Source organism: Bacteroides coprosuis (assembly GCF_020741705.1).
Classification (GTDB): domain Bacteria; phylum Bacteroidota; class Bacteroidia; order Bacteroidales; family Bacteroidaceae; genus Bacteroides_E; species Bacteroides_E coprosuis.
On the sequence record NZ_DYYK01000052.1, the window covers coordinates 1 to 48,368 of the forward strand.

A 48,368-nucleotide genomic window follows, 5' to 3' on the forward strand; every position below is an offset into this window, starting at 1 on the left:
TGTTACAGGTGATGGAACTAATGATGCTCCTGCTTTAAACTTTGCGCAAGTAGGTCTGTCTATGGGATCGGGTACAGCCGTTGCCAAGGAAGCTAGTGATATAACATTACTAGATGATTCCTTTAATAGTATCAGTACTGCTGTTATGTGGGGACGCTCACTTTATCAAAATATTCAAAGATTTATTGTCTTTCAATTAACAATCAATTTATTAGCATTATTATTAGTATTGTTAGGGGGTATTACCGGAGCAGAACTTCCATTAACTATAACTCAAATGTTATGGGTAAATCTTATTATGGATACTTTTGCAGCATTAGCTCTAGCTTCTATACCTCCAAGTATAGATGTAATGAAAGATAAGCCTCGCAAATCTACCGATTTTATTATAACTAGAACAATGGGGCGTACTATTCTTAGTATAGGCATGATCTTCCTAGCTATATTACTAGGGATGCTGTATTATTTTAAAGGATTACCAGAAGGATTAACTACTTATCATTTGACATATTTCTTTACATTCTTTGTGTTCTTACAGTTTTGGAACTTATTCAACATGAGAGTTTTCGGTACTAATCATTCTACTTTTTATGGATTGTTTAGTTCAAAAGCCTTTTGGTTAGTTTCAATCTTGATCTTTGTAGGTCAATTAATTATTGTGGAATATGGAGGAGCTGTTTTCCGCTGTGAACCATTGACTTTTTCGTCGTGGATGGAAATAATAGGATTAACATCTCTGACTCTTTGGATTGGAGAGGGTATTCGAATGATTAAGAGACTTAAAACTAGATAAAATAGATGATGAAAACAGAAGAGAGGATACGTAATATTGTTTTTGATTTAGGTGGAGTCTTAATAGATATAGATCCAGAAAGATGTGTCCATCGTTTTGAAGAGCTAGGCGTAAAAGAGGCTGCTAAATTTATGGCAGCTGAAGATTTTAAAGTCATATTTCAACGTTTTGAGCGAGGAGATATTGATGCCAATGAGTTTAGAAGCTTTATACGGTCTAAAAATGAGGTTCTAAAAGATGTTTCTGATGAAGATATTGATTATGCATGGAATGGGATGCTTATTGGTATACCTCGATATAAACTCGATTTATTGTTAGAGTTACGATCTCACTATGTTGTATTTTTACTAAGTAATACCAATAGTATTCATTGGCAGTGGGCACTAGATAATCCTTTTCAATATAGAGGATTCAGAGCTGAAGATTTTTTTGAACAGGAATACCTTTCGTTTCGTTTAAGAACATGTAAACCAGAAATCACTATCTTTGAGCGTGTTTTAGAAAATGCCAATATTGAGCCTCATGAGACACTCTTTATTGATGATCGTCCAGAAAACACAAAAGCAGCAGAAACTTTAGGTATAAAAACATATACCCCAAAAGCCAATGAAGATTGGAGCTTTTTGTTTGACAATGAATAACAATTATGCAGATTATAGACAAAAAATCAAATACAATTCCAAGTCCATGTGTAGCTAGTATAGGCTTTTTTGATGGAGTACATAAAGGGCATTACTATCTGATAAAACAAGTGTTAGCTGAAGCTAATCGAAGGGATTTAAAATCAGCTTTGCTTACTTTCCCTATTCACCCAGCTAAGGTTATGCGTCCGGATACAGTGATGGAGCACTTAACTATCCGTGATGAAAAGTTGGAGTTGTTAGCTAAAACGAGTGTGGATTATTGCTTTTTAATCGATTTTACGAAGGAGCTTTCTCAACTTACAGCAAGAGAATTTATGCAGTTTATTTTAAAAGATAAATATAACGTAAAGGTACTTGTTATAGGTTATGACCATCGTTTTGGACATAATAGAGAAGAAGGATTTGAAGATTATTGTCGGTATGGTAAAGAGTTGGGGATTGAAGTAATACAAGCTAAAGCTTTTTATGATGACTCAGTAGATGTCAGTTCATCTTACATTCGTAAGGCTATAGATGCTGGGGATGTTTTATTAGCAGAACAGTATTTAGGATATCCTTATTTTTTAGAAGGAAAAGTGATACAAGGGAAGCAGTTGGGTAGGACTATTGGTTTTCCCACAGCGAATGTCAATGTATCTAGTCCAGATAAACTGATACCTAAAGATGGTGTATATGCCGTGAAAGTTCTTGTAGAAGACAATCAAGAAGAATATTGGGGTATGCTAAATATTGGACATCGTCCAACGGTAGATGATGGTCCGAATCGAAGTATAGAAGTGAATATTTTAGATTTTAACAAGGATATCTACAATAAAAGTATCCGTCTTTTGTTTAAACATAGGCTACGTGATGAAGTAAAGTTCTCTTCTATAGATAAATTGGTTGAACAACTGCATCGAGATGAGGAGTCCGTTAGAGAATTGATAAAGTAAATAAGATCCGTATAGGCAGAGGAGTACCTCTGCTTTTTTTATGTCTTTAATTTTAAGGGCTAAATCTCTTGTTCACTATTTGAATAATCTATTCCTTTGTTAAACATTAAAAAGATAAAATACTACTTTATGAAAGGATTAATAAAGATAGCAGGAGTGTTGGGCTTGTTCTTAATAGTCAAGTTTTTTGTGTTCATCTCGTTTTCTATAGGCTCTGACTTCTTTGTAGATAAAGATACTGTCGATCAAGTTGTATTTAATAGTAAATTGATAGGTTACTCTACATTTATAAGCTCCATTATAACTTTATTAGTCTTGTATTTTTGGAAACCAATCCGTGGCATTGTCGATAAGTGGCAAAAGCTATCTCCCTTTTATCTTACTCTTTGCTTAATTTTAGGTTTCCTTGGGGCCGCCCTCAATAGTTTTATTCTATCTTTTTTTGTTGATTCTCAGCAAGAGATGATGGAGCAGAGTAAGGTGTTATTACATTCGGGAATCATCGGTTTATTTAGCATTGCTATTTTAGTACCTATTTTAGAAGAAATTGTTTTTCGTAGAATACTTATTGAGATACTGATTAAGGAGGTAAATCCTGCAATCGCTATTGTTATTTCTGCATTAGTTTTTGGTGTTTTACATGGTCAGCCAGTTCAGATGCTTGGAGCTACTCTGCTAGGTTTATTATTTGGCTGGATTTATTATCAATCCAAAAGTATACTCCCATCTATTTTAATACATATTATTAATAATGCTTCATTTCTGATGGTATTGAACTATACTGAAGGTTCGTTAGAGGAAACTGTCGATGATAGCTATTGGAGTGTACAACATCCGTACGGCTGGATAGTCTTTTTAGTGACTCTAATTGTCTTTTCTGTAGTGGCTAGGGTTGTCTATCAGAAGTCACGGAGTCGGTCGTAAATAGAAGGGTTTTATAACAGTACAGAGTGAAAGCCTACACTCCTATAAATTGCTCATCCTTTTATCTTCTGAATCATCTTTTTGGGGTGATAGATTATTATTCTTATCAGGGTTATGATTTCATCATGTCGGTGTCAAGAGGTTTCTTTGACTAGGATATGTTGTTGTCATGTCGGTGTTAGAATAAAACGAGTATTCATTAAAAAATGACAAAAAATCTAGTTTGCATAAAGCTCAGTAAGTAATTATTTGTGCAATCTATTTACTAGTTTATTCATGTAAAACCCATCTAATCTGGTTGAACCTCTAGACTCTCTAATCTTGAAATTTCTAAGATCTCGAAAAACTTGAAGTCAATAAAAAGGAGAACCTCATTGGCTCTCCTTTCTATGTAAATACAGATGTTTTATTTTGCTTCTTGTTTAGCTTTATAAGCAAGTGCATATATTCTCATTTGCTTTACCATTGATAACAAGCCATTACTTCTTGTTGGAGAAAGGTGTTCTCTTAATCCGATTGTTTCAATAAAATGTAAATCAGAACTAAGAATCTCATCTGGAGTATGGTTTGAAAGTACTCTGATTAGTAAAGCAATGATCCCTTTAACAATAAGGGCATCACTTTCGGCTTTGAAAATGATTTTTCCATTTACTAAATCTGCTTGTAGCCAAACTCTACTTTGACATCCTTCAATAAGATTTTGCTCTGTCTTGTACTTTGGGTCTAATTCTTCTTGTTCGTTACCAAGGTCGATTAAAAGTTGGTAGCGGTCCATCCAATCGTCAAAGCTATTAAATTCCTCAATAACCTCTTCTTGTAACTCGTTTATTGTCATGGTTCTAATTATTGTTCATTATATATTACTGCTAGTACGGTTTGTCCGACAGCATTTAACGTTGTTGTATCTATATCATCCATATTATCTTTTACAGTATGCCAAGTATTTCCAAAACTCGACTTTTCATTATTGGGATAATAGGGTATAATATCTATTGTTTTGATATTGGTTAGCTTATTAATAAATAAATGGTCATCTATAATTTCCCAGCCATCTTTATTGATAAAGTAATTGCTATATCCTAATTCTCTAGCTTTACTCCATACTTTTTTTACAATATTATTTGCATAAGAAGTGGATATACGTTCTTTATAGAATGTTGCATTTTTTGCTCCAACCATATCCAATAAAATTCCAAATCGAGCAAAGTAGTTTTCTACGTGTGGTACTCTACTCCAGTATTGAGAGCCCAAACACCAGTGTTCTTCTTTGTGTATTCCTTTGTAAAATTGTGGTGCACCATAATCTTCTGCATCAAAAAAGATAATATCTATACCTATAGAGGGTTCTTTTTTTTGTATTTGTCTTGCTATTTCTAGTAAAACACCTACACCACTAGCACCATCATTGGCTCCCAGAATAGGGGTATGATGATTTGCTTTATCAGGATCATTATCAGCCCATGGTCTAGTATCCCAATGAGCAAATAGTGCAACTCTTTTTTTTGATTCAGGCTTATAGGCTCCAATAATATTACTTGCTTGAAGAATAGTTCCATCATAGGCTATTGCATCAAAGTTTTGTCTATAAGTCTTTGCACCAAACTCAGCTAGTTTGGCTTCTAAAAAGTCGGCACACTCTTTATGTCCTTTACTGTTAGGCACACGTGGCCCAAAATCGACTTGCTTTTGAATATAGTTGTAGGCACTATCGGCGTTGAACAAAGGAACATCTACCTTTCGTTCTGTAGTAGTCTGTTCTTCTGTATTATTTGATTTTTTACTACTGCTTCCACAAGCTACTAAGGCTATAGGTAATAGTATTGTCACCAAAGACAATCCTAATTTATTCATGCTTAATAAGTTTAGAATTTCTCAAAATTAATGAATTTCAATCAGAAAGTGTAATTCGATTGCGACTTTATCCAAATTTTAGTTCGGCAGTGCTTCTATTCACTATTAATTCAGCTAAAGAACCATTTATTAATGGATAATTTTTGGGTACATGACCTATAGGGAAGTTAAATAGCATAGGATATTTATACGATTTTAAAAGGGGGTATATGCTTTTATATACCTCTTCAGTGATATTTTTGTTGTTGAAGGTTTCTGTAAATTGACCTAAAATTAATCCTGAAAGCTTGTCAAGGACTCCACTATATTTTAAGTTATAAAACATTCTCTGTACTTCGTTAGGAGTTTCGTTAACATCCTCAACATATAGAATAGTTCCTTTGGAATCGTACTCGTAAGGAGTATTTCTTAGACCTTGTAAAACAGCTAAGTTGCCGCCTCTTAAAACACCTTGTATTCTACCTTTATTATTGTACTTATGCCCTTTGATAATGTAGTGCATATTTTCTCCGGTTAGGATCTGCTTGATAAAAGTGATGGCTAAATCATCTTTAGGCTCAAAAGTAAAGTGTCTAGCCATTGGTGCATGTAATGATGCAAAGCCTTCTTTTTGTAGTAAGGAGTGTAAGGCTGTTATATCACTATATCCCACTAGCCATTTGGGATTTTTTCTGAAAAGACTGAGGTTTAGTTTTTCTAAGAGCTGTATAGCACCATAACCACCTCTACTACAAAATATGGCTTTAATATCGCTGCGGTCAAGACCATATTGTAAGTCTGCTAACCTTTGTTTAATTGTACCTGCAAAAGAACCCGACTTAGCTGCAGCATGTTTACCTTGTAATGGCTGTAATCCCCAGCTTGTTAATCTTTCTTTTATACCTTTTAATAAGCGTTTATCAATCTTTCCAGAAGGAGAAATAATTAAAACCTTATCATTCTCCTGGAGTGATGGAGGTAGTTGAAGACTGTTCATAAATATGATTTGAATAGAGTCTATTTTTATGCAAACATACAGTAAAACATCTATTTTTTGTACCAATTTGCAATTATAATTTGATAATTAATAAGTTACTAAACTTATAAACCCTTACATTTGTTAAGATTAATATCTGAATTATCATTCTTTTTTAGATATTTGTTCAAAACACGATTATAATATGAAATTGATAAATAGCTTTAAGACGATGATTGAACGTCTCAAGGAGCATAAAATAAAGAAGAGAGTTGCTGTGGTATTTGGAGTTGACTCGCATTCCGAAGTAGCTATATCTAAGGCCATTGAAGATGGTTTTATAGACGTAATAATGGTTGGTCCAAAAGATAAGGTTGAGCACTACGCTATTTTTAGTAAATACCCACAATCTGTTCAATTCATTGATGTGCAAGACTCAGATGAAGCCGCTAAAGAGGCCGTGAAATTAATTCATGAGAATAAAGCAGATATCTTGATGAAAGGATTAATTAATACAGATAATCTGTTACGAATTGTATTGAATAAAGAGAAAGGTTTGCTCCCAAAGGGTAAGGTGTTAACTCACTTGTCTGTGTCTGAGATTCCTAATCATCATAAACTTTTGTTCTTTTTAGATTCTGCTGTAATCCCTTATCCTACTTTAGATCAAAGAGGATCAATGCTGTCTTATATGGCAAGTGCTTGTAGAAGTTTTGGTATAAAGATTCCGAAGATAGCTCTTATTCATTTCACGGAGAAAGTAAGTGCTAAATTCCCACATAGCTTAGATTATATACAGCTTATTGAAGAGGCACAAAATGGAAGTTATGGTTCTGTTGTAGTTGATGGCCCTATGGACGTTTATACGGCATGTGATAAAGAATCAGCCGATATTAAAGGGATAGAATCACCTATTTCGGGTGATGCAGATGCTTTAATGTTTCCTAATATTGAGTCGGGAAATGTATTTTATAAAACGATATCCTTGTTTGCAAAGGCAGAAATGGCTGGTGCACTGATGGGTACTATTTGCCCTGTCGTAATCACTTCGAGAAGTGACTCTGCTATGTCAAAGTATAATAGCATAGCGATGGCGTGTTTAACTTCAAATCGAATTAATTAAGAATGAAAATATTGGTAGTTAACCCAGGATCAACATCAACAAAGATGGCTGTCTTTGAAAATGAAACTGCGATTTTTAAGAAAAAGATCATGCATGACGTTTCAGATCTTTCTGAATTTCCTCATGTGACCGATCAGTTTAAATTTAGAAAAGAATTAATATTAAAGGAATTACAGAGGCAAAATATTTCTTTTCAGTTTGATGCAGTTATTGGAAGAGGAGGCTTGGTAAAGCCTATTTGCGGGGGTGTATATGTGATTAATACGGCTATGCGTTATGATACAATTCATGCAACTCGAACTCATGCGTGTAATTTAGGTTGTTTGATTGCTGCAGAATTAGCAAGTAATATTCCCAACTGTAAAGCTTTTATAGCAGATCCAGGAGTTGTCGATGAACTAGATGATATTGCTCGTGTTTCAGGTTCTCCTTTGCTTCCTCGCATCTCTATTTTTCACGCTTTAAATCAGAAAGCTATTGCTAGGCGTTTTGCTAAAGAGCATCATGCAAAATACGAAGATTTGGATCTTGTTATTTGTCATTTAGGTGGAGGGATATCAGTTGGAGCTCATAAAAAGGGGAAAGTTGTTGATGTCAATAATGCATTGGATGGGGAAGGACCATTCTCGCCCGAGCGTGCAGGAACTTTACCAGCTGGTCAGTTAGTTGATTTATGCTTTAGTGGGAGATATTCTCGTGAAGATTTAAAAAAGAGAATATCTGGTCAGGCTGGTCTTGCTGCCCATTTGGGTACAACTGATGTAGCTGAAATTATGTGCCGTATTCAGAAAGGCGATCAAAAAGCAAAACTAGTATTGGATGCAATGATTTATAATGTAGCTAAAACCATTGGAGCTTCTGCTACTGTTTTTTATGGTAAGTTTGACGCTATTCTCTTTACTGGAGGTATTGCATACTCTGATTATGTCATTGATGAGTTGAAAAAGAGAGTGGAGTTTCTTGCTCCTATTTATGTTTATCCTGGTGAAGATGAAATGGAGGCCTTAGCTTCAAATGCTTTGGGTGCTTTGACCGGAGAACTACCCATAATAGAATATAAATAAAGTCCTTTTTAATATATAAAAGAAAAGCCTAGATCAATTGACCTAGGCTTTTCTTTTATACTAAAAAACTAAATTAGTTTTCATTATTTTGTCTTTCTGGACGAGGAAGAAGAACTTTATGAGATAGTTTGAACTTACCAGTCTTTCTATCAATATCAATAAGTTTTACTTCTATTTCGTCATTTTCATGAATTCCAGCATCTTCTACTTTGTCTAGTCTTCTCCATTCTATTTCAGAAATATGGAGTAGTCCATCTTTACCTGGAAGGAATTCAATAAATGCACCATAAGGCATAATTGAGCGAACCTTACCCGTGTAAACTTCACCTACTTCAGGAACAGCAACGATAGCTTTAATCATTCTTACAGCATCGTCAATGCTTTTCTTGTTAGTAGCAGAAATTTCAATAGAACCTTCTCCTGCTTCAGTTTCCTCAATGGTAATAGTTGCACCAGTTTCTTCTTGCATATTTTGAATAATCTTACCACCAGGTCCTATGATTGCACCGATGAATTCTTTAGGAATAGTCATCTTTTCAATTCTTGGAGCATGAGGTTTAAGATCTGTGCGTGGAGCATCTAGCGTTTCTAGGATCTTATCAAGGATGTGCATACGACCTTCTTTCGCTTGATTAAGCGCTTTTTCAAGAATGTCAAATGATAAACCATCAACTTTGATATCCATTTGAGTTGCAGTAATACCGTCTTTTGTTCCTGTTACCTTGAAGTCCATATCACCAAGGTGATCTTCATCTCCTAGAATATCAGAAAGCACAGCATATTTATCTTCTCCTGGATTTTTAATTAATCCCATTGCAATACCAGATACGGGTTTCTTAATTTGAACACCTGCATCCATTAAAGCTAATGTACCACCGCAAACAGTGGCCATTGATGAAGAACCGTTAGATTCAAGAATATCAGAAATCACACGGATTACGTATGGATAGTTCTCAGGAATCATTCTCTTAAGAGCTCTGTGAGCTAGGTTACCATGACCAACTTCACGACGACCAACACCTCTCTGAGGTCTAGCTTCACCAGTTGAGAATGGAGGAAAATTATAATGTAGTAAGAATCGTTCTTTACCATGACAAAGAACATCATCTATAATTTTTTCGTCAGATTTAGTACCTAAAGTTACAGTACAAAGAGCTTGAGTTTCACCTCTTGTAAAGACAGCTGAACCATGAGGGCCAGGAAGGCAATCAACTTCACTCCAAATAGGGCGAACTTGAGTTGTCTTACGTCCATCAAGACGCTTACCTTCATCAAGGATGCTACGGCGCATTGCTTCTTTCTCTACGTCGTGATAATATTTATTGATTAAAGCTTCTTTTTCTTCAAGTTCTTCCTCAGTGAACTGAGCCTTAAATTCTTCTTTTATAGCTTCGAAAGCATCAAATCTTTCATGTTTGTTTGCATTTCCTGAAGCTGCAACAGCGTATGCTTTTTCATAACAAGCTTCGTGAACTGCTTTACGTAGATCTTCGTCGTTTTCTTCGTGGTTGTATTCACGTTTAACTGTTGAGCCTACTGCTTCAGCTAATTCTATTTGAGCTTTGCAATGAACTTTAATTGCTTCATGAGCAACTTTCATAGCTTCTAATAATTCAGCTTCTGAAACTTCACTCATTTCACCTTCAACCATCATGATGTTTTCGTATGTCGCTGCAACCATGATGTCCATGTCAGCTTTTTCAAGTTGTTCGAAGGTAGGATTTATAATAAATTTTCCATCAGTACGTGCTACACGTACTTCAGAAATTGGTCCGTGGAATGGGATGTCAGATACTGCTAGTGCTGCTGAAGCAGCAAGACCTGCAAGAGCATCTGGCATATCAACACCATCTGCTGAGAACAATATGATGTTTACATAAACTTCTGCGTGGTAATCGTCGGGGAATAAAGGACGAAGAGCACGGTCAACTAAGCGGCAAGTAAGGATTTCATAATCAGAGGCTCTTCCTTCTCTTCTTGTGAACCCACCTGGAAAGCGACCAAAAGCGGAGAATTTTTCTTTATACTCTACTTGTAGTGGCATAAAATCAGTTCCGGGAACTGCATCTTTGGCTGCACAAACAGTAGCTAACATCATGGTGTTTCCCATGCGCAGCATTACAGCACCATCTGCCTGTTTTGCTAGCTTTCCCGTTTCGAGAGTGATTGTTCTTCCATCACCTAACTCGATTGTTTTAACAATTGGGTTAATCATAAAAATTGTTTTATCTATTTCTTTTCTTCAAAATTCATGCAAAGATAAATAATTAATCGTTCTAAAGTGGTGTGAATGAGTTAAAATATTGTATTTTGGACTTCTGAAGATTCTTTTTTGGTAAGTTACTATTAAAAAGCTTTGCATAAGAGTGAAAAGGAGTATATTTGCAAAAAATGATTTACACACAAATTATGAAGAAAATCTCAATACTACTGACATTTGCTATTCTTTTAGTTTTGGCTGCTTGCTCGCCAAGCGCAAAATTCACAATAGAAGGAAAAGTTTCTGGAGCCTCTGATAAAATAATTTATCTTGAAGCATCTAAGCTACAAGGTCTTATTCCTTTAGACTCTATGAAATTAAATGCGAAAGGACTATTCTCTTTTGAGTCTGAGTATCCTGAATCTCCTGAATATTATCGTTTGAGAATTGATAACAAGGTTATTAATTTTTCTATAGATTCAACTGAAGTAGTAAAGATTCAAGCTAACTATGATACCTTTTCTACAGATTATTCTATAGAAGGGTCAGAAAATGGTCAAAGAATTAAAGAGATTACCCTTAAGCAGATGGCTCTGCAGAAAGATGTTGATAAATTGTTGGAAGATTTACGTAAAGGAAAAATATCTAACAAGTCATTACAGGAGAATTTACAAAAATTGTTTACTGCTTATAAAGAAGATATTAAACATAATTATATATTTATAGCTCCTAATACAACAGCTGCATACTATGCTTTATTCCCTAAAATAAATGGATTCATGTTATTTGATCCATTAAATAATAAAGAGGATTTAAGAGCATTTGCTGCAGTAGCAACTAGCTTAAATGAAAACTATCCACATGCTAATCGCTCAAAGAATCTTTATAATATAGTGATTAAAGGGATGAAAAATACTCGCAAGCCTAAAGTTGAAACGTTGGATGTTCCTCAAGAAAAAGTGAATGTAACTGGATTGATAGACATCGAGCTTAGAGATATGCAAGGTAAGGTGAGAAAATTAAGTGATTTAAAAGGGAAAGTTGTATTATTAGACTTTACTATTTATCAAAGTCCTGTTTCATCAGCTCATGTTTTTGCTTTGAGAGATTTGTATGATAAATATGCTAAAAATGGTTTTGAAATTTATCAAATTTCTTTAGATGCAGATGAGCATTTTTGGAAAACAGCAATAGATAATCTACCTTGGATATGCGTTAGAGATGGCCATGGTATCTACTCTAATTATGCTACAACGTATAATGTGAAAGAGATACCTGCTTATTTCTTGATAAATAAAAACAATGAATTAGTGGTTCGCGGAGATCAAGTTGAGGATATAGAACGCACTTTAAAAACACTACTATAACTTATAAACTCATCGTTTAATCTATCTATAAGTTGCTTAATAGCATCAATAATAGTTTGATTCAATAAAGATAAAAAGTTATCTTTGCATTACAGATAAACAAGAAAGTATAAAATAATTATAGAATATAGTTTAGGGTTCCAACATAGCTATGTTGGAATTCTTTTTTATTAAAATTTAAACAAAAAAGAAATTAAGGAGGATTGAATATGGCATATATGTCAGAAAGTGGTTATAATGACCTTATGGAGGAGTTAAGAGAACTCGAAACCGTACAACGTCCAGAAATATCTCGTCAAATAGCTGAAGCAAGAGACAAGGGTGATTTGTCTGAAAATGCTGAATATGATGCTGCAAAGGAAGCACAAGGCATGTTAGAAATGAAGATTAACAGACTTAAATTAATTATTGCTGATGCTCGTATTATAGATGAGTCAAAATTGAGTACTGACTCTGTTCAAATACTCAATACAGTGGAACTTAAGAATGTTAAGAATGGTAAGAAAATGAAATATACCATTGTGTCTGAAAGTGAAGCGGATTTGAGAAAAGGTAAAATTGCAGTAAGTACCCCTATAGCACAAGGTTTACTTGGTAAGAAAGTAGGAGATGTAGCTGAAATTAAAGTTCCTCAAGGAATGATTACTCTTGAAGTAGTAGATATTTCTATTTAAATTTGATAGCACAAACCTTTTAACCTTAAGACAATGGCAACAATATTTACAAAAATAATAAATGGTGAAATTCCTAGCTACAAGATAGCTGAGAATGATCAGTTCTATGCTTTTTTAGATATAAATCCTCTTTCTAAAGGACATACACTGGTTGTACCGAAGAGGGAAGTTGATTATATATTCGACTTATCCGATGAGGAATTAGCTGCTATGCACGTGTTTGCCAAGCATGTGGCTCTTATAATAGAGTCTGTAATTCCATGTAAACGTATTGGAGTAGCTGTTATGGGACTAGAAGTTCCTCATGCTCATATTCATTTGATTCCTATTACCAAGGAATCAGATATGATTATATCAAATCCAAAACTCAAGTTGTCTTCTGAAGAATTTACTTCTATTTCAGAAAAGATTAATAGAGCTTTTGTTGAGAGATTTGAGAAGTAATAAAGTTGGTTTATAGTATATAATATAGAAAAAGGCAAGAATCGATTCTTGCCTTTTTCTATATTAATGTTATAATTTATTTAGTAGCTGCTTCTTTTTCTTCTAAAATTTGCTTAGATCTTTCAATTGCCACATAAATATCTGGACATATATTTTCCTCGCCTATGTATTGATTAAAACCAGCCTTTTGTAATGTTTCATGTACAGAAGGGACAACACCTGATAGAACTACAGTTATGTGTTCTCTTTTAGATGTTCTCCAAAGAGTCGTTAAGTTCTGTATCCCTGTGGAATCAATAAAAGGAACTTTTCTCATTCTAAATATTCTTACTTTAGGTCTTTCTTTAAGCGTGATCATTAATTCTTCAAAACGATTGGCAATACCAAAGAAGTAAGGTCCATCAATTTCATAAACTTCAACACCTTGTGGAATATCAATTTCTTCTTTTTTGAAAGCGGGTCCCAGGTCTTTGGTTAATTCTACCTTTTTTCTGCTTACAGAAACAATAGTTGTTTCAGCCACGCGCTTCATAAATAATAAGCAAGCCAATAATAAGCCTAATTGAATGGCTATAACAAGGTCGAATATAACTGTAAGTAGGAATGTTGTAAGAAGTACTGCGACATCAGATTTTGGATTTTTCATCAACGCCTTAAATGTTCTCCACTCGCTCATATTGTAAGCCACAACCATAAGCACACCAGCCAAGCATGCCATAGGTATGTATTGAGCAAGGGGCATTAAGAATAATAGTATAAGTAGAAGAATAATAGCGTGAATGATACCAGCAATTGGAGTTTTACCACCATTATTAATATTAGTCATGGTACGAGCAATAGCTCCTGTTGCAGGGATTCCACCGAATAATGGTGTGACCACATTGGCTATACCCTGAGCGACAAGCTCAGTATTAGAGTCATGTCTGTCTCCTGTTACACCATCTGCAACTGTAGCAGAAAGCAAGGATTCAATAGCTCCAAGAATTGCTATTACACCAGCAACAGGAAATAAATTTTTTATAGATTCCCACCCCAATGGAGGAATTTCTAAGCTGGGCAGCGCTGCATTAATTGTATATCTATCTCCAATTGTGGATATAGTTGTTGCTCCTGCATATTCTTTTAGCAAATAAGCTATAACAGTCATTAATATAATGGCTATTAGAGATCCTGGTATTTTTTTTGAAAAGCGAGGAGATATAACAATAAGGAATAAACTACCTGCTGTGATAAGTGTATTCCATATATCAATAGTTCCAAAGCATTTAAAGTAGAGAATCAGCTTACTAATAAAGTCGCCAGGAACAGCTTCTCCACCAAAATTAAGTCCAAAGGCATCCCCTATTTGTGTTGTGAAAATGGTGACAGCAATACCACTTGTAAAGCCGACAATAATGGGATAGGGAATGAACTTGATAATTGTTCCAAGCTTGAATAGGCCCATAGCAATGAGCATAAATCCAGCCATTAATGTGGCAGCTATAAGTCCTGAAGTCCCATAGTCTTGAATGATACCATAAATAATAACAATAAACGCACCTGTTGGACCCCCAATTTGGACGTTGCTTCCACCGAAGACAGAGATAATGAATCCAGCTATAATTGCAGTAATAATTCCTTTCTCAGGAGATACGCCACTGGCTATACCGAACGCAATCGCTAGCGGTAGCGCAACTATACCGACAATTACACCAGCCATTAGGTCCGACATAAAAGTCTCTTTAGAATAGTTCTTTAGAGATTTGAATAACTTAGGTTTGAATTCAAACATTTTGTAAAATATTAAATAGAAATTTGTAGATATTTACAAAATTACGCAAAATATGATAGAGTTTTAAGTTTTTGCTAATGTTTAAACAAAGGATCAAATTATGTGAATTTAGTTAAAACTAAAGCTCATCTTTGTTGGATTAGTTCAGAGTTTTTTATATGTTTGTTTGTGTGTAAAACTATCTAGTAAAGTATTTTTATAACCAATTTAAAATAATAAAATTATGGCTAAAAGTGTAAAAGGAACTCAAACTGAAAAAAATCTTTTAACATCATTTGCTGGTGAGTCTCAAGCTCGTATGCGTTATACTTATTTCGCAAGTACTGCTAAGAAAGAAGGTTATGAACAAATTGCTGATATTTTTACAGAAACAGCTAATCAAGAAAAAGAACATGCAAAACGTATGTTTAAATTTCTTGAAGGTGGTGCAGTAGAAATAACAGCATCATATCCTGCTGGTGTTATAGGTACAACTCTTGAAAACCTAAATGCTGCTGCTATGGGTGAGCACCAAGAATGGTCTCATGATTATCCTCATTTTGCAGATGTTGCTGAAAAAGAAGGTTTCCCTGAAATTGCTACTATGTATCGTATGATTGCAAAGGCTGAAAAAGGTCACGAAGATCGTTACCGTAAGTTTATTAGCAACATCGAAAACACAGCTGTTTTTGCAAGAGAAGGTGAAGTTCTATGGCAATGTCGCAACTGTGGTTACATCCATGCTGGTAAGACAGCTCCAAAATTATGCCCTGCATGTCTTCACCCACAATCTTATTTTGAAATAATGAAAGAAAACTATTAATTTAGTTATTAATAACTGTATAAAAAAAGGGGAGCATGCTCCCCTTTCTTTATATCTGAATCAGATTAATCTTCATCGGTTTCCTTGTAATCACCTTGAGACTTAATGAGCTCAATTAAGCGATCTACAGCTTCTTCTTCAGGAATGTTTTTTTCAATACATTCTTTCTTTTTGTATAGGCTTACTTTTCCTCTTCCTGCTCCCACATAGCCGTAATCAGAATCAGCCATTTCACCTGGACCATTAACAATACATCCCATAATGCCAATTTTTAATCCTTTTAAATGATTGGTTGATGCTTTTACTCGTGCAATTGTTTTTTCAAGGTTAAACATTGTCCTACCACAGCCAGGGCATGAAATATATTCTGTTTTTACAGTCCTTACTCTTCCTGCTTGTAAAATACTAAATGATGTAGAGTCTATTTGAGCATGACTAAGTGTTCCTTGATTGAACAGATATAATCCATCACAGAATCCATCCAATATTAATGCTCCCATATCTGCAGCAGATTTGATCTGAAAGTTTTCTATGTCATCTTCTTGATAATGTTGAAAGAATAGAAGAGGATTCTCAATACCCTCATTCATTAATTGATGTGCGAGAGCTCTGTGTTCTCCTAATCGGTTTGGATGATTTGATTGTGATATAATTACAACTTCAGGGTGTTTTTTTAGTAGATCAATCACCTGATCTGTCATTGCCATATATGGAATAAATAAAAACTTGAGTTTTGCATTGTTAGATTGCATAAGATCTAATTGCTCAAAGTTGAAGGCAGGCCATGTATGGTCTTCTCCGTTCCAATGGGAAGCATCAACTATATACTCAGCTTTTTCTTTTTCAATAGGGAGATTTTGACCAACATAAATATAATCGGGAGTAAAATCTTTATCTACATCTATTTTTCCATCCATTCTATCTGCTAGAACAACAGGAACATTATCTCCTCCTATATTTTTGACAGCAGTTGTTTTGCGGCGTTTAGGGGTTAAGTAATTAAATTCTGTTGCTTGGACACCTGGAATATAAGGGTGATCTTTTCTTTGAATAATATAATCTACTAATTTTTGAGCCACAGGAATTTCTTTTTCAGGAGCTTCACTCAAGGAAACTCGAATGGTATCACCTAGGCCATCTGCTAATAAGGCTCCGATGCCGAGAGCAGACTTAATGCGTCCATCTTCTCCTTCACCTGCTTCGGTAACACCAAGGTGAAGAGGAAAAAACATGTTTTCTTTTTCAAGAGTTGCTACTAAGAGTCTTATGGTTTGTACCATAATGACAGTATTAGAAGCCTTGATAGAAATAACTACATTGAGGAAATTCTCATCTCTGCAAATACGTAGGAATTCCATGCAAGATTCGACCATACCAGCGGGAGTGTCTCCGTAGTGAGACATGATTCTATCTGATAAAGAGCCATGATTCACTCCTATACGAATAGCAGTATGATTTTCTTTGCAGATGTTAATAAAAGAGGTAAGCCGAGTGCGAATTTTTTCAAGTTCTGAATTGTACTCTTCGTCTGTATAAGATAAAGATTTGAATTGTCGGGCAGGGTCTACATAGTTGCCTGGGTTAATGCGCACTTTCTCTGCGAACTCAGCGGCAACATCAGCCACTTTAGGGTTAAAATGGACATCAGCTACTAAAGGGACCATATAATTACTTCTCCTTAGTGCGATATTAATCTCTTTTAGGTTTGTAGCTTCTTTTATACCTTGTGTAGTAAGACGTACATAGTCTGCTCCAGCATCTACAATGCGCTTTATTTGAGCCACACTTGTGTCGGTATCTTGAGTCGATGTATTTGTCATCGACTGAATTCTTATAGGGTTATTCTTGCCTAGAGGAATTGCGCCAATTTGGACTTCGGAGCTCCCTCTTCTTGAATAATTAAATAAATCCATTTAGTTACATTTAAATTCAAATTTGATCTCTTTTAGATCTTCGTTTGCTTTAACTATTTTTCTTTTAAGACCATCTTTATATACAGACAAGCGTTCTGCTATATTTTCATCACCCAAAGCTAGCATTTGTACAGCAAGTATAGCTGCATTTAGAGATCCATTAATGCCAACTGTTGCAACAGGTATTCCTGGAGGCATTTGAACAATGGCCAAAAGGGCATCCATTCCCTCAAGAGTTGATTTAATAGGAACACCTATTACTGGTAAAGTCGTTGATGCAGCTATTACGCCAGGAAGGTGTGCAGCCATTCCCGCAGCAGCTATTATGACTTTAATACCCTTTTCTTTTGCGTTTTTAGAAAAAGCTTCAACAGCCTCAGGCGTTCTATGCGCTGAAAGAGCATTTATTTCAAAAGGAATACGTAGATCATTTAAAAATTGAGCTGCTTTTTCCATAACTGGGAGGTCTGATGTACTTCCCATAATAATACTAACTAGTGGTGTCATAATTTATTGAGTTATATAATTCTATGCAAAATAAAATGCAGCCTCTCGTATACGAAAAGCTGCATTATTTTTTCCGTATACTACATATGTTTTATTTGTTGATAATCTTTTTGTATGCTTCTGCATCAAGAAGAGAATCAAAATCAGCAACATTTGTAGGTTTAACTTTTATCAGCCATCCTTCACCATATGGATCTTCATTTACCAATTCAGGATTGTCTTCTATTTCTTCATTTTGTTCTAGAATTTCTCCAGAAATAGGAAGGAATAAATCTGATACTGTTTTTACTACTTCAATAGTACCAAACACTTCATTTGCGTCTAATGTTTCGCCAACTGTAGGTATATCTACAAAAACAATATCACCTAACTGATCTTGTGCGTAATCTGTAATACCGATATAAACGATGTCACCTTCTTTACGCACCCATTCGTGTTCACTTGTGTACTTTAACTCTTTAGGGAATTTCATAAATAAAATAGTTTTAAAGTTAATATGCTTAAACAATATATTTAAAAAATGACGAAATTAAATGATTGTACGTATCATTTAATGCAATCAACGTACAAGATAGCCCAATAATAAATCCTGCGAAAATTTCTCCGAGGTTATTATGCCCTAGAATCATACGAGTGGTTCCTAAAGCACCTGCTATGGCTGTAAAGATACAAATCCATTTTGTAGGGTCATATAAAAATAGGCTACTAAATGCAATAACTCCACCCATAACTCCACCTATAGCAGCCATATGTTCACTAACTCTCCATCTGGCATTGATGATTAAGTGGATTAATAGAATTATTAGTGATGCTATTATTATCCCGTTCATATACCAAGGTAAATCTCTTTTGAACATGATAACGGCGCAAAAGAAATAAGAGATAATGGTTAAGAGTAAGGGCATAAATCTTTGTTCGCGTTCATTAAGTTCAGTTAGTACACCACTATTGCTTTTGACAAGTCCATTCGTTTTTACATCTACCTTCCACTTGATGGGAACAAGAATAAATAAAGCAAAAACTACAGCACATGACAAGATGTAATTTGAAATTAGTGGTATTCTTAATTCAGCAAAGATGATAAATGTAAATAAATAGCAAAAAGTACTAATCATAAACGCTCCAATAGATCTTTCTCTAGGGTGCTGTTCTATGTATGATAGATGATTAATCTTATGTATGAAAAAGATACTAATAATAGGCATGACAATAGTATATCTAAATATAATATCTAGTATATAAAAAATATCTCTTGCTGTAAAAGTAAGATTTAAATGAGAAAAAAGGAGTAAGGCCACAAAAGATAAAAAGGGCACAGAAAAGGGAGTAAAAATACGAGAGAGTATTCTTGCACCACTCATAATATATGTATTGGCATAGGATTTCATTTATTTTCTTAATCTTGCTACTGGAATATTTAATTGTTGTCTATATTTAGCTACTGTTCTTCGAGCAATTGGGTATCCTTTTTCTTTTAATAAGCTGGATAACTCTTCATCAGTATAAGGATTTTTTTTATCTTCTTTTTCGATGCAGTTTACCAGTATTCGTTTTACTTCCCTTATTGACATCTCTTCTCCACTTTCAGTAGTAAAGCTATCTCCAAAAAAGTGCTTTAAAGAGAATATCCCAAAATTAGTCTGTACATATTTACTATTTGTGACTCTTGATATAGTAGAGATATCTAATCCTGTTTTATCTGCAACATCTTTTAGAATCATAGGCCTTAATTTTGACTCATCTCCATCCAATAAAAAAGGTCTTTGAAGTTCTATGATTGTTTGCATTGTAGAAATGAGAGTGTTTTGTCTTTGTTTTATTGCATCTATAAAGCCTTGAGCAGAGTCCATTTTTTGCTTTAAAAATAGCATTGCTTCTTTAGATTCTTTACTTTGATTGTCTCTGTTTTTGGTATGTTCTTCAACAAGAGTTGTAAACTCTCTATTTAGGCGAAGCTCAGGTACATTTTTATTGTTTAATGCTAGAGTTATATTGCCATCAAAAGTTTCAACAATGAAATCAGGTATTATTTGTTGAAGATTTTTCCCTATAGACTCTCCTAAGGAGGCTCCTGGCCTAGGATTTAATTTAATAATTTCATCAATTGCAGCATTCAGCTTTTCTTCGGAAATATTAAGTTTTTGTATTATTTTATCCCAATGTTTTCGCGTAAACTCTTCATAATAATCGTGTATAATATCCCATTCTAGTTGTTTTGATTTAGAGTCGGACTTTTTTGCAATTTGAATCAATAAGCATTCTTGTAAGTTTCTAGAGCCTACTCCAGGAGGATCGAATTGTTGAATAACTTTCAATACCTTTTCTATTTCTTCGATATTAGTATCAATGCCCATATATATAGCAAGCTCGTCATCAATGCTTTCCAGGGACTTTCTTATAAGTCCATCATCATCTAATGACCCAATGAGGTATTCCCCAATAGCAGCTTGTTTATCTGTTAAGTTTTGCTCACCTAGTTGTTCGTGAAGAATTTCATAAAAGGAGGTAGTATCTGAAAATGGAATTTCCTCTGGTTTGTTATCGTTGCTGTAGTTGTGTTCTTTAAGCTTGTAGTCAGGGATATCATCTTCAGTTAGATAATCATCAAGTGCATCATAATCTGCACTTTCCTCTGTTTCAGCAGCATATTCCTCTTCTTCAGGAGTCATTTCCTTTCCTTCTTCCAATGCTGGGTTCTCTAATAGCTCTGCATGCACACGTTCTTCGAATTCTAGTGTTGGTAATTCTAAGAGCTTAACCACAAGTATCTGTTGAGGAGATAGCGTCTGAACCTGTTTTTGTGTCTGGGTTTGTATTTGACGTGAATTTTGGACCATACTTTTAAGTGAGGTTAAATGTGTATAACAAATGTACAGAATAGTTTGTTAAACCGAAATCTTAGCTTACTATATTATAATGAATATACATTGTTTTGACCTTTTTTGCAAAAGTATTCGTGATTATGAATGTACTTTTAGGAATCTTTTCAATGGTTGAATATTATTGATGGTTTTTGAGTATTTTTGTTGTGTATGAAATTTTTTATAGATGTTATTTTGCCTTTGCCTATTCCTGGTGTATTTACATATAGCCTTGATGAGGCTGATCGTAATAATATTCAGGTGGGATGTAGAGTAATAGTACCTTTTGGTAAAAAGAAATATTACACTGCAATTGTATTTAGTATTCATCATGTCATGCCTCAGGAGTATGAAGTAAAACCTGTTTTTACTATCCTTGATAAATATCCTATTTTACTTCCCTCTCAACTCCAGTTCTGGGAGTGGATATCTGACTATTATATTTCAGCTTTGGGGGATGTGTTTAAAGCTGCTTTGCCTTCTGGGTTAAAGTTGGAGAGTGAAACGATGGTTGAACTTAACATGGATTATATAGGATCACCAGACCTGTCAGAAAAAGAATTAAGAGTTCTTCATTTACTATCTGATGATCCTATTCAATGTATTACCAAGATAGCCAAGGATAGCGGCATTGATAACATACTACCCATAGCTAACTCTTTATTGGAACGAGGTGCTATACTCTTGCGTGAAGAGTTAAAGGAGCAATATAGGCCTCGAATGGAATCGAGGATCCGTTTTACCGAAGAGTATAATCATCCTGATAAAGTAGAGCATCTATTTGAATTATTATCGAATGCTCCAAAGCAATTAGACATTGTTATAAAATACGTTGAGTTATCCTCTTTATTGAATCAAAAAGAAATAAAGGAAGTATCTAAGCATCGTCTTTTGGAGGCAGCTAGAGCTTCATCTTCTAGTTTGAATGGACTAATTCAAAAGGGTATCCTAGAAGAGTATGATATCGAAATAGGTAGGCTGCGGGTGGAAAACATACAAGAACAAGATTTACATCCTCTAAATAAATCACAGCAAAAAGCCTATCAAGAAATAGAAGAGGTCTTTGACACGAAACAAGTCTGTCTTCTTTATGGAGTTACTTCAAGTGGTAAAACAGAAATATATATTCATTTCATAGAGGAATATTTAAATAGTGGCAAACAAATATTATACCTATTACCTGAAATTGCCCTTACAACACAAATTACTGAGCGTTTAAAAAGGGTTTTTGGTGATAAACTTGGTATTTATCATTCTAAATTTTCTGATGCAGAGCGTGTAGAGATATGGAGAAAACAACTTAGTAGCAATCCTTATCAAATCATATTGGGAGTTCGATCATCTATATTTTTACCCTTTCAAAACTTAGGGTTAGTAATAGTAGATGAAGAGCATGAGACAACTTATAAACAGCAAGATCCTGCACCTCGATATCATGCCAGAGATGCTGTTATTGTATTAGCTCATATGTGTGGAGCCAAAGTTCTACTAGGTACAGCAACTCCTTCGATAGAGAGTTGGTATAATGCACAATATGGTAAATTTGGATTAGTTGAGCTGAAAGAGAGATATAAAGATATTCAGTTGCCCGAAGTAATACCTATAGATATTCAGGAGCTTAAGCGAAAGAAAAGAATGAGTGGTCAATTTTCTCCTCCTTTACTTGCTATGATGCGTGAGGCATTAGATAAAAACGAACAAATTATTTTGTTTCAAAATAGGAGAGGATTTGCTCCCGTTGTAGAATGTAAAACTTGTGGTTGGGTTCCAAAATGTACTAACTGTGATGTTAGTTTGACTTATCACAAAAAATTGAATCAGTTAACATGCCATTATTGTGGATACACATATCAATTACCAGATGTATGTCCAGCATGTGAAGCTAAAGATTTAACTCATAAAGGTTTTGGTACAGAGAAAGTTGAAGATGAAATAAAACTTATTTTTCCTAATATCTCTGTTGGGCGTATGGACTTAGATACGACAAGAACAAAGACACGTTATGAAAAGATAATATCTGATTTTCAAGAAGGGAGAACTAAAATATTGATAGGTACTCAGATGGTTTCTAAAGGACTCGATTTTGACCATGTGAGTGTTGTTGGAATTTTAAATGCTGATACAATGTTAAACTATCCCGATTTCAGAGCTTATGAGAGAGCTTATCAGCTAATGGCCCAAGTATCGGGTAGGGCAGGTAGGAAGAATAAACGCGGGAGAGTTATTTTGCAGACTCGTAGTATGGATCATCCTATAATTCCACAAGTAATAAATAATAGATATGAGGACATGGTGCAAAATCAACTTGAAGAAAGGCAGGTATTCCATTATCCTCCATACTATAGATTAATTTATGTTTACTTAAAACACCGAGATGAGAAGAAGTTGGATTTTATGGCAAGAACTATGGCTTCTCAACTTCGAACTGTTTTTGGATCTCGAGTATTAGGTCCTGATAAGCCACCTGTAGGTAGAATACAAACTTTTTATATAAAGAAAATAGTACTTAAGATAGAGAGAGATGTTTCTACGCAACAGACAAAGAAGGCTTTATTGAATATTAAAGAGAGAATGCTTGCCGATAAACGATTTAAGTCTTTAATCGTTTATTATGATGTAGATCCAATGTAATTAACCCAAGACGAATCAAGGCCTTAGAAAGAGCTATGTCTGAATTTAAAATGGAAGTATGAAAAAAGTTTTATTTGTCTGTTTAGGTAATATTTGCCGTTCCTCTACAGCAGAAGGTGTAATGCTAGAGTTGCTGACGAAGTCCAACTTGTTAAGTTTGTTTAAAGTAGATTCTGCCGGTATTTTAGGTGTTCATGCAGGTGATTTACCGGATCCTAGGATGAGAAAACATGCTGCAAGAAGAGGTTATGATTTGGTGCATCGATCTAGACCTATAGATGTAGAAGATTTTTATAATTTTGATATTATTATAGGTATGGATGATCAAAATATATGCGATCTTAAAGAAATTGCTCCTTCACCCGACGAAGAGAAAAAGATTCACCGAATGGTAGAATACTTAGTAAATCAAGAAGCAACTCATATCCCCGACCCTTATTATGGAGGAGCAGATGGATTTGAATTGGTTCTTGACTTATTAGAAGATGCTTGTGAAGGTCTTCTTACTTCTTTAACTCAGGATAACTAATACGCGTGTGATAAATAATCTTTAATTTTTCTTTGAATACCGCTTTTATTGTAGCAATATCTTGAAAGGTAATAGGACACTCTTTAAAGTAACCTTCTTCTACTTGGGTGTCTATTATTTTTTCTACTAAATGGCTAATTGTTTCCTCTGTGTATTCGGGTAAGCTTCGTGAGGCTGCTTCAACAGAGTCCGCCATCATCAAAATTGCAGTTTCTTTAGTAAAAGGATTGGGTCCAGGATATGTAAATTTAGCATCATCAGGTTTTTCCCCAGGATGCTCATTCATCCAAGAAATATAGAAATATTTGGTTTTCCCCTTACCATGATGAGTAGTAATAAAATCTTTGACGGCATTAGGTATGTTGTTTTTGTCTGCTAGTTTAATGCCATCATATACGTGGTTAATTACAATTTCAGCACTCTGTTCGTAGGTTAGTCTATCGTGGGGATTTATACCTCCAGATTGATTCTCCGTGAAGAATGCTGGATTCTCAGATTTGCCAATATCATGATATAAAGCACCTGTACGTACAAGTTGGCTATTTGCCCCAATATGCATAGCAGCCTCAGTTGCAAGGTTTGCCATTTGCATAGAATGTTGAAATGTTCCTGGAGCAACTTCAGACATCTTTCTTAATAAGCTATTGTTGATATTGGATAATTCTACTAGAGTAACGTTTGAGGTGAATCCAAAGGTTTTTTCTAGTAAAAATAATAATGGATAGGTAAATAGTAATAAAATACCATTGATTGCAAAATAGGTGTACATTCCTATGTTTATTTTGGATAAATCACTCTCAGAAATTAACTCTAAAGCTAGGAATACCATTGCATAAGATATAGTTATAACAAAGGCACTCTTAATCAGTTGTGATCTTTGAGATAATTCTCTTAAACTAAATATTGCAACCATCCCTGCTACAAATTGTAGCAAAATGAATTCGTGAGGATGACTTACTACTATGGAACAAATTAAGATAGTAGTAGTGTGAGCGACAATAGCTGTGCGAGAATCTAAGAATACACTTATAATAATAGGGAGCATTGCATATGGTATTGTATAAACACTTAAAAAATTATCTTCAATAAGTGCAGTCATGATACAATAAAATATGACAATTAGAAATAGGAGTGTTAAGCTTCTTTTCCTTTCATAAAAGTCTTTTCTAAAGAGCTCAATGTATAGCATAAATGTCAGCATCATAATAGCTACAAATATGACTTGTCCTATTAAAATTTGATGCTTTTGACTAACAGATTCACTCCTCTTAGTGGATTCAATTTTGAGAGATTCTAAGATGTTATAGGTTTTTTGATCGACAATTTCACCTCGGTCAATTATTTTTTGTCCACTTAATACAGCTCCACGTGTTAGGGATAAACCTGACAATAATTCTTCTTTAGCTGTTTCCGTACGTTCTTGTTCAAAGTTTAAATTAGGGGTAATATAATTATTTAAATCGCAGGCTTTTAGTTTTTCTGATTTAAAATGGACGCTGTCACCTTTTATCAAGGCTTCATAAGCAGTGCGAACAGTATAAAGTTTTGAAGTTTCCTTACCTGTGGCAAGTTTGTCCTCAGAAATCATTATAGTCTTCACACTATCTTTGAGTAGATACTTCATATCTTCGGTTGGAATGATTCCTACATCATAAATATTTTGTAAGGTTTTCTGTATATATGCATGATATAGTGAAGAAGGTAGTCTGTCTTTTAGATGGCTATGATAGTCTTCTTTGAATTTCTCTATGGCATTAATAGAAATGTCTTTATTCTTTTGAAAATAGGGATGGAAGTGATTGGTCAAAACACTATCTTGTTCCGTTTTTATTACTTGTTTTTCCTTATAAATAGGAAAATCAAAAGTTGCAATAAGTTGTCCATATCTCCATGGTCTATTCATATCAAATTGATAGTTGAATTTACCATCACGAGGTAAGAAATATACAATAAGTGCGACAGCACCTATAAATATTAAAACTTTATAAATGAGATCTTTAAAAGGAGTTCCTTGTTTGCCCTTTTTCATATTAATAAATTTGTATTTTGCGAAAAGTACGAAATAAAACCCTAGTATGGAAAAAAAAGCTTAATTTTGCTCTGTTTTATAGATTTATAATGAATTATGTCTGATAGAAAAGTAAGAGTTCGTTTTGCACCCAGTCCAACTGGTGCTTTGCATATTGGTGGTGTCCGCACTGCATTATATAATTATCTATTTGCTCGTCAACATGGTGGCGATATGATTTTCCGTATTGAGGATACGGATTCAAATCGCTTTGTTCCAGGTGCTGAGGAGTATATTCTAGAATCATTTAAATGGTTAAATATACATTTTGACGAAGGTGTGAGTTTTGGTGGAAACTATGGTCCGTATCGTCAGTCTGAACGCCGTGATATTTATAAGAAGTATGTAAAAGTATTATTGGATAGCGGTAAAGCATATGTTGCATTTGACACTCCAGAGGAGCTAGATAAAAAACGTCATGAAGTAGCAAACTTTCAGTATGATGCTTCCACTCGTTTGGAAATGCGTAACTCTTTAACTTTGTCTAGAGAAGAGGTTGAAAAGTTAATAGCTCAAGGCGAACAATATGTAGTTCGTTTTAAAATTGAGCCTAATGAGGATGTCTATGTGAATGATTTAATTCGTGGAAAAGTAGTAATTAACTCATCTGTACTTGATGATAAAGTTCTATACAAGTCTGCAGACGAACTTCCGACCTATCATTTAGCGAATATTGTTGATGATCACTTAATGGATATATCACATGTTATTCGTGGTGAAGAATGGTTGCCTTCAGCACCACTCCATGTTTTATTATATCGTGCTTTTGGTTGGGAAGAGACGATGCCTTCTTTTGCACACTTGCCTCTTTTATTAAAACCAGAAGGTAATGGTAAGTTGAGTAAACGTGATGGTGATCGTTTGGGCTTTCCTGTTTTTCCATTGGAGTGGAAAGATCCTAAGACTGGTGATATTTCATCAGGATTCAGAGAATCAGGTTATTTACCTGAAGCAGTCATTAACTTTTTAGCACTCTTAGGGTGGAATCCTGGAACAGATCAAGAGATGATATCTATGGATGAGCTTATTCAGCTTTTTGATTTAAGTAGATGTAGTAAAGCTGGTGCTAAATTTGATTTTAAAAAAGGTGTTTGGTTTAATCATCAATATATTCAGAGAAAATCAGATTTAGAATTAGCTAAATTATTTATGCCAACTTTAGAAGAGTATAATATTCATATAGATTTAAATAGAGTAACCCAAGTGGTGAAACTAATGAAAGATCGTATATCTTTCGTCCATGAATTATGGGATGAGGCTGGATTCTTCTTTGTAGCACCAGAGTCATACGATGAAAAGACAGTTCGTAAACGCTGGAAAGAAGAATCTGGAAAACAAATTTCTGATTTAGCTACTTTACTGGTAGGCTTAGATGATTTTTCTGCGGAAAATCAAGAAAAAGTTGTTATGGATTGGATTGCTGCTAATGACTACAAAGTAGGGGCAGTAATGAATGCTTTTCGCCTTGCAGTTGTAGGAGCAAGTAAAGGTCCTCATATGTTTGATATTACTGCTTTTTTGGGTAAAGACGAAACATTAGTGCGTATGCATAAGGCAGTAGAGGTACTTGGCTAAGGAAAATCTATGTTTTATAATATTGCAATATATATATATGGCTTCCTTGTTCATATAGCAGCACTGTTTAGTAAGAAGCCGAGGAAGATGGTACGTGGGCATCATGTTGTTTACCAATTACTTCGTCAACAAATTGAAAAAGATGCTGATTATATTTGGTTTCATGCAGCCTCACTTGGTGAGTTTGAACAAGGACGACCATTAATAGAAAAGATTCGTGCTCAGTATCCTGAGTATCGAATTCTTTTAACATTCTTTTCTCCATCAGGATATGAAGTGAGAAAAAACTATCAAGGAGCAGATGTTGTTTGCTATTTACCATTTGATAAGCCTAGAAATGTTTCCAAATTCTTAGATTTGGCCAATCCCAAAATGGCATTTTTTATTAAATATGAATTTTGGAAAAATTATCTAGATGAATTACATAAAAGACGTATTCCTACTTATAGTATCTCTTCAATATTTAGGAAGAATCAAGTTTTTTTTAAATGGTATGGAGGAACATATCGTAAGGTTTTGAAAAACTTCGATCACTTGTTTGTACAGAATGAAGCTTCTAAAAGGTTTTTATCACGAATTGATATAACAAGAGTAACTGTTGTTGGAGATACACGATTTGATCGAGTTATCCAAATTAAAGATCAAGCAAAAGATCTTCAACTTGTAGAAAATTTTAAAGGAGGTAGTCCGACATTTGTGGCTGGAAGCTCATGGGGGCCAGATGAAGATTTATTTATAGAATATTTTAATCAACATCCTGAAATGAAGTTAATTATAGCTCCTCATGTTATAGATGAAAATCATTTAGTTGAAATAATAAGTAAGCTCAACAGACCTTATGTTAGATATACAAAGGCTAATGGAGATAATGTGAAAAAAGCAGATTGTTTGATCATTGATTGCTTTGGTTTATTATCGTCAATTTATCGTTACGGAGAAGTTGCTTATATTGGAGGGGGATTCGGCGTTGGAATTCATAATATCCTTGAAGCTGCTGTATATGGGATACCTGTATTATTTGGACCTAAGTATCATAAATTCATGGAGGCTCGTGAAATAATTGAATGTAAAGGAGCTTATTCAATTCGTGATTTTGATGAACTGAAGGCACTTTTAAATCGATTCTTTGAAGATAAAGTCTTTTATAAAGAAACAAGTGCCTTAGCTGGAGGCTATGTTCATCAGCATTCTGGAGCTTCAGATAAGATTCTGAAAATGATTAATTTCTAAAAAGAAATTTCTCCACTTCCAATACATATCTTTGCATCTTTATCATAAATTACGCCAAACTGTCCTGGAGCTATTCCTTGAAGGTTCTCTTTAGATCTTAAGAGGTATTGCGTTCCTTTTTGGAATAAATAGCCTGGTGAATACTCTGGGGTATGGCGAATTTTAAATTTAATTTCAACACCTTCTTTTGGGAACTCTTTCCATGGATTCGCTGTTATGAAGTGAAAATCATTCATTGTAAAATGATCTCCATACTGAGTTTCTACATCAAATCCTCTAGAAACATATATAGTGTTTTCTTGAATGTCTTTTTTCATCACGTACCATGGTCCACCTGCAAGTCCAATACCTTTTCTTTGTCCAATAGTGTGGAACCAAAAACCGTTATGCTTTCCAAGAATCCTCCCTGTTTCTAGCTCTATAATAGGACCTTCTTTTTCGCCCAAGAATCTTTTTACAAAATCATTATAATTGATTTTGCCTAGAAAACATATTCCTTGACTATCTTTACGTTTAGCACTAGGTAGCTTTGCGTTCAATGCGATATCTCTGACTTCATGTTTCATTAGGTTGCCAAGAGGAAACATGAGCTTTGAAACTTGAAGTTTATCTATTTGTGCTAAAAAGTCTGTTTGATCTTTTAATGGATCTTTTGCTGTACCTAACCATGTCTGATCATCAATACAATGTGTGGAAGCATAATGCCCTGTAGCCGTAAAGTCGTATTGATATCCTACTTTTTCTTCAAAGCATCCAAACTTAATTAGTTTGTTACACATAACATCTGGGTTGGGCGTATAGCCTTTACTAACTTTTTCTATAGTATATTTGACTACGCTGTCCCAATACTCTTGCTGTAAATCTATAACGTCTAATGTTAGTCCATATTTTCTAGCTGTTGCTTGAGCTAACTCAATATCTTCTTCGGCAGAGCACCCCATGTACTCTTTGTCATCCATCCCTATTTTAATATAAAATAGATCGGGCTTAAAACCTTGTTCGCAGAGGAGGTGTACAACAACTGAGCTGTCTACACCTCCAGATAGCAATGTTGCTATATTTTTCATTATATAAAGTAAATATTAGTCATTTCAAACAATGATAAACTTCAAATGTTTAGTGATTTTGTTATTTTTCACTATCAGTAGAATCTGTGTGGCCCTCTTCATACCAAGAAGCATAAAAAGGGTATTGAGATGCAATTTTTTTATTTAGTTCTTCTGTTTGTTCAGGATTTACATTCTTTACAAATTTGGCTGGTACACCTGCCCAAAGAGTATAGGGCTCGACTATTGTATTACTTAAGACAACAGAGCCTGCAGCAATAATAGCACCTTTACCTATATGAGCATGGTCTAAAAGAATAGCACCCATTCCAATTAATGCGCCATCATCGACATCAGCGCCATGAATAATTGCATTATGGCCAACAGTTACATCATTACCAATAGTGACGGTTGATTTTTGATATAGTGTATGTAATACACATCCATCTTGTAAATTCACTCTATCTCCAATGTGTAGAGAGTTAACATCTCCTCTTAATACAGCGTTGAACCATACGCTACATTCATTACCTATAATTAAGTCTCCGATAAGTGTAGCATTCTCTGCAAAATAACAATCTTTACCCCATTTAGGATTAAAGCCTCTAACTGATTTTATTAATGCCATGATATTTAAATTTTAGCTGTGGCCTTTTTAAGCCATTCTTGTTCTTTATTGTTTAAGTGTTTTGCTAAAGTATCATATACTTTCTTATGATAGTCATTTAGCCATTGAATTTCTTGGTCAGTTAATATTTCTTTAACAATTCCTTTTGTGCAAATAGGGCATAATGTAATAGTTTCAAATTTATAATAATTGCTATATAGACCATCTCCAAAAGGAATAACTAATATTAAATTTTCAATTCTTACTCCATGACTATTATCTATGTATACCCCTGGCTCATTTGAAGTAAGCATGCCAAGGTGAAGGGGAATGGGGTTCTCATTCATTCGAATACTTTGAGGTCCTTCATGTACGCATAGAAAGTGTCCCACACCATGTCCTGTTCCATGTAGGAAGTTTTTTCTATTTTCCCAAAGAGGTAAACGTGCTAATATATCTATTTGACTACCTCTTGTGCCTTCTGGGAAAACCGCTCTAGCGAGTGCTATATGACCCTTTAAAACTAATGTGTAATCTAGTTTTTCTTCACTTGATAGCTCTCCTAAAGCAATTGTTCTTGTGATATCTGTTGTTCCATCTAAGTATTGTGCACCAGAGTCAACTAAAAGTAGCCCTTTTGGTTTTAAGGTTGCATTCGTATCCTGAGTTGCTTTATAATGTACTATAGCACCATGCTCTTTATATCCAGCAATAGTATCAAAGCTCTCTCCTATAAACAAATCTTGCTGTGATCTCAATTTATAAAGCTGGTTAGAAATATCTATTTCTGTTATGGATGAGTTTATATTCGTCTCTAACCAAATTAGAAACTTTGTAAGAGCTATACCATCTTTAATCATTGCTCTTTTTATATTTTCTATCTCTTTTTTATTTCTGATAGCTTTTAATAAAGCTATGGGAGAAGGAGTTTCTTTTTTAACTACTGATCTTTGTAATGATTGAGTGAGTTTTACATTGGTAACTTTAGGGTCATACTGGATTTCTGTTTCATGTATTTGAGATAAGAATGGATAGATATCTTTATATTCGTGTGTGTTTATTGATTGATCCTTTAGGTATTTTTTAAGTTCATCCGATATTTTTTTACTATCAATAAATAAATCGCAAGATTTTTGAGAAAGAATAAGGTATGATATGACAACTGGGTTGTTCTGTATTTCTTGACCTCTAATATTTAATATCCATGCTATCTCATCCAGCGCAGTAATCAGGATTTTTTTAGAACTAGAAGTAATATATTTATCTCTAATTTCTTCTATTTTTGATTTAGAGCTCTTCCCTGCATATTTCTCATCATAGATATAAGCTTGAGATGTAGGTAGTTCTGGTCTATCATCCCATAACTCTTGTACTAGATTACTGTCAGCATTCAAACTTAAATTAATCAACTCTTTCTTCCAAATCCTATATGTTTCAATAGGTGTTGTTTCGCTATTTATACCAATATTAGACTTTGATGGAAGGTTTGATTTTAAGAACTGGGTTATTGTTGGAGTTTCTTTAAGTCCATCTTTATAAAGAATAATATTGGTGTTAGCTAATTGTTGCGATGCTTGTAAATAATATCTGGAGTCAGTCCATAGACCTGCTTTTGTTTGGGTTATGACCACAGTTCCTGCAGAACCAGTAAATCCACTAATCCATTCTCTTGTTTTCCAATAGTCTGGAATATATTCACTCATATGAGGATCACTGGTAGGGATAATGACAGCTTGTAAATCATGAGCTTGCATTTTTTCCCTAAGGTTATTAATGCGCTGCTTAATTTTTGAATTCATAGTTTATAATTTTAGAGTATTTAGATATGGCAAAATTAAAAAAATATATAGGTGATGGGGTTATATAGTATTAATATACTGGAAAAAAAGCAGAAAGTTTTGAGAATTACGAAACTATGCTTAATTTTGCAAATTGAAATAAAAACATTATTTTATAAATTCATTGTTAAACTAAATAATAGAAAATGATTGTAGTACCTGTAAAAGAAGGCGAAAACATCGAAAGAGCTCTTAAAAAATTTAAGAGAAAATTTGAGAGAACTGGAATCGTAAAAGAGTTAAGAAGAAGACAACAATACGATAAGCCATCAGTTCGTAATAGATTTAAAAGAGAACGTGCTATTTATGTTCAGCAATTAAAAGACCTAGAAGATTAATATTTAACTCCCAATCTATGGGAGGAGATGAATTCTTTTTATTATATTCGTTATAGTCTAGTACTAGAAGCGATGATATATCTTGATAGATTTATAGACTATTTAAACTACGAAAGAAATTATTCTTCAAAAACAGTAAAAGCATATCGTAATGATATTGAACAGTTTTTCCAGGATATGTGTTTTAATAGTGAAGAGTGTTCTTTGAAAGAGTTGAATGTATACAATGTTAGAAGCTGGATGGTTTCTTTGATGGATCAAGGATATTCGACGGCTTCTGTGAAACGAAAACTAAGTTCTCTCCGTGTGTTTTCTCGATATCTTTTGAAAATTGGGGAAATAAAATCGGATAAGTTGAAATTGGTTGAAGGACCAAAATCTGGAAAAAACTTGCCAGAGTTTATTCAAGCAAAGGATATGGATAAGCTTTTAGAGGGTGAGTTTTTCGAGAAAAACTTTGAGGGCTTTCGTGATAAGTTAATGATTGATATGTTTTATTCTACAGGAATTCGTTTAGCTGAATTAGTTGGGTTAAATGATAGTGATGTAGATTTAGTATCAAGGCAGATAAAAGTATTAGGTAAAGGAAATAAAGAAAGAGTCATTCCTTTTGGTTCTTCCTTGGCTGATAGCATTTGTGAATACTTGAAAGAGAGAAATACTTCTATCGAAAATAGAAGTGGAGCTTTTTTTATTAGATCAAATGGTTTGAGGGTTTATCGAAATCTAGTATATAAGTCTGTTCAGTCTAGTTTATCAACCATCTCAACATTAGTCAAATGCAGTCCTCATGTTTTGAGGCATAGCTTTGCGACTAATATGTTGAATAATGGTGCTGACCTACAAGTTATAAAAGAGATATTAGGACATACTAGTTTATCGGCAACAGAAGTATACACTCATACGACGTTTAAAGAACTAAAAAAAGTTTATAATCAGGCTCATCCAAGAGCTTAAAAAAGGAGGTAACTATGATGGAAGTAGGAATTCACTCTATTAATTTTGAGGCAAGAGAACACTTAGTGAACTTTGTTCAAGAGGGTGTAGATAAATTAGAACGTTTTTACGAAAATATACAGAAAGCTGAGGTGTTTTTAAAATTGAAGGCTGATCCCGCATTAAATAAAGAAGTGGGCATCCGCATTCATGTACCAGGAACTGAATTATATGCTAGTAAAACTTGTGAGACTTTTGAAGAAGCAACTGATGAGGTATTAGAAGCACTGATCAGACAGCTTAAAAAATATAAGGCTCGACAAGTTAGCTAATAAATAAATTGCAATTCGTTTTGCAGAAAAGAAATTAATATTTAAATTTGCAGCCGTTTCACTAGAGTCATTGCAGAAATGGCTGCAAGTTTACTATAAGCCTCTTTAGCTCAGTTGGCCAGAGCACGTGATTTGTAATCTCGGGGTCGTTGGTTCGAATCCGACAAGAGGCTCGAAATTTTAAGGGCAAATACCAGAGTGGCCAAATGGGGCAGACTGTAAATCTGCTGGCTTATGCCTTCGGTGGTTCGAATCCATCTTTGCCCACCAGCTTATCTTTGCCGATGAGTTGTATTGCGGAAGTAGCTCAGTTGATAGAGCATTAGCCTTCCAAGCTGAGGGTCGCGGGTTTGAGCCCCGTCTTCCGCTCTATTGCTTGCTGTTATGGCTCAGTGGTAGAGCACTTCCTTGGTAAGGAAGAGGTCCCGGGTTCAAATCCCGGTAACAGCTCACAAAAAAATTGTAAGTGCTGATTATTAATCAAATAAATAACAAGTAAAGCTATGGCTAAAGAGAAATTCGTACGTACCAAACCACACGTAAATATTGGTACAATTGGTCACGTTGACCACGGTAAAACTACCTTGACCGCTGCTATCACTACAGTGTTAGGAAAAAAAGGTTTCTCTGAGACAAGATCATATGATCAAATTGATAACGCTCCAGAGGAAAAAGAAAGAGGTATTACTATTAATACTTCACATATTGAGTATGAAACAGCTAATCGTCACTACGCTCACGTTGACTGTCCAGGTCACGCTGACTACGTAAAAAACATGGTTACTGGTGCTGCTCAGATGGACGGTGCTATCATTGTAGTAGCTGCTACAGATGGTCCTATGCCTCAAACTCGTGAACATATTCTTCTTGCACGCCAAGTAAACGTTCCTCGTCTAGTTGTATTTATGAATAAATGCGATATGGTTGAAGACGAAGAAATGCTTGAACTAGTTGAAATGGAAATGAGAGAGCTTCTTGACTTTTACAACTTTGATGGAGATGAAACTCCTATTATTAGAGGATCTGCTCTAGGTGCTCTAGAAGGTGTTGAAAAATGGGAAGATAAGATCATGGAATTAATGGATGCTGTTGATACTTGGATTCCATTGCCTCCACGTGATGTTGATAAACCATTCTTAATGCCAGTTGAAGACGTTTTCTCTATTACAGGTCGTGGTACAGTAGCGACAGGTCGTATTGAAGCAGGTCTTGTGAAAGTTGGTGATGAAGTTGAACTTCTAGGTCTTGGTGAAGATAGAAAATGCGTTGTAACAGGTGTTGAAATGTTCCGCAAAATGTTGGACCAAGGTGAAGCTGGAGATAACGTAGGTTTATTACTTCGTGGTATTGAAAAGAGCGATATCAAACGTGGTATGGTTCTATGTCACCCAGGTCAAGTAAAACCTCATGATAAATTCCAAGCTGAGGTTTATATCTTGAAAAAAGAAGAAGGTGGACGTCATACTCCATTCCATAATAATTATCGCCCTCAATTCTATCTTCGTACAATGGACTGTACTGGAGAGATTACTCTTCCTGAAGGAGTTGAAATGGTAATGCCAGGTGATAACGTTACTATTAACGTTAAGCTTATCTATCCAGTTGCTCTTAACGTAGGTCTTCGTTTCGCTATTCGTGAAGGTGGACGTACAGTAGGTGCTGGTCAGATTACTAAGATTGTTGAATAATCTGAAAAAACTAAATAATGTCGGTTCTCTCTTAGAGTGAACCGACTATTCTACGGGTGTAGTTCAGTTGGTAGAGCACTAGTCTCCAAAACTAGGTGTCGGGAGTTCGAGCCTCTCCGCCCGTGCAAATCATAATTCATATGAAAAAGATTTTATTAAATATTAAAGAATCCTACGATGAACTTGTGCATAAAGTATCGTGGCCATCTCGGTCTGAGTTAACTAATAGTGCAGTTGTAGTATTATCTGCTTCCCTAATAATTGCATTAGTAGTTAGCGGTATGGATTTCTGTTTTAGAACATTAATGGAGAACGTTGTTTATCCAGGATAAAAAGGAAGGAATTATAAATGTCTGAGAACCAAAACAAATGGTATGTTTTACGTGCCATCAGTGGAAAAGAGGCTAAGGTTAAAGAATATATCGAAGCTGAAATTAAAAATACTTCTCTTGGAGAGTATGTATCTCAGGTTTTGATCCCTACTGAAAAAGTAGCTCAGGTACGTAACGGAAAACGAATTATAAAAGAAAGAAGTTACTTGCCAGGTTATATCTTGGTAGAAGCAAATCTTGTAGGTGAGGTCGCTCACCAACTAAGAAGTACTCCGAATGTAATCGGTTTTTTAGGAGGGATGGATAATCCTACTCCTTTGAGACAATCAGAAATCAACCGTATTCTCGGTACAGTAGACGAACTTCAAGAAGCTGCGGATAATATTGATATCCCATATCTTGTAGGTGATACTGTAAAGGTTACTTCGGGTCCTTTTAGTGGTTTCAGTGGTGACATTGAAGGAATTGATAAGGACAAGAAGAAGCTAAAAGTTATGGTTAAGATCTTTGGTCGTAAAACACCATTAGAACTTGACTTTATGCAAGTGGAAAAAGAATAATTAGTTGTTACGCTTTTTATGTCTTTTTTAAATTTTAAAATAAATAAAAATAATGGCTAAAGAAATTGCTGGATTAATCAAGTTACAGATTAAAGGAGGCGCAGCAAACCCATCACCTCCCGTTGGACCTGCTTTAGGTGCAAAGGGAATTAATATCATGGAGTTTTGCAAGCAGTTCAACGCCAGAACTCAAGACAAGGCTGGTAAGGTATTGCCAGTAATCATCACTTACTATACAGATAAGTCTTTTGATTTTATTATCAAGACTCCTCCTGTAGCGGTACAAATTCTTGAAGCTACAAAAGCTAAGAAAGGTTCAGCAGAACCAAACCGTAAAAAAGTGGCTGAGTTGACTTGGGAACAGGTGCAAACAATTGCTCAAGACAAAATGGTCGATTTAAATTGCTTTACAGTAGAAGCAGCTATGACAATGGTTGCAGGAACTGCTAGAAGTATGGGTATCTCTGTTAAAGGGGACTTCCCCACTAACATTTAAAAACTTCAATTATAATGGGAAAACTGACAAAAAATCAAAAATTGGCAGCTGAAAAAATTGAAGCAGGGAAAACATACTCTCTTAAAGAAGCTGCAGCTCTAGTAAAAGAAATTACTTTTACAAAGTTTGATGCTTCTGTAGATATTGATGTGCGTTTAGGTGTTGATCCACGTAAAGCGAACCAAATGGTAAGAGGTGTTGTATCTTTGCCTCATGGTACAGGTAAGCAAGTTCGTGTCTTAGTACTATGTACTCCAGACCAAGAAGAAGCTGCTAAAGAAGCTGGTGCTGACTATGTAGGTCTTGACGAATATATCGATAAGATAAAAGGCGGATGGACTGACGTTGACGTAATCATAACTATGCCATCAATAATGGGTAAAATTGGTGCTCTAGGTAGAGTTCTAGGACCAAGAGGCTTGATGCCTAACCCAAAGAGTGGAACTGTGACAATGGATGTTGCTAAAGCTGTAAAAGAAGTAAAACAAGGTAAAATCGACTTTAGAGTTGATAAATCTGGTATTGTACATACTTCTATTGGTAAAATATCATTTACACCTCAGCAGATTTATGAAAATGCTAAGGAATTCATTTCAACATTGATTAAAATGAAACCAACAGCAGCTAAAGGAACTTATCTTAAGAGTATTTATCTTTCTAGCACTATGAGTAAGGGTGTTAAAATAGACCCTAAATCCATTAGCGAAATCTTTAAAATAGAAGAATAATGAGAAAGGAAGATAAAGGAATTATTATAGAACAATTAGCTTCTGCAATTAAAGAATACGAGCACTTTTATATAGTTGACACTGCAGCAATGAATTCAACTGCTACTAGTGAACTAAGAAGAGCTTGTTTTAAAGCTGAAGTTAAATTGATCGTAGCTAAGAATTCACTTTTAGTAAAAGCTTTTGAAAGTATTGAAGGAGTAGATTACTCTCCAGTATTTACTTCGCTTAAAGGTACTACTGCAATTATGTTATCAAATGTTGCTAGTGCTCCTGCTAAGCTAATTAAAGATAAAGCTAAAAATGGTATTCCTGGCTTAAAGGCTGCTTATGCAGAAGAAAGCTTCTACATCGGTGCTGAAAACCTTGAAGCTCTTATAAGCATCAAGAGTAAGGATGAGGTTATTGCTGATATTGTTGCATTGCTACAATCTCCAGCGAAAAATGTTATCTCAGCTCTTAAATCTGGTGGAGACACCCTTCACGGAGTTCTAAAAACTCTAGGTGAAAGATAAAAACTGAATCAATAAAAAGTAAATAAACAATTAAAAAAATACAAAAATGGCAGATTTGAAAGCTTTTGCAGAAGAACTAGTTAACTTATCAGTGAAAGAAGTTAATGAACTTGCAACAATCCTAAAGGAAGAATACGGAATCGAACCTGCAGCTGCAGCTGTTGCTGTTGCTGGACCAGCTGCTGCTGGTGAAGCTGTTGAAGAAAAAACATCTTTCGACGTAGTAGTAAAGAGCGCTGGCTCAGCTAAATTGAAAGTTGTAAAAGCAGTTAAAGAAGCATGTGGTTTAGGTCTAAAAGAAGCAAAAGACCTAGTTGACAATGCTCCTAGCACAGTTAAAGAAGGTTTAGCTAAAGACGAAGCAGAATCATTGAAAAAAGCATTAGAAGAAGCTGGAGCTGAAGTTGAACTTAAATAAGATTTTCCTGTTTATCAGGTAACTGCGGTTAAGAACCCTATTTTTAGGGTTCTTAACCTTTTTGTGTATATATTTAACATTAAGTTCTTCAAATTCAATAATCGATGTCTTCAAATACTGTAAATAATAGAATTAATTTTGCCTCAATTAAGAAACCTCTTAAGTATCCAGATTTCTTAGATGTGCAACTAAAGTCATTCCATGACTTCTTACAGCTAGATACAGCTCCAGAAAAGAGAAAGAATGAGGGCTTGTACAAAGTTTTCGCTGAAAACTTTCCAATTACAGATACAAGAAACAACTTCGTTCTTGAGTTCTTAGACTACTACATTGATCCACCTCGTTATTCTATTGATGAGTGTATCGAGCGCGGTTTGACTTATAGTGTACCTTTAAAGGCTAAACTAAAGTTGTACTGTACTGATCCAGAGCATGAGGATTTTGATACAGTGATTCAAGACGTATTCCTTGGTCCAATTCCATATATGACTGACAAGGCAACTTTCGTTATAAATGGAGCTGAAAGGGTTATCGTCTCTCAACTTCATAGATCTCCAGGAGTATTCTTTGGTCAGAGCGTTCACGCTAATGGTACAAAGTTATACTCTGCTCGTATTATTCCATTTAAGGGATCATGGATTGAGTTTGCTACTGATATCAATAATGTGATGTTCGCATATATTGATAGAAAAAAGAAATTACCCGTAACTACATTGTTACGAGCTATCGGTTTCGAAACCGATAAAGACATTTTAGAAATCTTTAATCTTGCAGAAGAAGTTAAAGTAAATAAGACCAATCTTAAAAAGACTATTGGTCGAAAACTTGCTGCACGTGTTTTAAAATCATGGATTGAAGACTTTGTAGATGAAGATACCGGAGAAGTTGTTTCTATCGAACGTAACGAAGTTATTATTGATAGAGAAACTATTATTGAACAAGAACATGTTGATTTAATTTTAGAGTCTGGTGTTGCAACTATTCTTCTGCATAAAGAAGATGCTCATCAATCTGACTACTCTATTATATATAATACACTTCAAAAAGATCCTAGTAATTCTGAAAAAGAAGCTGTTTTATATATTTACCGTCAATTGCGTAATGCTGACCCTGCAGATGAAGCTAGTGCAAGAGAGGTAATCAATAACTTGTTCTTCTCTGAAAAACGTTATGATTTAGGAACTGTTGGTCGATATAGAATCAATAAAAAATTGAATTTATCGACTGATATGGACGTGAAGGTATTAACAAAAGAGGATATTATTGAAATCATTAAATATCTAATTGAGTTGATTAACTCAAAAACGATTGTTGATGATATTGATCACTTGAGTAATCGTCGTGTAAGAACTGTGGGAGAACAATTATCTAATCAGTTCTCTATTGGTCTTGCTCGTATGGCACGTACAATTCGTGAAAGGATGAATGTTCGTGACAACGAAGTGTTCACTCCTGTGGATTTGATTAATGCTAAGACAATATCTTCAGTTATCAATTCTTTCTTTGGAACTAATGCTTTATCTCAATTTATGGATCAAACAAATCCATTATCTGAGATTACTCACAAACGCCGTATGTCTGCTTTAGGACCAGGTGGTTTGTCGCGTGAGCGTGCAGGTTTCGAGGTTCGTGACGTTCACTACACTCACTATGGCCGATTATGTCCGATTGAAACTCCAGAGGGGCCTAATATTGGACTAATATCATCTTTATGTGTTTATGCGAAAATCAACGATTTAGGTTTCATAGAAACTCCTTATCGTAAAGTAGCAAAAGGTGTAGTTGATGTTACAGACAATGGAGTTGTATTCCTAACAGCTGAGGAAGAAGAAAATAAAATTATTGCACAAGGAAATGCACCTCTTAATGATGATGGTGTTTTTGTTAATGATAGAGTTAAAGCTCGTCTTGAAGCTGACTACCCTGTAGTTGAGCCTAATGAAGTTGATTTAATGGACGTTGCTCCTCAGCAGATAGCATCTATCGCTGCATCTTTAATCCCATTCTTAGAGAATGATGATGCTAACCGTGCATTGATGGGATCTAACATGATGCGTCAAGCTGTTCCTCTTATAAAGAGTGAAGCTCCTATAGTGGGTACAGGTATCGAAAGACAATTAGTTACTGATTCTAGAACGCAGATTGCTGCGGAAGGAGATGGTATTGTTGAATTCGTAGATGCAACAGAAATTCATATTCTCTATGATCGTACTGAAGAGGAGGAATTTGTAAGCTTTGAGCCTGCACTTAAAAAATATAACTTACCTAAGTTCTTAAAGACTAACCAAAGTATGACCATTGACCTTCGTCCTATTTGTGAAGTAGGAAAGAGAGTCGTTAAAGGTGAAGTTTTAACAGAAGGCTATTCAACAGAGGATGGAGAGCTAGCTTTAGGTAAAAACCTTGTTGTAGCTTATATGCCTTGGAAGGGATATAACTATGAAGATGCGATTGTGTTGAGTGAACGTATCGTAAGAGAGGATGTTTTAACATCAGTTCATGTTGAAGAATATACTCTTGAAGTTCGTGAAACCAAACGTGGAATGGAAGAATTGACTTCGGATATACCAAATGTTTCAGAAGAGGCTACAAAAGACTTAGATGAAAATGGTATAGTTCGCGTTGGTGCTCGCATTAAACCAGGAGATATAATGATTGGTAAGATTACACCTAAAGGTGAATCAGATCCTTCTCCTGAAGAAAAACTTTTACGTGCTATTTTTGGTGATAAAGCAGGTGATGTAAAAGATGCTTCATTGAAAGCTTCTCCATCGCTAAGCGGTGTTGTTATTGATAAGAAGTTATTCTCACGAGTAATGAAGAGTCGTAGCTCTAAGAAAGCTGACAAGGCTATTGTTGCTAAAATAGATGAAGAGTTCCAAGAACAATTTGATGAAATTAGAAGTATTCTTGTAAAGAAGTTGATTTCTTTAACTGATAATCAGATATCAGCTGGGGTGAAAGATTTCTTGGGTGTTGAGATTATTTCTAAGGGAGCGCATTTTACAGCTGCTGATTTTGCAAGTCTTGATTTCGAAGGTGTAGAATTAAGTAACTGGACAGAAGATGAGCATGCTAATAAGCTGATTAGAGATCTTATTCTTAACTACTTAAAGAAGTATAAAGAACTTGATGCAGAGCTTAAACGTCGCAAGTTTGCTATTACTATAGGTGATGAATTACCTGCTGGTATCATTCAAATGGCGAAAGTTAGCATTGCAAAAAAACGTAAAATAGGTGTTGGAGATAAAATGGCAGGTCGTCATGGTAACAAAGGTATTGTGTCTCGAATCGTTCGTGATGAAGATATGCCTTTCTTATCTGATGGTACTCCTGTTGATATCGTTCTTAACCCTCTTGGTGTGCCTTCCCGTATGAACCTTGGACAGATTTTCGAAGCTGTATTAGGTTCTGCAGGTAAGAAATTAGGAATGAAGTTTGCTACTCCTATTTTCGATGGTGCAACTTTAGAAGATATTAGTGAATGGACTGATAAAGCTGGTTTGCCTCGTTATGGTAAAACATACCTATATGATGGTGGAACAGGTGAGCGTTTTGACCAACCTGCAACAGTAGGTGTTACTTACATGCTTAAGTTAGGTCACATGGTTGAAGATAAAATGCACGCGCGTTCTATTGGACCATACTCACTTATTACTCAACAGCCACTTGGTGGTAAAGCTCAATTTGGTGGTCAACGTTTTGGAGAGATGGAGGTTTGGGCTCTTGAAGCCTTTGGTGCTGCTCATATCCTACAAGAGATTCTTACAATCAAATCTGATGATGTGATTGGTAGATCTAAAGCTTATGAAGCTATTGTTAAGGGTGATCAAATGCCAGAACCAGGTATCCCAGAATCTCTAAACGTATTACTACACGAATTAAGAGGTTTAGGTTTAAGTATACATCTTGAGTAATTAATAAGCATTCGAAAGGAGGTTTTTAAACCTCCCTTCATTATCTAGTTCAAAAACTTTCAATATTATTATCATATGGCTTTTAGAAAAGAGAATAAAGTAAAGAATAATTTCTCGAAAATCTCAATTGGATTGGCTTCTCCAGAAGAGATCCTTGAAAATTCGAGTGGTGAAGTTTTAAAGCCTGAAACCATCAATTATCGTACTTATAAACCCGAAAGAGATGGTTTATTCTGTGAACGAATTTTTGGTCCTATAAAGGACTATGAATGTCATTGTGGTAAATATAAACGTATTCGCTATAAGGGTATCGTTTGTGATCGCTGTGGTGTTGAAGTAACAGAGAAGAAGGTTCGTCGTGAACGTATGGGACACATTCACTTAGTTGTGCCTGTAGCTCATATCTGGTATTTCCGTTCATTGCCAAATAAAATAGGTTATCTATTAGGATTACCTACTAAGAAGCTTGACTCTATCATATATTATGAGCGTTACGTTGTTATCCAAGCTGGAATTAAAGCAAGTGACGAACTTAAGGAATATGACTTAATTACCGAGGATGAGTATTTAGATATATTAGAGACTCTTCCAAAGGATAATCAATATCTTGATGACTCAGACCCTAATAAGTTTATAGCTAAGATGGGTGCTGAAGCTGTGTATGAGTTATTAGCTCGTTTAGATTTGGATGCATTATCTTATGAATTAAGAGATAAAGCTTCTAATGATACATCTCAGCAAAGAAAAAATGAGGCATTAAAGCGTCTTCAAGTAGTTGAATCTTTCCGTGCATCTCGTGGTAGAAATAAACCAGAATGGATGATTATGCGAGTGGTACCTGTAATACCACCAGAATTACGTCCTCTTGTTCCACTAGATGGTGGTCGTTTTGCTACTTCAGACTTGAATGATTTATATCGTCGTGTTATCATACGTAATAATCGTCTAAAGCGTTTAATTGAAATTAAGGCTCCAGAAGTTATTTTGCGTAATGAGAAACGTATGCTTCAAGAGTCTGTTGACTCTCTATTTGATAACTCTCGTAAGTCAAGTGCTGTTAAGACAGATGCTAATCGTCCTTTAAAATCTCTTTCAGATAGTTTGAAAGGTAAGCAAGGTCGTTTCCGTCAGAACTTACTAGGTAAGCGTGTAGACTATTCTGCACGTTCAGTTATTGTTGTAGGCCCAGAATTGAGAATGCATGAATGTGGTCTTCCAAAACTAATGGCTGCTGAATTATTTAAGCCATTTATTATTCGTAAACTGATTGAACGTGGTATTGTTAAAACGGTAAAATCAGCGAAGAAGATTGTTGATAGAAGAGAGCCTGTTATCTGGGATATTCTTGAATACGTGATGAAAGGTCATCCAGTTCTATTAAACCGTGCTCCGACACTTCACCGTTTAGGTATACAAGCATTCCAACCAAAGATGATTGAAGGTAAGGCTATTCAGTTGCATCCATTGGCATGTACTGCGTTTAACGCCGACTTTGATGGTGACCAGATGGCTGTTCACTTACCCTTAAGCAACGAAGCAATATTAGAAGCTCAATTATTGATGTTGGCTTCGCATAATATATTAAATCCTGCAAATGGTGCTCCTATTACTGTTCCTTCTCAGGATATGGTCTTAGGTTTATATTACATTACAAAACTTCGTACAGGTACTAAAGGAGAAGGATTAATATTCTACGGTGCAGAAGAAGCAACTATTGCTTATAATGAAGGTCGTGTAGATATTCATGCTCCTATTAAAGTTGTTGTTCCTGACTTAAATGAAGATGGAAATATCGTTCCTACAATGCGTGAGACTTCGGTTGGACGTGTTATTGTAAACGAAATTGTTCCTGAAGAAGTTGGTTATATTAATACTGTTATTTCTAAGAAATCACTTCGTGATATCATTGGTCGAGTAATTAAAACTTGTGGTGTATCTCGTACAGCTGACTTCCTAGATGGTATTAAGAATTTAGGATATAAGATGGCTTTTAAAGGTGGTCTTTCTTTTAACTTGGATGATATTATCATTCCTATCGAAAAAGAAGAACTTATCAAAAAAGGTTATGAAGAAGTAGAGCAAGTTATTAATAACTATAACATGGGTTTCATTACTAATAATGAACGTTATAATCAGGTTATTGATATTTGGACACATGTTAACTCTGAGTTATCAAACATCTTGATGAAAACGATTTCATCTGATGACCAAGGTTTCAATGCAGTATATATGATGCTTGATTCTGGTGCCCGTGGTTCTAGAGAGCAGATTCGTCAGCTATCTGGTATGCGTGGTTTGATGGCTAAACCTCAAAAAGCTGGGGCAGAAGGTGGTCAAATTATTGAAAACCCTATTCTTTCTAACTTTAAAGAAGGTCTTTCTGTTCTTGAGTACTTTATTTCTACTCACGGTGCTCGTAAGGGGCTTGCGGATACTGCACTTAAGACAGCCGATGCTGGTTATCTAACCCGTCGTCTTGTTGATGTATCTCATGATGTGATTATTAATGAAGAAGATTGCGGTACTTTACGTGGTCTTGAATGTACAGCATTGAAGAATAACGATGAGGTTATTGCTACTCTATTTGAAAGAATTCTTGGTCGTGTTTCTGTACATGATGTAATTCATCCAACAACAGGAGAATTAATCGTTGCATCAGGTGATGAAATTACTGAAGAGATAGCTCAGATTATAGAGGATTCTCCAATTGAAATAGTTGAAATTCGCTCAGTATTAACTTGTGAATCTAAAAAAGGTGTTTGTGCTAAATGTTATGGACGTAACTTAGCTACAAACCGTATGGTTCAAAGAGGTGAAGCTGTCGGTGTAGTTGCAGCTCAATCTATTGGTGAGCCTGGTACTCAGCTTACACTTCGTACTTTCCACGCTGGGGGTACTGCCGCTAATATTGCTGCTAACGCAACAATAAAGGCTAAGAATAAATCTCGTCTAGAGTTTGAAGAATTACGTACTGTTGATATTATTACTGAAACAGGAGAAGCAAGTAAAGTTGTTGTTGGACGTCTTGCTGAAGTTCGTTTCGTAGATGTAAATACTGGAATTGTTCTTTCTACTCATAACGTGCCTTATGGTTCTCTATTATTTTCTGGAGATAATGAAGTTGTAGAAAAAGGTGCTTTGATTGCTAAATGGGACCCATTCAATGCTGTTATTATTACTGAATCTGCTGGTAAGATTAAGTTTGAAGACATGGTTGAAGGAGTTACTTATAAGATAGAATCTGATGAAGCTACTGGTCTTCGTGAAGTAATTATCATTGAAACTAAAGATAAGACTAAGATTCCTTCTGCACATATTGTTAATGAGTCAGGAGATATTCTTAGAACGTATAACTTGCCTGTAGGAGGACATATTGTTGTTGAAGACAATGCTAATGTCAAGGCTGGAGAAATTATCGTTAAAATACCTAGAGCTGTTGGTAAGGCAGGGGATATTACAGGGGGTCTTCCCCGTGTCACTGAATTATTTGAAGCACGTAACCCATCTAATCCTGCTGTTGTATCTGAAATTGATGGTCAGATTTCAATGGGTAAGATTAAACGTGGTAATCGTGAGGTTATTGTTACCACTAAAACTGGTGAGGTAAGAAAATATCTTGTACCATTATCCCGTCAAATTCTAGTTCAAGAAAATGACTATGTTCGTGCTGGTACACCTCTTTCAGATGGTGCAACAACTCCTTCAGATATTCTTGCTATTAAAGGACCTACAGCGGTACAAGAGTATATTGTAAATGAAGTACAAGATGTTTACCGTCTTCAGGGTGTGAAGATTAATGATAAGCACTTTGAGATTATTGTACGTCAGATGATGCGTAAGGTTCAGATTGATGAAGCCGGTGATACTCACTTCCTAGAAAAAGAAATTGTTGATAAAATTGATTTCATGGAAGAGAACGATCGTATTTGGGGTAAAAAAGTGGTTATAGACGCAGGTGATTCTGAAACTTTGAAAAAAGGTCAGATTGTTACTGCTCGAAGACTACGTGATGAAAATTCTAAACTAAAACGTCGAGATATGAAGATTGTAGTGGTTCGTGATGCAGTTCCTGCAACGTCTACTCAGATTCTTCAGGGTATTACGCGTGCTGCTCTTCAAACTAAGAGCTTTATGTCTGCTGCTTCCTTCCAGGAAACTACTAAAGTTCTTAACGAAGCTGCAATTAATGGTAAAGTTGATAAATTAGAAGGTATGAAAGAAAATGTGATTTGTGGTCACTTAATACCTGCTGGTTCTGGTCAACGTGAATTCCAAAAAATAATTGTAGGTTCTAAGGAAGAGTATGATAGAATTATGGCTAACAAAAAGACTGTAACAGACTATAAAGAGGTTAAATAACCAAATATATACTGTCTCGTCCTAAATAAACGATACAGTTTATTACACAAATATAAATCATTAATCCAGTTGTAGAGATTCTTCTACAGCTGGATTTTGTTTTTTATACTTTTTTATTTTAATCTCTTGTTGTAGGTGCATTTCTTGTGGGGTTTTCATATTACAGGAGTAATGTGGTCTTTGTGTATTATATATCTCAATAGCTTGTTTGACCAAAATTTTCATTGTTTTTAAATCAACCTTATATTTCTCTAAAAGAAATTCTTGTTTTAATATACCATTGACTCTTTCAGCAATTGCATTAGCATAGGGATCATAACTTTCAGTCATACTGGGTGTTATTTTCATTTGTCTTAGTCTCTTTTGATATTCATTACTACAATACTGTATACCCCTATCGGAGTGATGTATCAACTCTTTTTCTTTATAGATTCTATTTCTATTAGCCATATTTAAAGCCTTTAAACTTCCTGCTGTGGCCAAGCTAGTAGATAGGTTATATCCCATAATTTTCTTTGAATAAGCGTCTGTTATTAAACTTAAATAATAGTTACCCCGACCTCCAATATATGTAATATCAGAGACCCAGACTTGTTCTGGACGATTGATGTCTAGCAGTTCTATAAGATTTTTGTATTTTCTAAAACGATGATGTGAGTTAGTGGTTGTTTTATAATTCTTTTCAGGATTAATGAGCATATGATTAGCTGCAAGTATAGAGAATAACTTATCACGTCCTACTCCAAGTCTATTTAATGGTTCTTGAAGCAGGAAATACAGCTTACGAGTGCCTATACGTGGCATTATCTGGCGCACACCTTGGACTAAATTAATCACTTTTGATGCTCTTAGTCGTTTTTGTTTAAAGGATTTTTTAGATCGATAATAAACCTGTCTATCATACCCGAGAAGTTTACAGGTTGAGCTAATGCTCATTTCTTCTTTTTCACTATAGTGGTCGACAACCCGGGTAAGGAGTTTTTTCTTACAGAGATATTATATTCTTGTTCAGCCATATCAATCATCATGTCAAATATGGCAGCTTTCCGATCTGACTGCTCTGCTCTATGTTCTAAAGTTGCATTCTGCTTCTCTAGGAGCTTAATTTTTTGCTCTAATTCTAATATCGTTTGAGTTTTACTCTTTGTCATATTATTGGGGCATTGATTTTCCCAGTCAAAGTTACCATATTTTTGTAACCAAACACGAATAGTATTATGTCCTTGGATTCCATATTTTAAGCGAGCCTCACTTAAGGAGAGCTCTCCTCGTTCTACTTGACCGACTACTTCCAATTTAAAGGATAAAGTATAATCCTTTTGCGTGCGTTTAACATACTGACTTTTTGATTCTTTCATTCTATTCATCTTTTTGTTGTAACGCTATATTAGGACGAGACA

General features: G+C 35.0%; 42 protein-coding genes and 5 tRNA genes. 31 read left to right on the forward strand and 16 right to left on the reverse strand.

Annotated elements, in window-relative coordinates:
• From K8V80_RS02980 to K8V80_RS02995, 4 genes are all read left to right on the forward strand, one after another.
• The coding region (locus K8V80_RS02980; RefSeq protein WP_276775369.1) for a cation-translocating P-type ATPase C-terminal domain-containing protein at positions 1 to 793 on the forward strand (793 nt) is incomplete at its 5' end.
• 5 nt (positions 794 to 798) lie between these two features.
• A complete protein-coding gene (locus tag K8V80_RS02985; RefSeq protein ID WP_006743853.1) occupies positions 799 to 1,434 on the forward strand; it encodes an HAD family hydrolase in 636 nt (211 codons plus the stop codon).
• Between the two features lie 5 nt (positions 1,435 to 1,439).
• Positions 1,440 to 2,369, forward strand: a complete 930-nt coding sequence (locus K8V80_RS02990; protein WP_276775371.1) for a bifunctional riboflavin kinase/FAD synthetase — start codon at positions 1,440 to 1,442, stop codon at positions 2,367 to 2,369.
• A 129-nt stretch (positions 2,370 to 2,498) separates the two neighbouring features.
• Positions 2,499 to 3,293: a CPBP family intramembrane glutamic endopeptidase gene (locus K8V80_RS02995; RefSeq protein ID WP_006743855.1), complete on the forward strand. Its 795-nt coding sequence runs from the start codon at positions 2,499 to 2,501 to the stop codon at positions 3,291 to 3,293.
• Positions 3,294 to 3,699: 406 nt separating this feature from the next.
• Here K8V80_RS02995 and K8V80_RS03000 read toward each other — a convergent pair whose 3' ends face one another.
• From K8V80_RS03000 to K8V80_RS03010, 3 genes are all read right to left on the reverse strand, one after another.
• Entirely contained in the window at positions 3,700 to 4,128 is a 429-nt protein-coding gene (locus tag K8V80_RS03000; protein ID WP_006743856.1) for a SufE family protein, read from the reverse strand.
• An 8-nt stretch (positions 4,129 to 4,136) separates the two neighbouring features.
• Positions 4,137 to 5,144 (reverse strand): M20 family metallopeptidase, encoded by a 1,008-nt coding sequence (locus K8V80_RS03005; protein WP_276775375.1) that lies wholly within the window; start codon positions 5,142 to 5,144, stop codon positions 4,137 to 4,139.
• A gap of 67 nt (positions 5,145 to 5,211) precedes the next feature.
• The gene (locus K8V80_RS03010) at positions 5,212 to 6,120 is read right to left on the reverse strand and encodes a S66 peptidase family protein (protein ID WP_006743858.1); all 909 of its coding nucleotides are present in this window, start codon (positions 6,118 to 6,120) and stop codon (positions 5,212 to 5,214) included.
• Positions 6,121 to 6,304: 184 nt separating this feature from the next.
• Between K8V80_RS03010 and K8V80_RS03015 the strand changes: the two genes are divergently transcribed.
• Together K8V80_RS03015 and buk are read left to right on the forward strand one after the other, a co-directional pair.
• Positions 6,305 to 7,222: a phosphate acyltransferase gene (locus K8V80_RS03015; protein WP_276775377.1), complete on the forward strand. Its 918-nt coding sequence runs from the start codon at positions 6,305 to 6,307 to the stop codon at positions 7,220 to 7,222.
• Between the two features lie 2 nt (positions 7,223 to 7,224).
• Entirely contained in the window at positions 7,225 to 8,286 is a 1,062-nt protein-coding gene (gene buk, locus K8V80_RS03020; RefSeq protein WP_006743860.1) for a butyrate kinase, read from the forward strand.
• Between the two features lie 73 nt (positions 8,287 to 8,359).
• Here buk and pnp read toward each other — a convergent pair whose 3' ends face one another.
• On the reverse strand, positions 8,360 to 10,501 hold the full coding sequence (gene pnp / locus K8V80_RS03025; protein ID WP_006743861.1) for a polyribonucleotide nucleotidyltransferase: 2,142 nt from the start codon (positions 10,499 to 10,501) through the stop codon (positions 8,360 to 8,362).
• Between the two features lie 194 nt (positions 10,502 to 10,695).
• On the opposite strand from pnp, the gene K8V80_RS03030 reads away from it, so the two are divergent.
• From K8V80_RS03030 to K8V80_RS03040, 3 genes are all read left to right on the forward strand, one after another.
• Positions 10,696 to 11,853: a TlpA disulfide reductase family protein gene (locus K8V80_RS03030; protein WP_276775379.1), complete on the forward strand. Its 1,158-nt coding sequence runs from the start codon at positions 10,696 to 10,698 to the stop codon at positions 11,851 to 11,853.
• Positions 11,854 to 12,062: 209 nt separating this feature from the next.
• Complete coding sequence (gene greA / locus K8V80_RS03035; protein WP_006743863.1) at positions 12,063 to 12,527, forward strand: transcription elongation factor GreA; 465 nt, start codon at positions 12,063 to 12,065, stop codon at positions 12,525 to 12,527.
• Positions 12,528 to 12,560: 33 nt separating this feature from the next.
• Positions 12,561 to 12,971: an HIT family protein gene (locus K8V80_RS03040; RefSeq protein ID WP_006743864.1), complete on the forward strand. Its 411-nt coding sequence runs from the start codon at positions 12,561 to 12,563 to the stop codon at positions 12,969 to 12,971.
• A 76-nt stretch (positions 12,972 to 13,047) separates the two neighbouring features.
• Here K8V80_RS03040 and K8V80_RS03045 read toward each other — a convergent pair whose 3' ends face one another.
• Entirely contained in the window at positions 13,048 to 14,742 is a 1,695-nt protein-coding gene (locus K8V80_RS03045; RefSeq protein ID WP_006743865.1) for a SulP family inorganic anion transporter, read from the reverse strand.
• A gap of 223 nt (positions 14,743 to 14,965) precedes the next feature.
• Here K8V80_RS03045 and rbr point away from each other — a divergent pair, with 223 nt between their 5' ends.
• Positions 14,966 to 15,544 (forward strand): rubrerythrin, encoded by a 579-nt coding sequence (gene rbr / locus K8V80_RS03050; RefSeq protein WP_006743866.1) that lies wholly within the window; start codon positions 14,966 to 14,968, stop codon positions 15,542 to 15,544.
• 65 nt (positions 15,545 to 15,609) lie between these two features.
• On the opposite strand, the gene K8V80_RS03055 is transcribed toward rbr, so the two are convergent.
• The 5 genes from K8V80_RS03055 to rpoN form a co-directional block, all read right to left on the reverse strand.
• Positions 15,610 to 17,457, reverse strand: a complete 1,848-nt coding sequence (locus tag K8V80_RS03055) for a 4-hydroxy-3-methylbut-2-en-1-yl diphosphate synthase (protein WP_276775382.1) — start codon at positions 17,455 to 17,457, stop codon at positions 15,610 to 15,612.
• Positions 17,458 to 17,964 carry a 5-(carboxyamino)imidazole ribonucleotide mutase gene (gene purE / locus K8V80_RS03060; protein WP_006743868.1) on the reverse strand — a complete coding sequence of 169 codons (507 nt, stop codon included), beginning with the start codon at positions 17,962 to 17,964 and terminating at the stop codon, positions 17,458 to 17,460. It lies immediately after the preceding gene.
• A 91-nt stretch (positions 17,965 to 18,055) separates the two neighbouring features.
• The gene (gene gcvH / locus K8V80_RS03065; protein WP_006743869.1) at positions 18,056 to 18,436 is read right to left on the reverse strand and encodes a glycine cleavage system protein GcvH; all 381 of its coding nucleotides are present in this window, start codon (positions 18,434 to 18,436) and stop codon (positions 18,056 to 18,058) included.
• Between the two features lie 28 nt (positions 18,437 to 18,464).
• On the reverse strand, positions 18,465 to 19,352 hold the full coding sequence (locus K8V80_RS03070) for a hypothetical protein (RefSeq protein ID WP_006743870.1): 888 nt from the start codon (positions 19,350 to 19,352) through the stop codon (positions 18,465 to 18,467).
• Positions 19,353 to 20,801: an RNA polymerase factor sigma-54 gene (gene rpoN / locus K8V80_RS03075; protein ID WP_276775386.1), complete on the reverse strand. Its 1,449-nt coding sequence runs from the start codon at positions 20,799 to 20,801 to the stop codon at positions 19,353 to 19,355. It abuts the gene before it with no gap.
• Positions 20,802 to 20,996: 195 nt separating this feature from the next.
• Here rpoN and priA point away from each other — a divergent pair, with 195 nt between their 5' ends.
• Positions 20,997 to 23,456: a replication restart helicase PriA gene (gene priA, locus K8V80_RS03080; protein ID WP_276775387.1), complete on the forward strand. Its 2,460-nt coding sequence runs from the start codon at positions 20,997 to 20,999 to the stop codon at positions 23,454 to 23,456.
• Positions 23,457 to 23,514: 58 nt separating this feature from the next.
• The gene (locus K8V80_RS03085; protein ID WP_276775389.1) at positions 23,515 to 23,985 is read left to right on the forward strand and encodes a low molecular weight protein-tyrosine-phosphatase; all 471 of its coding nucleotides are present in this window, start codon (positions 23,515 to 23,517) and stop codon (positions 23,983 to 23,985) included.
• On the opposite strand, the gene K8V80_RS03090 is transcribed toward K8V80_RS03085, so the two are convergent.
• Positions 23,960 to 26,020 carry an HD family phosphohydrolase gene (locus K8V80_RS03090; RefSeq protein ID WP_423773054.1) on the reverse strand — a complete coding sequence of 687 codons (2,061 nt, stop codon included), beginning with the start codon at positions 26,018 to 26,020 and terminating at the stop codon, positions 23,960 to 23,962. The genes K8V80_RS03085 and K8V80_RS03090 overlap by 26 nt on opposite strands.
• A gap of 90 nt (positions 26,021 to 26,110) precedes the next feature.
• On the opposite strand from K8V80_RS03090, the gene gltX reads away from it, so the two are divergent.
• Both gltX and K8V80_RS03100 read left to right on the forward strand, forming a co-directional pair.
• Positions 26,111 to 27,628: a glutamate--tRNA ligase gene (gene gltX, locus K8V80_RS03095; RefSeq protein WP_276775393.1), complete on the forward strand. Its 1,518-nt coding sequence runs from the start codon at positions 26,111 to 26,113 to the stop codon at positions 27,626 to 27,628.
• A 9-nt stretch (positions 27,629 to 27,637) separates the two neighbouring features.
• Positions 27,638 to 28,858 carry a 3-deoxy-D-manno-octulosonic acid transferase gene (locus K8V80_RS03100; RefSeq protein WP_276775395.1) on the forward strand — a complete coding sequence of 407 codons (1,221 nt, stop codon included), beginning with the start codon at positions 27,638 to 27,640 and terminating at the stop codon, positions 28,856 to 28,858.
• Here K8V80_RS03100 and mnmA read toward each other — a convergent pair.
• The 3 genes from mnmA to K8V80_RS03115 all read right to left on the reverse strand — a co-directional run bounded on the left by mnmA (position 28,855) and on the right by K8V80_RS03115 (position 32,310).
• Complete coding sequence (gene mnmA, locus K8V80_RS03105; protein ID WP_276775397.1) at positions 28,855 to 29,925, reverse strand: tRNA 2-thiouridine(34) synthase MnmA; 1,071 nt, start codon at positions 29,923 to 29,925, stop codon at positions 28,855 to 28,857. The genes K8V80_RS03100 and mnmA overlap by 4 nt on opposite strands.
• Positions 29,926 to 29,986: 61 nt before the next feature.
• Complete coding sequence (locus K8V80_RS03110) at positions 29,987 to 30,532, reverse strand: gamma carbonic anhydrase family protein (RefSeq protein ID WP_006743878.1); 546 nt, start codon at positions 30,530 to 30,532, stop codon at positions 29,987 to 29,989.
• A 5-nt stretch (positions 30,533 to 30,537) separates the two neighbouring features.
• A complete protein-coding gene (locus tag K8V80_RS03115) occupies positions 30,538 to 32,310 on the reverse strand; it encodes an aminopeptidase P family protein (protein WP_276775399.1) in 1,773 nt (590 codons plus the stop codon).
• Positions 32,311 to 32,495: 185 nt separating this feature from the next.
• On the opposite strand from K8V80_RS03115, the gene rpsU reads away from it, so the two are divergent.
• The 17 genes from rpsU (at position 32,496) to rpoC (ending at position 46,968) form a co-directional block, all read left to right on the forward strand.
• Positions 32,496 to 32,687: a 30S ribosomal protein S21 gene (rpsU, locus tag K8V80_RS03120; protein ID WP_006743881.1), complete on the forward strand. Its 192-nt coding sequence runs from the start codon at positions 32,496 to 32,498 to the stop codon at positions 32,685 to 32,687.
• A gap of 75 nt (positions 32,688 to 32,762) precedes the next feature.
• Entirely contained in the window at positions 32,763 to 33,644 is an 882-nt protein-coding gene (locus tag K8V80_RS03125) for a tyrosine-type recombinase/integrase (RefSeq protein ID WP_172633432.1), read from the forward strand.
• Positions 33,645 to 33,661: 17 nt separating this feature from the next.
• Positions 33,662 to 33,955: a ribosome hibernation-promoting factor, HPF/YfiA family gene (gene hpf / locus K8V80_RS03130; protein WP_040310274.1), complete on the forward strand. Its 294-nt coding sequence runs from the start codon at positions 33,662 to 33,664 to the stop codon at positions 33,953 to 33,955.
• Positions 33,956 to 34,054: 99 nt separating this feature from the next.
• A tRNA-Thr gene (locus tag K8V80_RS03135) sits at positions 34,055 to 34,128 on the forward strand.
• Positions 34,129 to 34,139: 11 nt separating this feature from the next.
• Positions 34,140 to 34,225 (forward strand) — tRNA-Tyr (locus K8V80_RS03140).
• 26 nt (positions 34,226 to 34,251) lie between these two features.
• Positions 34,252 to 34,324: transfer RNA gene (locus tag K8V80_RS03145), tRNA-Gly, on the forward strand.
• A 9-nt stretch (positions 34,325 to 34,333) separates the two neighbouring features.
• A tRNA-Thr gene (locus tag K8V80_RS03150) sits at positions 34,334 to 34,405 on the forward strand.
• Between the two features lie 53 nt (positions 34,406 to 34,458).
• Positions 34,459 to 35,643: an elongation factor Tu gene (gene tuf / locus K8V80_RS03155; protein WP_006743884.1), complete on the forward strand. Its 1,185-nt coding sequence runs from the start codon at positions 34,459 to 34,461 to the stop codon at positions 35,641 to 35,643.
• 52 nt (positions 35,644 to 35,695) lie between these two features.
• Positions 35,696 to 35,768 (forward strand) — tRNA-Trp (locus K8V80_RS03160).
• Between the two features lie 15 nt (positions 35,769 to 35,783).
• On the forward strand, positions 35,784 to 35,975 hold the full coding sequence (secE, locus tag K8V80_RS03165) for a preprotein translocase subunit SecE (RefSeq protein ID WP_006743885.1): 192 nt from the start codon (positions 35,784 to 35,786) through the stop codon (positions 35,973 to 35,975).
• 17 nt (positions 35,976 to 35,992) lie between these two features.
• Positions 35,993 to 36,535 (forward strand): transcription termination/antitermination protein NusG, encoded by a 543-nt coding sequence (gene nusG, locus K8V80_RS03170; RefSeq protein WP_006743886.1) that lies wholly within the window; start codon positions 35,993 to 35,995, stop codon positions 36,533 to 36,535.
• 52 nt (positions 36,536 to 36,587) lie between these two features.
• Positions 36,588 to 37,031 (forward strand): 50S ribosomal protein L11, encoded by a 444-nt coding sequence (gene rplK / locus K8V80_RS03175; RefSeq protein WP_006743887.1) that lies wholly within the window; start codon positions 36,588 to 36,590, stop codon positions 37,029 to 37,031.
• Positions 37,032 to 37,045: 14 nt separating this feature from the next.
• Entirely contained in the window at positions 37,046 to 37,759 is a 714-nt protein-coding gene (gene rplA / locus K8V80_RS03180; RefSeq protein ID WP_006743888.1) for a 50S ribosomal protein L1, read from the forward strand.
• Positions 37,759 to 38,274 (forward strand): 50S ribosomal protein L10, encoded by a 516-nt coding sequence (rplJ, locus tag K8V80_RS03185; RefSeq protein WP_006743889.1) that lies wholly within the window; start codon positions 37,759 to 37,761, stop codon positions 38,272 to 38,274. Before rplA ends, rplJ begins: the two co-directional genes overlap by 1 nt.
• Before the next feature lie 46 nt (positions 38,275 to 38,320).
• Positions 38,321 to 38,692, forward strand: a complete 372-nt coding sequence (rplL, locus tag K8V80_RS03190) for a 50S ribosomal protein L7/L12 (protein WP_006743890.1) — start codon at positions 38,321 to 38,323, stop codon at positions 38,690 to 38,692.
• A 104-nt stretch (positions 38,693 to 38,796) separates the two neighbouring features.
• Positions 38,797 to 42,609, forward strand: a complete 3,813-nt coding sequence (gene rpoB / locus K8V80_RS03195) for a DNA-directed RNA polymerase subunit beta (RefSeq protein WP_276775406.1) — start codon at positions 38,797 to 38,799, stop codon at positions 42,607 to 42,609.
• Between the two features lie 75 nt (positions 42,610 to 42,684).
• On the forward strand, positions 42,685 to 46,968 hold the full coding sequence (rpoC, locus tag K8V80_RS03200; protein WP_006743892.1) for a DNA-directed RNA polymerase subunit beta': 4,284 nt from the start codon (positions 42,685 to 42,687) through the stop codon (positions 46,966 to 46,968).
• Positions 46,969 to 47,028: 60 nt separating this feature from the next.
• Here the strand turns inward: rpoC and K8V80_RS03205 are convergent, their stop codons facing one another.
• Both K8V80_RS03205 and K8V80_RS03210 read right to left on the reverse strand, forming a co-directional pair.
• Positions 47,029 to 47,904, reverse strand: coding sequence for an IS3 family transposase (locus tag K8V80_RS03205; RefSeq protein ID WP_276775408.1), 876 nt, complete (start codon positions 47,902 to 47,904; stop codon positions 47,029 to 47,031).
• Positions 47,901 to 48,326 (reverse strand): hypothetical protein, encoded by a 426-nt coding sequence (locus tag K8V80_RS03210; protein WP_276775410.1) that lies wholly within the window; start codon positions 48,324 to 48,326, stop codon positions 47,901 to 47,903. The genes K8V80_RS03205 and K8V80_RS03210 overlap by 4 nt, the downstream gene beginning before the upstream one ends.
• Positions 48,327 to 48,368: the final 42 nt, after the last annotated feature.

Excerpts from the sequence above, each read along its gene's own strand:
- K8V80_RS02985 (WP_006743853.1), top strand. The coding sequence starts at position 799 with ATGATGAAAACAGAAGAGAGGATACGTAATATTGTTTTTGATTTAGGT.
- K8V80_RS02990 (WP_276775371.1), top strand. The coding sequence starts at position 1,440 with ATGCAGATTATAGACAAAAAATCAAATACAATTCCAAGTCCATGTGTA.
- K8V80_RS02995 (WP_006743855.1), top strand. The coding sequence starts at position 2,499 with ATGAAAGGATTAATAAAGATAGCAGGAGTGTTGGGCTTGTTCTTAATA.
- K8V80_RS03000 (WP_006743856.1), bottom strand. The coding sequence starts at position 4,128 with ATGACAATAAACGAGTTACAAGAAGAGGTTATTGAGGAATTTAATAGC.
- K8V80_RS03005 (WP_276775375.1), bottom strand. The coding sequence starts at position 5,144 with ATGAATAAATTAGGATTGTCTTTGGTGACAATACTATTACCTATAGCC.
- K8V80_RS03010 (WP_006743858.1), bottom strand. The coding sequence starts at position 6,120 with ATGAACAGTCTTCAACTACCTCCATCACTCCAGGAGAATGATAAGGTT.
- K8V80_RS03015 (WP_276775377.1), top strand. The coding sequence starts at position 6,305 with ATGAAATTGATAAATAGCTTTAAGACGATGATTGAACGTCTCAAGGAG.
- buk (WP_006743860.1), top strand. The coding sequence starts at position 7,225 with ATGAAAATATTGGTAGTTAACCCAGGATCAACATCAACAAAGATGGCT.
- pnp (WP_006743861.1), bottom strand. The coding sequence starts at position 10,501 with ATGATTAACCCAATTGTTAAAACAATCGAGTTAGGTGATGGAAGAACA.
- K8V80_RS03030 (WP_276775379.1), top strand. The coding sequence starts at position 10,696 with ATGAAGAAAATCTCAATACTACTGACATTTGCTATTCTTTTAGTTTTG.
- greA (WP_006743863.1), top strand. The coding sequence starts at position 12,063 with ATGGCATATATGTCAGAAAGTGGTTATAATGACCTTATGGAGGAGTTA.
- K8V80_RS03040 (WP_006743864.1), top strand. The coding sequence starts at position 12,561 with ATGGCAACAATATTTACAAAAATAATAAATGGTGAAATTCCTAGCTAC.
- K8V80_RS03045 (WP_006743865.1), bottom strand. The coding sequence starts at position 14,742 with ATGTTTGAATTCAAACCTAAGTTATTCAAATCTCTAAAGAACTATTCT.
- rbr (WP_006743866.1), top strand. The coding sequence starts at position 14,966 with ATGGCTAAAAGTGTAAAAGGAACTCAAACTGAAAAAAATCTTTTAACA.
- K8V80_RS03055 (WP_276775382.1), bottom strand. The coding sequence starts at position 17,457 with ATGGATTTATTTAATTATTCAAGAAGAGGGAGCTCCGAAGTCCAAATT.
- purE (WP_006743868.1), bottom strand. The coding sequence starts at position 17,964 with ATGACACCACTAGTTAGTATTATTATGGGAAGTACATCAGACCTCCCA.
- gcvH (WP_006743869.1), bottom strand. The coding sequence starts at position 18,436 with ATGAAATTCCCTAAAGAGTTAAAGTACACAAGTGAACACGAATGGGTG.
- K8V80_RS03070 (WP_006743870.1), bottom strand. The coding sequence starts at position 19,352 with ATGAAATCCTATGCCAATACATATATTATGAGTGGTGCAAGAATACTC.
- rpoN (WP_276775386.1), bottom strand. The coding sequence starts at position 20,801 with ATGGTCCAAAATTCACGTCAAATACAAACCCAGACACAAAAACAGGTT.
- priA (WP_276775387.1), top strand. The coding sequence starts at position 20,997 with ATGAAATTTTTTATAGATGTTATTTTGCCTTTGCCTATTCCTGGTGTA.
- K8V80_RS03085 (WP_276775389.1), top strand. The coding sequence starts at position 23,515 with ATGAAAAAAGTTTTATTTGTCTGTTTAGGTAATATTTGCCGTTCCTCT.
- gltX (WP_276775393.1), top strand. The coding sequence starts at position 26,111 with ATGTCTGATAGAAAAGTAAGAGTTCGTTTTGCACCCAGTCCAACTGGT.
- K8V80_RS03100 (WP_276775395.1), top strand. The coding sequence starts at position 27,638 with ATGTTTTATAATATTGCAATATATATATATGGCTTCCTTGTTCATATA.
- mnmA (WP_276775397.1), bottom strand. The coding sequence starts at position 29,925 with ATGAAAAATATAGCAACATTGCTATCTGGAGGTGTAGACAGCTCAGTT.
- K8V80_RS03110 (WP_006743878.1), bottom strand. The coding sequence starts at position 30,532 with ATGGCATTAATAAAATCAGTTAGAGGCTTTAATCCTAAATGGGGTAAA.
- K8V80_RS03115 (WP_276775399.1), bottom strand. The coding sequence starts at position 32,310 with ATGAATTCAAAAATTAAGCAGCGCATTAATAACCTTAGGGAAAAAATG.
- rpsU (WP_006743881.1), top strand. The coding sequence starts at position 32,496 with ATGATTGTAGTACCTGTAAAAGAAGGCGAAAACATCGAAAGAGCTCTT.
- hpf (WP_040310274.1), top strand. The coding sequence starts at position 33,662 with ATGGAAGTAGGAATTCACTCTATTAATTTTGAGGCAAGAGAACACTTA.
- tuf (WP_006743884.1), top strand. The coding sequence starts at position 34,459 with ATGGCTAAAGAGAAATTCGTACGTACCAAACCACACGTAAATATTGGT.
- secE (WP_006743885.1), top strand. The coding sequence starts at position 35,784 with ATGAAAAAGATTTTATTAAATATTAAAGAATCCTACGATGAACTTGTG.
- nusG (WP_006743886.1), top strand. The coding sequence starts at position 35,993 with ATGTCTGAGAACCAAAACAAATGGTATGTTTTACGTGCCATCAGTGGA.
- rplK (WP_006743887.1), top strand. The coding sequence starts at position 36,588 with ATGGCTAAAGAAATTGCTGGATTAATCAAGTTACAGATTAAAGGAGGC.
- rplA (WP_006743888.1), top strand. The coding sequence starts at position 37,046 with ATGGGAAAACTGACAAAAAATCAAAAATTGGCAGCTGAAAAAATTGAA.
- rplJ (WP_006743889.1), top strand. The coding sequence starts at position 37,759 with ATGAGAAAGGAAGATAAAGGAATTATTATAGAACAATTAGCTTCTGCA.
- rplL (WP_006743890.1), top strand. The coding sequence starts at position 38,321 with ATGGCAGATTTGAAAGCTTTTGCAGAAGAACTAGTTAACTTATCAGTG.
- rpoB (WP_276775406.1), top strand. The coding sequence starts at position 38,797 with ATGTCTTCAAATACTGTAAATAATAGAATTAATTTTGCCTCAATTAAG.
- rpoC (WP_006743892.1), top strand. The coding sequence starts at position 42,685 with ATGGCTTTTAGAAAAGAGAATAAAGTAAAGAATAATTTCTCGAAAATC.
- K8V80_RS03205 (WP_276775408.1), bottom strand. The coding sequence starts at position 47,904 with ATGAGCATTAGCTCAACCTGTAAACTTCTCGGGTATGATAGACAGGTT.
- K8V80_RS03210 (WP_276775410.1), bottom strand. The coding sequence starts at position 48,326 with ATGAAAGAATCAAAAAGTCAGTATGTTAAACGCACGCAAAAGGATTAT.